This is a genomic window from Enemella evansiae (genome assembly GCF_002250705.1).
GTDB lineage: Bacteria > Actinomycetota > Actinomycetes > Propionibacteriales > Propionibacteriaceae > Enemella > Enemella evansiae.
Map to the genome: position 1 here is coordinate 1 of NZ_NMVP01000008.1, position 55,829 is coordinate 55,829.

The window sequence follows — 55,829 nt, forward strand, 5'->3', positions numbered from 1 at the left end:
CCGCGGCCCGGATCGGTGCCGAGGTGCCGCAGGTCTGGCAGCGGCAGGCGGCCGAGCCGGGATACGCCGACCTGGCCGCGCTGGCCCGCGCCTGGCAGGTCGCCGGCCGGACGGGCGCCCCGCTCGGCCCGAGCCTGCTGCGGGTCGCCGACGGGTTGCGGGTGGAGGAGGAGCTGCGCCGGACCGTCGCCGGGGAGCTGGCCGCACCGCGGATGACCGGGGTGGTGCTGGCGCTGCTGCCGGTCGCGGGGGTGGCGCTCGGTTATCTGATCGGCGGGGATCCGCTGTCCTTCCTGACCGGTACGCCGTGGGGGCAGGTGTGCCTGTTGGGTGGCACGCTGCTGGCCGCGGCCGGACTGTTGTGGACCGAGCGCCTGGGTGCCCTCGGCGCCGGCTGAGTTCGAAGGAGTGGGACCGGTCATGGTCACGGTTGCCCTGCTGCTCGCCGCGCTGGCCGCGGCGCTGTTCGTCGATGCACCGGCGCCCCGCCGGTTGCTGCCGAACCGGGCCGGGCCGCGCGGACCGCGCTGGCTCTCACCCCGGCCCGGCGCCCTGCCGGCCCGGACCAGGTGGCTGCTCGGCGCCGCCGCCGGGATCGCGGTCACCGGATTCCTCCCCGGACTGTGGCCGGTGCTGGTGCTGCCCCTGGTGGCCGCGATGGTGGCCGTCGGGCTGGGCCGGTTCGAATCACCCGCGGTGGTCCGGGCCCGGCAGCAGCGGGTCCGGGAACTGCCGCAACTGCTCGAACTGCTCGCCGGCTGCCTCGCCGCCGGGTTGCCCCTGCGGGCGGCGACCCGGATCGTCGCGCAGGAGCAACCCGGCCCGCTGGGTGCGGACCTGCACCGGGTGCTGGCCTGCCTCGATGTGGGCGGTTCCGAGCGAGAGGCCTGGGCGCTGCTCGCCGAGGATCCGTGCTGGCGGTCGGTGGCCCGCGATGTCGGCCGGGCGGCCGAGTCCGGCAGCGAGCTGGGCGCGCTGCTCGCGCGGCACAGCGAACGGGCCAGGCAGGAGCGTGCCGCCCAGGCCCAGCAACGCGCCCGGACCCTCGGTGTCCGCGGGGCCTTCCCGATGGCGGTCTGCTTCCTGCCGGCCTTCGTGCTGATCGGCATGGTGCCGATCGTCGGCTCGATCGTGGCCCGGGTGTTCGGGCCCTGAGCCGAGTTGTCCACAACCGGCAACGACCCGGAGCACTGTCCACAGGCGGCCACCTCGGCGCGACCGATTCGGCGTTCGGTGGCCATGGTGCCGATGTCCCACCGATACGGGGCATCGGCCACCCGGAGATCGGGAAGGCCGCCGGGAAATCCCAACGAGCGAAGGAAAAATCATGTCCCAGACCACTTGCACCAACGAGCTCGCGGTCGTCGAGCGGGCCTCGCGGCAGCTGCCGGCGGCCGGTCGTCGGCGCCGGCGCGATGAGCGCGGCGCGGCCGCCGTCGAGTACGCGGTCGTCACCGTGGCCGCCGCCAGCCTGGGCGGCGTGCTGATCAAGATCCTCACCGATCCGCAGGTCCAGCAGAAGTTGCTGCAGCTGATCCTCGCGCTGATCGACGCGTTCATGAAGGTCGGCGGCTGAGCCGATGTGTGCGACCGGGGGTGTGCGGCGGGTGAACCCCGTGCACCCCCGGGCCCATCGCACCTCCCAACAGGAAGGGCGAATGATGTCTACGAGCGTGGGCGGCCAGCAGGACGAGCGAGGCGCGGTCGCGGTGGAACATGCGGTTGTCACGGTGGCCGCGGCATCCCTCGGTGGGGCGCTGCTGGCCATGTTCGGCGGCGGTTACCCGCAGGCCCACCCGATCGTGCCGCCGGAATGGTTCCTGAAGTGGATGCTGCAGCTGATCGAATGGATCACCAGCCTGTTCCGGGGGGCCTGAGCCGTGCTGAGCCACCGACCCGATGAACGGGGCAGCACCACCGTCGAGGTGGCGCTGGGACTGGTGTCACTACTGCTGGCCACCGTCGCCGGGGTGTGGCTGGTGCTGGTCGTGGTCCTGCAGCCCCGCATCGTCGACACCGCCAGCGAGATCGCCCGGCAGGAGGCGCGCGGTGACCGGGTGGCGGTCGCCCGCGCCGAGGCCGAGGCGCCCGCGGGAGCGACGGTCGAGCGGAGCCGGGACCGCGGCCTGGCCGTGGTGACGGTGCGGCTGGACGCCCGCCCCCTCGGCGCGGGGCCGGCCGTGCCGCTGCAGGCCCGAGCCCGGGTGCTGCTGGAACCGGGGGAGCGATGAACCGGGAACGGGGCGCGGCCACCCTGGCGGTGGCCGGTGCGCTGTTGCTGTTGCTGGTGCTCACCGCTGCCGGTTCGGTGATCGCCGGTTATCTGGTGGCGGCGCAGCGCGCCCGGGGCGCGGCCGACCTGGCCGCCGTCAGTGCCGCCGCTCGGCATGCCGCGGGAGCACCGGGGTGTCCCACCGCCCAGCGGCTGGCGGCCGCGCAGGGGGCCAGTGTGCTGCGCTGCACCGAGACCGGTGACACCATCGATTTCGTGGTCAGCGTGGAGGTCGCGATCCCGGTGGACGCGCCGGTGCCGGGCCTGCCGACCCGGGCCACCGGCCGCGCCCATGCGGGGCGCCTCGGCTAGCCGGCGGTCACGAGGCGATGGCGCCCGGCTGCTCCTGGGCCGGGTCGAGCAGGCGCACCAGCTGGAGGGCACCGGCCCGATCCAGATCCCGGTTGGCGTCGGGGCAGCCGGGGGTGAACACGCACCGCGGGCAACCGACCAGGCAGTCGCAGCGGGTCAGCCGGTCGGCCACCGCCGCCAGCCAGGCATCGGCACGCTCGGCGACGGCCGCGGCGAAGCCGGCACCCCCCGGCACCAGTTCGTGCAGTCCGACCCGCCAGCCACCGTCGGGAATCGGTTCGCTCCACCCGACGAAGGTGCGCGGATCGAGCGGCAGCACCGCCTGCACCATCGCGCGCAGGGCGTGCTCCAGACCGTGGCAGGCCGCCCGCGCCCGGGCCGGTGACCAGACCGGCAGCACCCGGCCGGGCAGCTCGAACCAGAGCGCCTGGGTGTCCAGGGTGCGTTCGGGCAGATCCAGGGCGGTCTCGTCCCAGATGTCCCCGGTGACCTCATCGAGCCGCAGGAACCCCGTCACCTGGCTGACCACCCGCGCCGAACCGTGCGCCAGCAGGCCGCCGCCCCGGTCGCGGGGTTCGCCGGTGAGCTGCTCGACCCGGCTGGTGCTGCGGGCCACGGTCAGATAACCCGTGCGCCGCGGCCGGGCGTACACCAGGCCGGCGGCCGGACTCTCCTCATCACCCACCAGCCAGGTCTCACCCTGGTGGCGATAGACCGCGCCCGGGTGCAGTTCCCGGTCGGCCCGGTGTGCGTCCAGGCTGCCGATCACCCGCCCGGTGTCGGGTTCGCACACCTCCACCCGGGCGCCGCAGCCACGCAGGTCGATCGCGTCCACGGCGCGGTCGGCGCGGGTCCAGAACCAACCGGTCGGTCGTCGACGCAGCACACCACCACCGGCGAGAGCGTCGGCCAGCTCCGCGGTCCGCGGGCCGAACCAGTGCTCATCCTCGGCGGTCAGTGGACGCTCCTGGGCCGCCGCCGCCAGCTGCGGGGCCAGCACCCGGTCGGTCGGTGCCCCCGGCGGCGGGGTATCGGCGTCCCCGCCCAGCAGTGCGTCGGGGTGGTCGCACCACCAGGCATCCGCCGGGTCGTCGCGGGCCACCAGCACCGCCAGCGCCGGCCGATCCCGGCGACCGGCGCGGCCGATCCGCTGCCAGAGCGCCGCCTGACTGCCCGGATGGCCGGCCAGCACGACCGCATCCAACCCACCGATGTCCACCCCCAGCTCCAGCGCGCTGGTGCTCGCCACCCCGAGCAGCCGCCGGCTCGCCAGCGCGGCCTCGAGCTCGCGGCGCTCGTGCGGCAGCAGTCCGGCGCGATAGGCCCGGAACTCCGCCCCGGTGCGCCGCACATCGGCGGCCAGCTGCTCGGCCCGCGCCCGGGTGTCGACGAACGCGCAGGTCTGCCGGCCCTCGGCCAGCAGTCGGGTGACCACCTCGGTGACCGCCAGCTCCGGGTCGGCCGGTTGGCAGACCAGCAGGGTCGTCTCCGGCCGGGGCGCGGTCGATGCCGTCACCGCGGTGACCCGGTCGGCCGGGGTCCCGGTCAGTGCCGCCAGGGTGGCCGCCGGGTCGGCGACGGTCGCCGACGCCCCGATCACCACCGGTTCGGCACCCAGCTCCCGGCAGAGCCGCAGCAACCGCCGCAGCACCAGGCCGACCTGCATCCCGAACGCACCCTGGTAGTGGTGCGCCTCATCGACCACCAGGTAACGCAGCGACTTCAGGAATCCCTGCCAGCGTTGGTGCCCGGGCAGGATCGAGCGGTGCAGCAGATCGGGGTTGGTGAGCAGGAAGGTCGCGTGGTCGCGGGCCCAGGTGCGCTCCTCGGGCCCGGAGTCGCCGTCCAGCACCGCGAACCGCCAGCTGCCGATCCCGAGCGCACCGCAGGCCCGGCCCTGGTCGTGGGCGAGCGCCTTGGTGGGGGCCAGATAGAGGGCGGTGTGCGGGCGGCGCAGCAACGTCCGGGGCGTACGCCGACCCGCCGACTCGGGCGGTGGGGGAGCCGAGGTCGGCGAACCTCCCCAGGTCGCCGCCAGCACCGGCATCAGATAGGCCAGCGACTTGCCCGAGGCGGTCGGGGTGGCCAGCATCGTCGCCCGCCCGTCATGGGCCGACTCGGCGGCCTCCCGCTGGTGCGCCCAGGGTCGCTCGATGCCGCGCGCGCCGAGCGACTCGACCACCCCGGCCGGCAGCCAACCGGGCCAGTCCGCCGTGACCCCGACCGCTCCCGGGCGCGACAGGCTGGCCCGCAGATCGGGATGCTCGCTCAGCCAGTCGGGGATCACCCCACCAATCTAGGCTCCGGTGCCGACATCGCGGCAGACCCGCCGCGGCCCGTCGGTCGTGCCGCCGAGGTCGCATGGCATACTCCGGGCTACCTGACGTGACCCGTGAACCACGTCACACACTGGAGGATCGATGAAGCCCCTGCAGGTTGACCTTTCCGGCGGAAGCCTGACCATCGTCGTCGTCATCGCCGCGATCGCCGCGATAGCGGTGGCGATGTCCATCGTGTTCCGCACCGAGGTGCTCAAAGCGAACGACGGCACCGAGAACATGCGCCGGATCGGGGTCGCCGTGCAGGAAGGCGCGGCGGCCTATCTGGGCCGGCAGTTCCGCACCCTCGGCGTCTTCGCGGTGGTCGCCTTCATCCTGCTCTTCCTGCTGCCGGCACACTCCGACACCGGTGCGAACGAATGGCTGCTCAAGGGCGCCCGCTCGGTGGCGTTCATCGTCGGTGCCGGGTTCTCCGGGTTGATCGGTTATCTGGGCATGCGGCTGGCGGTCCGCGCGAACGTGCGGGTCGCCTCCGCCGCCCGCGACCAGGGCCACGACCCGGCGATGAAGATCGCCTTCCGGACCGGCGCCTCGGTCGGCATGGCGACCATCGGGCTGGGCCTGTTCGGGGCCGCGATCGTCGTGCTGGTCTTCCGCAGCGACGCCCCGACGGTGCTCGAGGGCTTCGGCTTCGGCGCGGCGATGCTGGCGATGTTCATGCGGGTCGGCGGCGGCATCTTCACCAAGGCCGCCGACGTCGGCGCCGACCTGGTCGGCAAGGTCGAGCAGAACATCCCCGAGGACGACCCGCGCAACGCCGCCACCATCGCCGACAACGTCGGTGACAACGTGGGCGACTGCGCCGGCATGGCCGCCGACCTGTTCGAGTCCTATGCGGTGACCCTGGTCGCCTCGCTGATCCTCGGCAAGGCCGCCTTCGGCAGCGCCGGGCTGACCTTCCCGCTGCTGGTGCCCGCGATCGGTGTGATCACCGCGCTGATCGGGGTCTACATCACCCGGCCCCGCGCCGGGGAGAACGGGCTGCGTACCATCAACCGCTCGTTCTATTCCTCGGCGATCATCTCCGCGGTGCTCTGCAGCATCGCCGCCTTCGTCTTCCTGCCCGGCAGCTTCGCCGAGCTCGGCACCGGGACCGCCTTCAACGGCCCGATCGACAACCCGCGGATCGTGGCCCTCGGTTCGGTGCTGATCGGCATCGTGCTGGCCGCGATCATCCTGTCGCTGACCGGCCACTACACCGGCACCGAGGACCGGCCGGTCCAGGACGTCGGCCGGACCTCGCTGACCGGGGCCGCGACCGTCGTGCTCTCCGGCATCTCCCTCGGCCTCTCGTCGGCGGTCTGGACCGCGTTGGTGATCGCGGCCGCGGTGTTCGGGGCCTTCCTGCTCGGCGGCGTCGGGGTGGTCGGGCTGTTCGCGATCGCGCTCGCCGGCTGCGGTCTGCTGACCACCGTCGGTGTGATCGTCGCGATGGACACCTTCGGCCCGGTCTCGGACAACGCGCAGGGCATCGCCGAGATGTCCGGTGACGTGGACGGTGAGGGCGCCCAGATCCTGACCGAGCTGGATGCGGTCGGCAACACCACCAAGGCGATCACCAAGGGCATCGCGATCGCCACCGCGGTGCTCGCCGCGACCGCACTGTTCGGCTCCTACACCGACTCGATCGCGGCGGTGCTGCAGCAGAACTACCAGCGCTTCGTCGAGCAGGCCGTGGTCTTCGACCCGGGTGTGCTGGTCGGGCTGATCATCGGCGCCTCGGTGGTCTTCCTGTTCTCGGGGCTGGCGATCTCCGCGGTCGGCCGGGCCGCCGGTGCGGTGGTCTATGAGGTACGCCGCCAGTTCCGGGAGATCCCCGGGATCATGGAGGGCACCGGTCGGCCGGAGTACGGCCGGGTGGTCGACATCTGCACCCGCGACTCGCTGCGCGAGCTCGCCACCCCCGGCATCCTGGCGATCTTCGCCCCGATCGCGGTCGGTTTCGGACTGGGGGCGCCGGCGCTGGCCGGGTACCTGGCCGGCGCGATCGCCTGCGGCACCCTGATGGCGGTCTTCCTGGCGAATGCCGGTGGGGCCTGGGACAACGCCAAGAAGCTCGTCGAGGACGGCCACCACGGTGGCAAGGGTTCGCCGGCGCACGAGGCCACCGTGATCGGTGACACCGTCGGCGACCCGTTCAAGGACACCGCCGGCCCGGCCATCAACCCGCTGATCAAGGTGATGAACCTGGTCGCGCTGCTGATCGCCCCGGCCGCGGTCGGGATGAGCTCGCTGAACAACTCCAACTCCCCGATCCGCTACGTGATCGCGCTGGTCGCGCTGGCCGTCGTCGCGGTCGCCGTGGTGATCTCCTCCCGCCGCCAGGTCGGCATCAGCGAGGACAACGATGCCGGCACCGCGGAGCTTGCCGGCGACCATGGCGGCGAGGAGACCGTGACCGTCGAAGAGGTCGTCGTCGAGGAGGAGTACGAGCCGCGCGGTCCGCAGTCGCGGCGGGACACCGATTCCTGACAGGCGACGTGCGAAGGACTGACCCCCGGGGGGTCAGTCCGGCTCGGCGAAGCGGTGCCGGTGCTGGGTCTCCGGGCCGAGGTCGCCCTCGGTGTGTTCGACGTGGGAGAGGGCCTCGGCCAGCACCGCACGCACGTGCGGGTCGGCCGCCCGGTAGTAGATGTAGGTGCCCTCGCGGCGGCCGCGTACCACCCCGGCGAGCCGGAGCTTCGCCAGGTGCTGGCTGACCGAGGTCGGGCTCACGCCGGCGAGTTCGGCCAGGCAGGACACCGAGGATTCTCCCTGGAGCAGCGCCCAGACGAGTTTGATCCGGGTCGGATCGGCCAGCAGCCTGAAGGTCTCGGCCGCCAGGGCAGCCTGATCGTCGTCGGGCATCGTCAGGTCGGGCAGCGAATCGTGCACGCGCCTCACCTTACTGACTAGATACCTGCATAGGAATGCAGATAGCGTGGGATCATGTCCGACCGCGCCCACAGCCATGGTCCCGCCACGCCCGCCGACCGGGCACATGGGCATGACCATGCGCACCCCCACGACCACCCGCAGACCGGGTTCGGCCGGTTCCGGCACCTGCTCAGTGAGCTCTTCGGCATGCACTCCCATGACGTCGCCGACCAGATCGATGACGAACTCCAGGCCTCGGCCGCCGGGCGCCGGGCGCTCTGGATCAGCCTGGCCGGGCTGGTGTGACGGCCGCTCTGCAGGCGGTGGTCTTCTGGTACTCGGGCTCGGTGGCCCTGCTCGGCGACACCCTGCACAACCTCACCGACGCCCTCACCGCGATCCCGCTGCTGGCCGCGTTCGCGCTGGGCCGGCGGGCCGCGACCAGCCGGTTCACCTACGGGTTCGGTCGGGCGGAGGATCTGGCGGGATTGTTCGTGGTGGCGATGATCGCGCTCTCGGCCGTACTGGCCGGCTGGGAGGCGGTACGCCGGCTGCTGCAGCCCCAGCCGGTGACCCATCTCGCCGCGGTGGCGATCGCCGGGCTGATCGGCTTCATCGGCAACGAGGTGGTGGCGCGCTACCGGATCGGGGTCGGTCGCCGGATCGGATCCGCCGCGCTGGTCGCCGATGGTCTGCATGCCCGGACCGACGGGTTCACCAGCCTCGCGGTGCTGTTCGGCGCCGGCGGGGTCGCGCTCGGTTGGGACTGGGCGGATCCGGTGGTGGGGCTGCTGATCACCGTGGCCATCGTCGGGGTGCTCCGCGGTGCGGTGCGGCAGGTCGGCGGGCGACTGCTCGATGCCGTCGACCCGGCCCTGATCGATCGGCTCACCGCGATGGCCGGTGCCGTTCCCGGCGTACGCACGGTCGAGGAGGTCCGGGCGCGTTGGCTGGGGCACCAGTTGTACGCCGAGTTGCTGATCCGAGCGGACCCGGGGCTCCGGCTGACCGAGGCGGACCGGTTGCGTGCCCGGGTCCAGGAGTCGCTGTCCCGCGGGGTCCCGCGATCGGGTGAGGTGATCGTCCGAGTGGAGCCGGATCGGCTGAACTAGCCCCCGGAACCCCTACCGTGGAAGGACACCGGGGCGCTTCAGGCCCCGGTCCGAACCACCAGGAGTTCCCTGTGCGTACCGCTATCGCTCTGTCAGCCGCAACCCTGTTCACCATCGGTCTGACCGCCTGCGGTGCAGGCGGAGGCGGAGGTGCCGCCTCGTCGACCGTGACCGACCAGACCACCCCCGAGGGTGCCGCCCAGATGTTCCTGCAGGGCATGGGCAACAAGGACGCCAAGGCCATCTGTGATGTGATGGCCATCTCCGGCAAACCGGTCAGCGCGATGGGTGCCGGAGACACCTGTGCCACCCAGATGAAGGGCAGCATCGACTCGATGGGCAGCCAGCTCGACAGCCTGAAGAATGCCAAGGTGAGCGGGGCGACCGTGAATGGTGACACCGCCGATCTCAGCACCGCCACCGTCTCCCCGGCCCAGGCCAAGGGGGCGCTGAGCGTCTACAAGACAGCCAAGAAGATCGACGGCAAGTGGTACCTCTCCTTCGGCTGACCCCATCGAACGACCGACCCGACCAATTCGACCAGGAGTTCTCGTGCGTACTTCCCTCTGCCTCTCCGTCGCCGCCCTGCTGACCATCGGCCTGAGCGCCTGTGGTGGCTCGGGTGACACGTCGTCCCCGGCTCCGGCACCCGCTCCCGCGAGCCAGGCACCGGCCTCGCAGGCCCCGGCCTCCTCGGCCCCCGCCTCCTCCGCGCCTTCATCCGGCGCCCCCTCATCGGCAGCCTCCAGCGGGGAGAGCAGCGGGGCCGGAGGCCAAGGAACTCCGGAGGCCGCTGCCGAGGCGTTCCTGAAGGCCCTCGGCAACAAGGACGCCCAGGGTGTGTGTGATGCGCTCGCGGTCCAGGGAAAGCCGATGAACTCGATCGGTGCCGGGGACATGTGCACCAGGTCGATGGAGAACACCACACGTGCGATGCCCGGTGGCATGCTGAACAATCTGAAGAACGCCAAGGTCAGCAATGTGCAGGTGAACGGTGATACCGCTGACCTGTCCACCGCCACCATCACGCCACCCGAGGCACAAGGTGTCCTGAACGTCTACCAGACCGCGCAGAAGATCGACGGCAAGTGGTACGTGAGTGCCCCGATGGCCTGACCCGCCCGTGCGCCAACCGGCCCGCTGGTTAGGCTGATTCGACAGCTAATCAGCGGGCAGGAGCGCAACGATGGGCAACTACGCAGATCAGTACCGACGGTCGATGACCGACCCGGCCGGCTACTGGGGTGAGCAGGCGAGGCGGGTCGATTGGATCCGCCCGCCGCGCGAGGTGCTCGACCGCGACGCGACCCCGATCCCGCGCTGGTATCCCGATGCCACCTTGAACACCTGCTTCAACGCCCTTGACCGGCACGTGATCGCCGGTCGGGCCGACGAGCCGGCGCTGATCTTCCATTCCGCGATCACCGGGGATCGGCGCAGCTACAGCTACGCCGAGCTGCTCGATCGGGTGGCCCGGCTCGGTGGTGCCCTGCAGGGCATGGGTGTCGAGCCCGGCGATCGGGTCGTCATCTACATGCCGATGATCGCCGAGGCCGCGATGGCGATGCTGGCCTGTGCCCGGATCGGTGCGGTGCACTCGGTGGTCTTCGGTGGTTTCGCCGCGGCGGAACTGGCCGCCCGCATCGACGACGCCCGGCCCAAGGTGGTGATCTCCGCCTCCTGCGGTCTGGAGGGGTCGCGGGTGCTCGCGTACAAACCCCTGCTGGACAAGGCGATCGAGAGCTCGGCGCACAAACCGGACTCCTGCATCATCGTGCAGCGCGAGCAGCTGACCGCCGAGCTGACACCCGGCCGCGACGTCGACTTCGCCTCGGTGATGAAACCCGGTTCCTTCGAACCGGCGATGGCGGTCGAGGTCGCCGCCACCGACCCGCTCTACATCCTCTACACCTCAGGCACCACAGGAAAACCGAAGGGCATCGTCCGCGACAACGGCGGTCACGCCGTCGCGCTCTGCTTCGCCATGCAGGAGATCTTCGACGTCGGCCCGGGTGAGGTGATGTTCACCGCCTCCGATGTCGGCTGGGTGGTCGGGCACTCGTTCATCGTCTACGGCCCGCTGCTCGCCGGGGCCACCTCGGTGCTGTTCGAGGGAAAGCCGGTCGGTACGCCCGATGCGGGCGCCTTCTGGCGGGTCGTCGCCGAACACCGGGTGAAGGCCATGTTCACCGCCCCCACGGCGATGCGGGCGATCCGCAAGGTCGACCCGGACGGTGAGTTCCTGTCCGAGGCCGACACCACCGGGCTGCAGACGCTCTTCCTCGCCGGTGAGCGATTGGATCCGGAGACCTATGCCTGGGCCAGTGAGAAACTCGTCGTCCCCGTCATCGACAACTGGTGGCAGACCGAGACCGGGTGGCCGATCGCGGCGAACCTGCGCGGCATGGAGCCGATGCCGGTGAAGCCCGGATCGCCGACCGTTCCGGTGCCGGGATACGACGTGCGGATCCTCGACGGCGAGGGCCGGCAGCTGCCGGCCGGGACCGAGGGGGCCATCGTGATCGGACTGCCGCTGCCACCCGGCACCCTCACCGGTGTGTGGGGTGATGAGCAGCGGTTCGTGAACTCCTATCTGTCCGCCTATCCGGGCAACTATCTGAGCGGCGACGGCGGCTATCTCGACGAGGACGGCTACGTCTTCGTGATGGGCCGCACCGACGACGTCATCAACGTCGCCGGGCACCGACTCTCCACCGGATCGATGGAGGCGGTGCTCGCCGCCCATCCGGCGGTCGCCGAGGTCGCGGTGATCGGGGTCGCCGACCAGCTCAAGGGCCAGCAGCCGCGCGGGCTGGTGGTGCTCAAGGAGGGTGCCGAGACCGATCCCGACCAGGTGATCGCCGAGCTGGTGCAGGCGGTCCGCGACGAGATCGGTGCGGTGGCCTCGCTGCGCCGGATCGACGTGGTCGCCGCGCTGCCGAAGACCAGGTCCGGCAAGATCCTGCGCAAGACGATGCGCGAGATCGCCGACGGCAAACCGGGTGCCGTGCCCTCCACCATCGAGGATCCGCAGGTGGTCGAGGATCTGCGGGCGATACTGATCCGCCCGGCCGACTGAGCAGGCCGGATTCTCCACAGCAGAAGAGAATCCGGCCCACCCACAGGATCAGATGCCGGCTGTTCCGATCAGTTCTCCCCGCGTCGCGGGACCACCGCGCACATCACCGCACCGAACAGTGCGACCGCGGCGAACACCCAGAAGGCGATCCGCCCGGCCTCGGTCGGATTGGTCGCCGAGGCGAAGGCGCCGACGATCGCGCCACCGATCACCGGGCCGAAGATGCCACCCAGTCGGCCGAATCCGGCACACCAGGCCACGCCGGCGGCGCGGACATGGGTGGCGTAGTAGTTCGACACCTTGCCGTAGATGAGCACCTGGGTGCCCAACGTCCCGGTACCGGCGATGAAGATGAAGGCGAACAGCACCGGATCGGGGAAGCGGAAGGTCATCCCGAACAGGGTCAGCGCGGCCAGCACGAAGGTGGCCACGATCGTCTTCTGCGGCCCGAGCCACCGATCCGCCAGCCAGGCGGCGATCAGCCCACCGACCACCGCACCGGTGTTCAGCAACAGCAGGAAGAGCAACGAATACTGGGCTCCCTTGCCATAACCCTGCATGATCTTCGGCAGCCAGGTGTTCAGGCCGTAGGTGAGCAGCAGCCCGGAGAACGACATCATGCCGAGCAGCACCGTCGGCAGGGCGTACCGGCTGCCGAACAGCCCGGCGAAGCCGACCTTCTCAGCCGGGCGACCGTCGACCACCGCAGCGGGTGCGCCCTCGAGCACCACCCCGGTGCGTTCGGCGACCAGTTCCGCCTCGGCCTGCCGACCGCGGGATTCCAACCATTTCGGGGATTCCGGGATCAACCAGAAGGCCAGCGGCAGCAGGGTGACCAGCGGGATCGCGCCGATCCAGAACAGGCCGCGCCAACCGATCGACCCCAGCAGGGCCAGTGCGATGAGGGAGGCGAGCACACCACCGGCGGGGATGCCGGAATAGACGATGGCGTTGAAGCGGTTCCTCCGATCGGTGGGAGCGAACTCGGCGACCAACGCGCCGAGCACCGCGAGCAGCGAACCGAGGCCGATCCCGGTGATCAACCGGAAGGCGGAGAAGAACGCGAGGCTCGGGCTGAGCGCGGTGATCGCCATGCCGATGGAGAACCAGGCGATGCTGCCCAGCACCAGCCGGCGCCGGCCGAGATGGTCACCGATCGCGCCGGCCGCCAGGGCACCGATCATCACGCCGACCAGGGCGTACGAACCGACCGCACCCGCCTGCGCCGCGGAGATGGACGCCTCACCGATCTGGCTCGGGTCGCGCAGCCAGCCGGCGACGATGGTGCCGAAGACGACGATGTCGTAGCCGTCGAAGATCAGGGCGCCGCAGGCGATCGCGAGGATCGCGTACACCGCACGCAGCTGTCGTGGTGTCCGGGAGGCGGCGGTGCCGGGCGCGGGGCCCGAGGGGGAGGTGCCCGGATTCCGGGGGCCCGCGGCCGCCCCGGCTCCGCGCTGAACCGAGTTGTCGATGGTCATGGTGTCCCTCGTCGTCGAGGTGCCTGCCGTGGCACGTTGCGCTCAACGGTGACAAGGGACTCGGATCAGCGACCCGGGGTAATGCCCAGGTCCCACCCAGGGCCCCTCCGGGACCCGGGTGAATGTGCCGCTGGGCGGCACGGAACGGGGCGTGGCGGTTGGTTCAGCTCGGGATCGCCTTGCCCGGGTTGAGGATTCCGTGTGGGTCGAGGGCCCGTTTCACGGCCCGGTAGAGATCCAGCACCTCCGGTGCCTGTTCGGTGGCCAACCCGTCCAGTTTCAGTACGCCGACACCGTGTTCCCCGGTGACCGTGCCGCCCAGCTCGATGGCGGCGGCGATGATCTCGTCGAAGGCGGCCAACGATCGGCGCTTCTGCTCGTCGTCACCGGGCGGGGTGAGCATCATCGGATGCAGGTTGCCGTCCCCGGCATGCGCCAGGGTGGCGATCAGCACGTCGTTGCGGCGGCCGATCTCCTCGATCCGGCCGAGCATCTCGGGAACCTGCGCCTTCGGTACGCAGACGTCCTCGGTGAGCAGCGGGCCGAGTCGTTCCAGGGCCGGATAGGCGAGCCGGCGGGCGGCGAAGAGCGCGTCTCCCTCGTCGGAGTCCTCCGAGCGGACGGCGAAGCCGGCGCCGGCCTCGGTGAAGCACTGGACCAATCGGTCGGCCTCGGCACGGCCGGCCTCCCCGGGGACATCGGTACGCCCCAGCAGCACCACCTCGGCGTCGGTGGACAGGCCCATGTTCCGCCAGTCGTCGACCGCCTTGAGGCAGTTGCGGTCGACCAGTTCCAGTGCCGACGGGGTGAGGCCGGCGGCGGCGACGGCCTCCACCGCGCGGCCGGCGGCCACCAGGGAATCGAAGAAGCCGGCCACGGTGATCTCCTCGGCGCGCAGTGGCCGCAGCCGGACGGTGATCTCGGTGGCGATACCCAGGGTCCCCTCGGAGCCGACCAGCAGACCGGTGAGGTCGTAACCGGCGACGCCCTTGGCCGTCCGCCGCCCGATCCGGACCAGCTCACCGGTGCCGGTGACCAGCTGCATGCCGAGCACGTATTCGCGGGTGACACCGTATTTCACGCAGCACATCCCGCCGGCGTTGGTGGCCAGATTGCCGCCGATCGTCGACCACGGGGAGGAGGCCGGGTCCGGCGGGTACCAGAGCCCGTGCTCGGCGACGTGGGCGCGCAGATGGTCGTTGACCACGCCCGGTTGCACCACCGCGAGCCGCTCCAGCGGGTCGACCTCCAGCACCTTGTCCATCCGCTCCAGGGAGAGGATCACGCACCCGTCGACGGCGTTCGCCGCACCCGAGAGCCCGGTCCCGGCACCGCGGGCGATGACCGGGGTCTGGTGCTCGATGCAGAGCCGGACCACCGTCTGCACGTCCTCGGCGGTCCGGGCGCGGACCACCGCCACCGGCTTGCCGTAGGGCGCCCATTCCGCCTCGTCGTGGGCGAAACTCTCCATCACGTCGAGGTCGGTGACGAGCTGGTCCTCACCGAGCTGGGTGCGCAGATCATCGAGCAGCATGAGATCCTCCCTGATCGTCTGGGGGCGAGCATAATCCCGCGGGGTGGGGCGGGATATCGTGCCGGGATGCGCGAGACGGCGAGACGCCTGAGGGATCGGTTCGGCGAGTTGGGTTACACCGTGGATGAGGTGCTGGCCCGGATCGGGGCAGCCGGGCAGGCCGGCCTGGGCCGGAACTCCACGGTGGCGGCCGACCGCACCCTGGCCGAGGCGGATGACGAGCTGGCGACCTTGATCAGGATCTGGTTGCTGCAGCAACCGGTCGCTGCCGATGCGGTCTGCCGAGCGCTGCCGCAGAGCTGGGAATCGCTGTGCGAGCAGGAGATCCTGGGGATGAGCGGTGACCGGGTGCGGGCCCTGGTGGACATCCGACCGTACGCCAGCGACGACGACGGGGCCACCGGTTACGTGGTCTCCGATCTGGTCAACGGGCTCGACTCGATCGCCGGGCCGCAGGCCGGGGAGTACGTGCTCGGGGTGTCCTCGGCGTCCACCTCGCTGGCGCAGCTGACGATGCGGGACCCGGTGCGCTCCGCGCTCGATCTGGGTGCCGGCGGGGGCGTACAGAGTCTGCATCTGGCCCGGCATGCCGAACGGGTGGTGGCCACCGATCTGAACCCACGCGCGAACCGACTGGCCGAGTGGACCTTCGCGCTGAGCGGGGTCGAGGTGGAGCAGCGGCTGGGGTCCCTGTTCGAGCCGGTCGCGGGGGAGCGGTTCGATCTGATCGTCAGCAATCCGCCCTATGTGATGAGCCCGCCCGATGGTGAGCGGCTGGTCTATCGGGAGGGGTCGATGGTCGCCGATGGTCTGGTGGAGGCGATCGTGCGCGGTTCGGTGGACCACCTCGAGGTCGGTGGATCCCTGCAGGTGTTGGGAAACTGGGCGATCATCGATCCCGATCGGTGGGCCGACCGGGTCGCCGGCTGGATCCCGGGCGGGTGCGATGCGCTGGTGATCGAACGGGAACGGTTGGATCCCTACGAATACGTGGAGATCTGGCTCGCCGATGCGGGGCTGCTGGGTCGCCCGGAATATCTGCCCCGGTACCGGGAGTGGCTGGACTACTTCGATCGGCTCGGCATCGAATCGGTCGGGATGGGGTGGCTGCAGCTGACCCGCAGCGAGACCACCGACCCGCAGCTGCGGATCGAGTCCTGGCCGCATGCGGTGCAGCAACCCGTCGGTGCCGCGCTGGGGCAGTTCCGGGAGGCCGCGGTGAACGCCCGGCTCACCGACGCCGAGGTGCTGGCCACCAACTGGCGGCTCGCCGACGGCGTCGACCAGGAGACGATCGGTACGCCCGGTGCCGCCGATCCGCGGCATGTGGTGCTGCGCTCGGCACTGGGACTGCGTCGCGCCGTCGAGGTGGACACCGCACTCGGTGGCGTACTCGGTGCCAGCGACGGCGAGCTGTCGCTCGGGGTGATCATCAATGCGGTCGCCGGGCTGCTCGAGGTGGATGCCGATGAGTTGCGGGATGAGGTGCTGCCGCGGATCCGGGAGCTGCTGATCACCGGGATGCTGGTGCGCTGACTCAACGCGCCCGGTCCCGCGGCACCGAGTGGTGCAGCAGTCCGAACCCCTCCCAGCCCTCCTCGGCGCGGGCCAGTGCCTGCAGGGTTCGCTCGGGGTCGAGGCTCGCCACCGTGGCGACCAGGGCCTGGGCGATCGCCATCGCCCCGGTCAGGGAGGGAAAGAACGAACTGCTCTCGCTGGAGACCAGCACCACCTCATCGGTCGACCCGGCCAGCGAGGGTGCCAGGTGATCGGCGATCACGATCACCTGCGCACCCGCACGGTGCGCCCGCTGGGCGGCGATCACCGAGTCGTTGTAGAGCCGCCAGTAGCTGCACACCACCAGCAGATCTCCGGCGCCCATCCGGGAGACCGCGTTGGCCAGCATCGATGACTCGCTGAGCAGCTCGCCGACCGGGTAGCCGGCCAGGCCGAGATTGTGTTTCAGGGCATGACCGACCGCCGCGAAGCTGCCCTGCGCGGTCACATGCACCCGATCCGCGGCGGCGATCAGCGCGGCGCTCCGCTGCACCGCCTCGGGATCCCAGCTGCGCAGCGTGTCATCGAGCAGGGCGAGATCGTGGCGCAGCGAATTCCACGGCGGTGACTCGTCGCTGTGGTGGGTGGCGGTGATCTCGGCCAGCGACAAGCCGGCCAGATATCGGGAGCGCAGTTCGCGCTGCAGCTCGGGCCAGCCGCGGAAGCCGAGCCGCTGCGCGACCCGGGTGACCGTGGACAGGCTGGTGCCCGTGGCCGCGGCGACCTCGCTCGCCGGGACGTGGGCGGCCTCACCAGGGTGCAGTGCCAGATGGTGGTAGACGCGCGCGGCCCGCTCCGAGAGCCCCTCGGCCGGCAGCAGGGAACGGAGCCAGTCCTGCACGCTGTCACCGGCGGGGAGGGTCATGGGCGCAGTCTAATCCCGTGGTGAAAGATTTCTTGCGTGATCCATTGACCTCGCAAATCTGCTTCCTTAGCGTGTGGGCACCTGACCGAACGGAGTTGGCATGTCTCTGTCCGCCCGCCTCGACCGGCTGCCCCTGAGCAGGCCGCACTACCTGCTGCTGCTGATCGGCGGCTTCGGTTACACCTTCGACGGCATGGACGCCGCGGTCGTGGCGTTCCTGCTGCCCGATGTGAAGCGGGTCTTCGAACTGGACAACGCGACCCTCGGGCTGGTCGCCTCGGCGGCCCCGTTCGGCTTCCTGTTCGGTGCCATCCTGGCCGGCTATCTCGGCGATCGGATCGGGCGCAAGAAGGTGATGATGTATTCCCTGGTGGTGTACGCGGTCGCCTCGCTGATCGCGGCCGCCGCCCCCAACTTCCCGATCTTTCTGGTCATGCGGGTCATCGCCGGTGCGGGCGCGGGTGCGGAGAGCGCGATCATCGCGCCCTTCCTGTCCGAGTTCGTTCCGAAGGCTCGCCGCGGTTGGTTCGTCGGTGCGCTGTCGGGCTTCTTCTCCTTCGGGTTCGTCCTCGCCGCCCTGATCGGCCGCTTCGTGGTACCGACCGTGCCACACGGCTGGCGCTGGGCCCAGGTGATCACCTTCCTGCCGATCGTGATGCTGCTGTGGTGGCGACGGAAGCTGCCCGAATCGCCGCGTTACCTGCAGAACAACGGGCGTACCGAGGAGGCCGAGGCGGTCGTCGCCGGACTGGAGGACGGCGTCCGACGGGCGACCGGGGCGGAACTGCCACCCATCGACCCCAACCATCCCGAGGAGCCCGCGCCGCGGAAGTTCACCCTGGGGTCGGCGCTGCGGCATCTGTGGGGGCCGCAGCTGTGGCGGGTCACCTCGGTGACCTGGCTCATCTGGTTCGTGATCACCTTCTCCTACTACGGCTTCTTCTCCTGGATCCCGACTCTGCTGGTGGAGAAGGGGATCGGCGTCACCCGGTCCTTCAACTTCTCGATCCTGATCTACCTGGCGCAGATCCCGGGTTACTTCAGCGCCGCCTGGGTCAACGAACGTCTCGATCGCAAGTACACGATCGCGATCTATCTGGCCGGTTCGGCCGTCAGCGCCTACTGGTTGAGCCAGATGACCGATCCGGTGTGGATCACCGCCGCCGGCATCGCGCTCTCGTTCTTCCTGAATGGCACCTACGCCGGCGTGTACGCCTACACCCCCGAGGTCTTCCCGACCTGGCTGCGGGCCACCGGAGTGGGCTTCAGCTCGTCGTTCGGCCGGATCGGTTCGATCACCGCGCCGCTGATCATCGGAGTTTTCGCCACCCAGTGGGGATTCGCTGGCGTCTTCGGGATGACCACCGCCGTGCTCGCGGTCGGTATCATCTGCACGCTGCTGTTCGCCGTCCCGACCAAGGGCCGTTCCCTGGAAGGGATTTCCGCCCAGGTGGAGCAGGGTGAGGCGGGGCGGCTGCGATGAACGGGGTGGAGTCGTTCGCCGACCTCGCCGCGGTGCAGGAGGAGGTCCGCCGGGAGCTCGGTTTCCGGTTGTTCACCGTGCTCGCCCTCGAGGATGAGGGCAGGATACTCACCCGGGTGTGGTCATCGGAACCGGAGGCGTACCCGGTCGGTGGCCGCAAACAGGTGGCCACCGAGATCTCGCCCGGCTGGGTCCAGCGCTGCCTGGTCGAGCAGCGCAGCTTCTTCGGTGCCACTCCCGAGCAGGTGCGCCAGGTGTTCGCCGATCACGAGCTGATCGCCGCACTCGGTTGCGGCAGCATCATCAACGTGCCCGTCGTCGTCGGCGGGGAAACCGTTGGAGCATTGAACATTCTCGATGCCGAGGGGCACTATGCCGCCGACTCGGTGCGACTGGCCGAACGCATTGCCGAGCGTTCGGCGTACGCGATCGAAAGGAGCGTTGGATGAGCGAGCTGGTGCTGAGCGGTGGGCGGGTGTTCGATCCCGGGACCGGTGACTGGCACACCCACGATCTGCGGATCCGCGACGGCCGGGTCGTCGAGGTCGGGGAGTCGCTCGGCGGGGACGAACGGCTGGATGTCAGCGATCGCTTCGTGCTGCCCGGTCTGATCGATTGCCATGTGCACATCATGGCCAGTTCGGCCGATCTGGCATCGCTGCCGGACACGCCGCCGAGTTACGTGGCGCTCGGTGCCGCGGAGATCATGGGCGGCATGCTGGATCGGGGCTTCACCACGGTGCGCGATGTGGGCGGTGCCGACTTCGGCTACCACCGTGCGCAGCGGGAGGGGCTGGTACGCGGGCCGCGGATCTTCTTCGGAGGCAGGGCTCTCTCGCAGACCGGTGGGCATGGCGACGTGCGGCCGGCGGGCCGCAACGGTTACGACCCGAGCCAGTGCTGCGCCGGGCTCGGGCGGGTCGCCGACGGCGTCGACGAGGTGCGCCGGGCGGCGCGGGACGAGCTGCGCAAGGGTGCCGACCATCTCAAGATCATGGCCTCCGGCGGGGTGGCCTCACCGACCGACCGGATCGATTCGGTGCAGTACTCGTTGGCGGAGATGCGTGCCGCGGTCGAGGAGGCCGAGGCTGCCAACCGCTATGTCGCCGCCCATGCGTACACCTCGCGGGCGATCCGACGGGCGCTGGAGGCCGGGGTCCGCAGCATCGAGCATGCGAACCTGATCGATGAGGAGACGGTGGCGATGCTGCGGGAGAAGGACGCGTTCGTCACGATGAACCTGGTCACCTACTGGGCGCTCGCCGACGAGGGCCAACGCTTCGGGCTGCCCGCCGATCAGCTCGCGAAGGTGGCCGCGGTGCTCGACGGGGGTGTCCGCGCGCTGAAGCTCGCCCATGCCGGGGGTGTGAACCCCGCCTTCGGCACCGATCTGCTCGGCGGGATGCATCGCCACCAGGCACGGGAGTTCGCGATCCGCGCCGAACACATCCCGGCGGTCGACGTGATCCGCGGCGCCACCTCGGTCGCCGCGCGGTTGCTGCGCCGCGAGGACGAGTTGGGCACCCTGGCCGAGGGGGCGTACGCCGATGTGGTGGTGGTGGACGGTGATCCGGTGGCCGACATCTCGGTGCTGGCCGAGAGCCGGCTGCGGCACGTGCTGCAGGGTGGCCGGGTGGTCGCCGGTGAACAAGCCGGACGGTCCTGACCCGGCACTCGAACTCCTGGGGCCGATCGCACCGTGTGGACTGGCACGCCACCCCTGGAGGATCGATGTCCAAGGAGACAAGGGGTTCGCGACAGCCCTGCGGGGCGGCAAGGTGTACGCCTACCGCGCGTGAGGGCCGGGGGATCCGGGCCGGTTGTTCACGTGGCCCTGCGAAATCTGCGGCTCGATCGCGGAATCGGCCGATCTGGGCACGGATCTGCAATCGAGCCGCAGATTTCGGCGGGCTGCTATCGAGGTGCGCTCATCTCGACACGCTCGGCATTGCTCCGCTTCGCTACGCATGCCGAGCTACTCGATGAGCGTACGTTCCGCTTCGCTGCGCATGCCGAGCTACTCGATGAGCGTACGTTCCGCTGCGCTGCGCATGCCGAGCTCCTCGATGAGCGTGGGGGTGGCTACTTGGTGAGCGAATCGGAGCGGAGGCCGGCCTCGACGCGGCGTACCGCCTCGGTGGTGGCCTCCTTGATCAGCCGACCGCAGGCCGGGTTGTAACGCGTGGTCGGCAGGGCGACGGTGACGGCGGCGACACCGACCCCGTCGGTGGTGCGGACCAGCCGGCCGAAGGCGGTCACCCCGCGCTCGGAGCGGCCGCGGTTCATCGCGATCCCGGCCCGGCGCACCTTCGCCAGCTCGGTCCGCAACCAGTCGGGATCCACCGGGTCGCCGGTCTCCAGACAGCGCTCCAACGCCTCCTCATCGGACAGCTCGGAGAGCAGCATCATCCCGCCGGCGGTCCGGTGCGCGGTGAAGAGCATCCCCTCGCGGGTGCCGACATGCAGCTGGTGCGGGGACTCCGCACTCGCCAGGAACCGCACATTGCCACCGACCAGGATCATCAGATGGCTGGTCTCCTGCACCACCTCGGTGAGCAGCGCCAACGGCCGCAACGAGGCCTCCCGCAACCGGGCGGTCAGGGACGGGGTGTCGCCGCCACCGGCCAGCACCCGGCCGGGACCGTAACGCCGATCCGCACCCTGCACCGCGAAGTCGCGATAGACCAGCATCCGCGCCAACCGGTGCGCCGTCGAGGGCGCCACCTCCAGTCGCTGGGCGATCTCGGCGACGCTCAACTCTCCCTCCAGTTGCAGCATCGCCGCCAGTCGCAACGCATTGTCCACCGAGGCCAACGCATAGGAGGGCCGGTCCTTGCGGGTCGTGGCGCGTACCGTCATGGCTCCATTCTGCTATAGAGAATTACCTGTTCCTATCCGTGGAACGGATTCACCATGGAAGGCATGCCTCTCAATGAAATGAGTGCCGGACGTCGTCGTCCGGACGATTCGAGTGCCGGCCATCGCCGTCCGGCCTGGCTGGTCGTCCTGCTCTGTTGGATCCTGGTGGTCTTCGACGGCTACGACCTGATCGTGTACGGCACCACGTTGCCGCATCTCCAGGCTGAATGGGGATTGTCGGCCGGTGCCGCTGGGTTCGTCGGCTCCCTCGCCTTCGCCGGAATGATGGTCGGGGCCCTGGTCGCCGGCTACCTGGCCGACCACCTCGGTCGGCGCAACACCATCCTGGTCTGCACGGCACTGTTCTCGGTCTTCACCGCGGCCTGCGCCTTCGCCACCGATCAGACGATGTTCGGCGCCTTCCGCTTCATCGCCGGGATCGGGCTCGGCGGTCTGGTGCCGTCGGCCAATGCGCTCACCGCGGAGTTCGTACGCCCGCGCTTCCGTTCGGCGGTGTCCACCATCATGATGTCCGGGGTGCCGATCGGCGGTTCGATCGCCGCCGTGATCGGCATCTTCCTGCTGCCCAAGCAGCCCACCGCAGGCACCTGGCACGAGATGTATCTGATCGGTTTCGCCGCGGTCGCGGTGATCATCATCTGCCTCTTCGCATTGCCGGAATCCCCGTCCTGGTTGCGTTCCAAGGGACGGGTGGCAGCAGCCGAACGGGTGGAGGCGATCTACGGGATCCGATTCACCGACGAAGCCAGCGTGGTCGCCGAGCAGTCCGAGGTGAACAAGCAGGGTGGCCCGTTCCACCAGCCGTGGCTGCTGCCGACCATCCTGTTCTCCGCCGCGACGCTGACCACCCTGTTCGCCTGGTACGGGCTGGGCACCTGGCTGCCCAAGCTGATGGCCTCCGATGCCCGCTTCGACATGGGCAACCCGCTGGGATTCCTGCTGGCATTGAACCTCGGCGCCGTCGTCGGGTCCGCGCTGACCGCCTGGGCCGGCGTCCGGTTCGGGCCCGTGCGCAGTGCCGTCGTCGCCGCGCTGGCGGCCGGGCTCGGCCTCGCCTTCCTGCTCACCTACCCGGGCTCGCTGGCGCCGATCTATGCCGCGCTGATCTTCGCCGGCATCGGCACCCACGGTACCCAGTGCCTGATCATCGCCGCGATCACCACCCACTATCCGGCCCGGTTGCGCGGCGCCGCGCTCGGCCTCGCGCTGGGGATCGGCCGGATCGGTGCGGTCGCCGCACCGCAGGTCGGTGGCTGGTTGCTCGACTGGACCACCTCACCCACCAGTCCCAGGGGCAACGTGGGCAGCAACTTCGCCGCATTCGCCATCGCAGCAGGGATCTCGGCGATTCTGCTGGCGATCATCGCGGTGACCGTCAAGCACCGCCAGGTGACCCAGTCGCCCGCTCCGGTAATCTCAGAAACCTCCTCCTGAAAGGGGATCCATCGTGTCTGTCGATCACGCTTCCGAACCGATGCAGCAGTCCTCCCCGGTGAAATTGCCGCCCATCGAGGGGCCCACGCAGCCGCCGATCACCGCTGAGCTCACCGAGCTCTACCGCTCCTTCGAGAAGGAGCTGCTGATCCCGCTGTGGTACGAGATCGGTGACCTGATGCCGGCCAACCCGCAGTCCAAGGCGGCCGCCCACCTGTGGCGATGGGCGGATCTGCTGCCGCTGGCCGAGCAGGCCGGTCGGATCGTCGCGGTCGGCCGGGGCGGGGAACGCCGGGCGATCGCGCTGGCCAACCCGAGCCTGGGCGGCCGGCCCTACATCGCACCGAACCTGTGGTGCGCCATCCAATACCTGGGCCCGGGGGAGACCGCGCCCTATCACCGGCACACCCAGAACGCATTCCGATTCGTCGTCGAGGGCCAGGGCGTGTGGACACTGGTGAACGGCGACTCGGTCGCCATGCAGCGCGGTGACTTCCTGCCGCAGGGGTCGTGGAACTGGCACGCCCACCACAACCCCAGTGGCAACCCGATGGCCTGGATCGACGGGCTCGACATCCCCTTCCAGTACGCCGCGGAGAGCACCTTCTTCGAGTTCGGCCCCGAGGAGCTGGACAACACCGGCACCCCGGAACTGTCCGACTCCGAGAAGTTGTGGCGCCACGGCGGGCTCACCCCGCTCACCGCGGCCGGGCGTACCAGCCCCTCCTCACCGCTGCTCGCCTATCGCTGGAGCGCCACCGATGCGGCGCTCACCGGGCAGCTCGAAGTGGCCCGCAACCGCCCCGAGGTGCTGCCCGAACCCGGGCACGCCGCGGTCCGCTACACCAACCCGCAGACCGCCCGGGACGTGCTGCCCACCATCCGCACCGAGATCCACCGGATCACCCCCGGCACCGAGACCACCCCGATCCGTCGGGTCGGCAGCAGCGTCTATCAGGTCTTCGACGGTTCCGGCCGGGTCCGGGTGGGGGAGCAGAGCTGGAGCGTCACCCGCGGCGACCTCTTCGTGGTGCCGTCCTGGCAGCAGTTCAGCGTCACCTCGACCGCGACCGGTTCGGATTCCGACTCGGGTGCGCTGGATCTGTTCAGCTTCTCCGACGCCCCCATCTTCGAAGCCCTCAATCTCTACCGCGAACAGGAGAACGCATGAAACTCGCCACCATCCACACCGCCGACGGCACCCAGGCAGCCCGCCTCGAGGGCGATGAGCTCGTCGCGCTGCCGGCCCCCGATGTCCGGGCTCTGCTGGCCCACCCGGACATGGCGGCGATCGCGGCCGTCGACGGTCCGCGGATCGCGGTGGCCGAGGCCAACTTCGCCCCGGTGGTGGTCAACCCGCAGCGGATCGTCTGCGTCGGGTTGAACTACGCGAATCACATCAAGGAAATGGGCCGCGACCTGCCCGAATATCCGACGATCTTCTCCAAGTACCCCGATGCGCTCACCGGTGCCTTCGACGACATCCCGCTGCCGCCGGAGACCGAGGCCTTCGACTGGGAGGTCGAGCTGGCGGTGATCGTCGGCGCCAGCGGCCGCCGGCTCACCGGTGCCGACGGCGAGGCCGCGATCGCCGGCTTCGCCACCCTCAACGACGTCACCGTCCGCGACTGGCAGTACCGCACCAAGGAGTGGACCCAGGGCAAGGCGTGGGAGAAGCAGACCCCGCTCGGCCCCTATCTGGTCACCCCCGACGAGGTCGGCGGCACCCGCCCCGCGCTGCGGGTGACCACCAGGGTGGACGGCGAGATCATGCAGGACAACAACACCGCCGAGCTGGTCTTCGACCCGGTGCGCCTGGTCGAATACATCTCCACCTTCACCCGGCTGCAGCCCGGAGACGTGATCGCGACGGGTACGCCCGGCGGCGTCGGCCATGCCCGCAAGCCACCGGTCTATCTGCACCCCGGTTCGGTCCTGGAGACCGAGGTCGAGGGGGTCGGCGCCCAGCGCAACCGGATCGTCGAGGAGCAGCTGTGAGGCTGGACTGGACCCGCGACGGCACCGCCGCGGTCACCGAGGCCCTGGAATCCCTGTCAGAACAGGATTTCCAGGCGCCCTCGGGGCTGCCGGGGTGGACCCGCAAGCACCTGGTGGCCCACCTGGCGGCGAACGCGGACGCGCTCACCAACCTGGTCGCCTGGGCGCGTACCGGGGTGGAGACGCCGATGTATTCCTCCACCGGCCAGCGCAATGCCGACATCGAGGCCGGGGGCCAGCGCCCCGGCAGCGAACTGCGGGACTGGTTCACCGACTCCGCCGCGCGGCTCGACACCGACTGGGCCGCCCTGACCGAGGACCAGTGGCAGCACGCGGTCCGCACCGCCCAGGGGCGTACCGTCCCGGCCGGTGAAACCGTCTGGATGCGCAACCGGGAACTGTGGGTGCACCTGGTCGATCTCGATCTCGATCTCGGCAACGGCTTCAACCAGGCGCCGATCGAGTTCTGCTCCCGGCTGGTCACCGAGATCGCCGCCAAGCGGGCCGACCAGGGTCCGGCGCTGGAGCTGCACAGCAGCGACACCGGGGAGACCTGGCAGGTCAGCGGGTCCGGGGAACCGGTTCGGCTCACCGGAACACTCGCCGAGATGACGGCATATCTCAGCGGTCGCGGAAACCCGGTGGGTGGTCCGGAGCTGCCTGCCTGGCTCTGAGACGGCGGTCACTCCGCGGCGGGGGCGTGATTTCGTGCCGACTGGTACGGATGGGATGAACATGTACGCTTCCGCCGTACCGACCCCGTTCAGGCAGAAAGGCAATCGTGACGACCCAGACAGTCCCGCGCCGCCTCGTCATCGTCGAGTCGCCCACCAAGGCGTCCAAGATCGCGAGCTACCTCGGCGACGGCTATGTCGTGGAGTCGAGCCGGGGCCACATCTGCGACCTGCCGCAGGGGTCGGCCGACATCCCCGCCAAGTACAAGGGCCAGCCGTGGGCGCGGCTCGGGGTGAACATCCCCGACGATTTCGACCCGCTCTACGTGGTGCCCGCCGAGAAGAAGGGCACCGTCCGCGAGTTGAAGGCGGCGCTCGCCGACGCCGACGAACTGCTGCTGGCCACCGACGGTGACCGCGAGGGCGAGGCGATCGCCTGGCACCTGATGCAGCAGCTCAAGCCGAAGGTGCCGGCGCTGCGGATGGTCTTCCACGAGATCACCGAGCAGGCGATCCAGGAAGCGGTGGCCAACCCGCGCGAACTGGACATCGATCTGGTGGATGCGCAGGAGGCCCGCCGGATCCTGGACCGGCTCTACGGCTACGAGGTCTCCCCGGTGCTCTGGCGCAAGGTCAAGCCGCGGCTGTCGGCGGGCCGGGTGCAGTCGGTGGCGACCCGGCTGGTCGTCGACCGGGAACGGGAGCGGATGGCGTTCCGCTCCGCCAGCTACTGGGATCTCGACGCGCTGCTGAACGCCGGCAGCGAGGCCGAGCCGCCCACCTTCACCTCCCGGCTCACCCAGGTGGGGGAGCGCCGGGTCGCCCAGGGCCGCGACTTCGACTCCCGCGGCAACCTCACCGGCAGCAATCTGGTGCACCTGGACGAGCAGGCCGCCCGCTCGCTCGCCGACGCGCTGCCGCAGGCCGACTGGCAGGTGGCCAGCGTCGATTCGCGGCCCTACACCCGCAAGCCGTACGCCCCCTTCCGGACCACCACGATGCAGCAGGAGGCCGGCCGCAAGCTCGGCTTCTCCGCGCAGCGGGCGATGTCGGTGGCCCAGGACCTCTACGAGCGCGGCTTCATCACCTACATGCGTACCGATTCGGTGGCGCTGTCGGCGCAGGCGATCAGTGCCGCCCGCAACCAGGTCCAGCAGCTCTTCGGCGGGAACTATCTGCCCGCCCAGCCCCGGGCGTACGCCTCCAAGGTGAAGAACGCCCAGGAGGCGCACGAGGCGATCCGGCCCGCCGGTGAGACCTTCCAGACCCCGGCCCAGACCGGGCTGTCGGGTGACCACTTCCGGCTCTACGAGCTGATCTGGATGCGGACCATCGCCTCCCAGATGAAGGACGCCGAGGGCCAGACCGTCACGGTGAGGATCACCGCCAGCGGCGCGACCCCCGAGGTCTGCACGTTCACCGCCTCGGGGCGGACCATCACCTTCCACGGCTTCCTGAAGGCGTACGTGGAGGCGGTCGACGAGTCCCGCGAGGGCAGCCAGTCCGACGACGCCCAGTCCCGGCTGCCGCAGCTGGTCCAGGGCCAGTCGCTGAGCGCGGAGAAGGTGACCGCCAGCGGCCACGAGACCAAGCCGCCGGCCCGCTACACCGAGCCCTCGCTGGTGGCGAAGCTGGAGGAGCTGGAGATCGGCCGGCCCTCGACCTATGCCTCGATCATCCGCACCATCACCAGCCGCGACTACGTCTTCAAGCGCGGCTCCGCGCTGGTACCGACCTGGCTCGCGTTCGGTGTCACCCGGTTGCTGGAGGAACATTTCCCGAAGCTGATCGACTACCAGTTCACCGCCACCATGGAGGCCGACCTCGATGAGGTCGCCCGCGGTGACATGGCCCGGCTCGAGGTGCTCAAGGACTTCTGGTTCGGCGCCGGGGACGCGGCCGGGCTGCACTCCCTGGTCAACGAGCTCGGCGAGATCGACGCCCGTCGGCTGTCGACCTTCCCGCTCGGTGACCTGGACTCCGGGATCGTGGTCCGGGTCGGTCGCTACGGCACCTATGTCGAGGGGCCGGAGGAGAAGCGGGCCAATGTGCCCGAGGATCTGCCGCCCGATGAGCTCACCGTCGAGTACGCCAAGGAGCTGCTGGCCAAGCCGATGGGTGAGGAGCGCGAGCTCGGCACCGATCCGCAGACCGGCAACCCGGTGGTCGCCCGCAACGGTCGCTTCGGGCCCTATGTCACCGAGGTGCTCGGTGAGGATGCGCCGAAGTCGGCCAAGCCGCGGACCGGGTCGCTGTTCCGCACCATGGACATCGACACCGTCACCCTCGAGCAGGCCCTGGAACTGATGAACCTGCCGCGGGTGGTCGGCAAGGACGCCGAGGGCGTCGAGATCACCGCGCAGAACGGCCGTTACGGGCCGTATCTGAAGAAGGGCACCGACTCCCGTTCGCTGGAGACCGAGGACCAGATCTTCAGCATCACCCTGGAGCAGGCCGAGGCGATCTATGCCCAGCCCAAGCGCCGCGGCCGGGCTGCCGCCAAGCCGCCGCTGAAGGAACTCGGCGACGATCCGGCCTCCGGCAAGCCGATGGTGGTCAAGGACGGCCGGTTCGGTCCCTATGTGACCGACGGGGAGACCAACGCGACCCTGCGCCGCGACGACTCGGTGGAGGCGATCACCGCCGAGCGTGGTGCCGAGTTGCTCGCCGAGAAGCGCGCCAAGGGCCCGGCCAAGAAGGCCACCCGCAAGAAGGCGACGGCGAAGAAGGCCACCAAGAAGGCCCCCGCCAAGAAGACCGCAGCGAAGAAGTCGACCGCCAAGAAGGCCCCGGCCAAGAAGACCGCGGCGAAGAAGGCCGCCAAGAAGAGCTGACCGACGTACGCTCAGTCGGCTTTCCGGGCCGGTACGCCCAACAGGGCGGCCAGGACGCCGGCAGCGACGGCCATCAGCAGCGGCTGGTCGAGCCGGCCGCCGACCGCCGCACCCAGGGAGACCCCGAGCACCGTGGCGGTGGCCATCGCCGTCATCGCGGTGGTCAGCGAGGCGCGGGGGGCGAACCGCTCGACCAGGGTGAAGGCGCTGACCAGGATCGGGCCGATCCCGAGCCCGGCGAGCAGGGCGCCGAGCACCAGCAGCGGCAACGAATCGAGGGTGCCGGCCATCAGCAGCGCACCGGCGACCAGCATCACCCCGCCGATCGGCAGCCGCGGCCAGACCGGCCCCGGCAGTCGGCCGGTGAGCAGCGAGGCGACACCGCTGCCGACGCCGACCACGGCGTACACCGGCCCGGTCAGGCCCGCCTGCCCGACGGCCTCGAAGTGCGCGGCCAGACCGGTCTGCAGGCTGCCGAAACCGACGCCGACGGCTCCCGCCGCGAGCAGCGGCGCCAGCATCACCCGCCACGGGATCGGCCCGCGGCCGCTCTGCCCGGCCAGGGCCGATGTCGGTTCGCGGAGCAGGAACAGCGCGAACGCGCCCTGACCGAACAGGGTCAGTGCGGCGATCACCAGCAACCCGGGGCGAGCGCCGAGGGCGCCGATCAGCACCCCGCCGACGGCCGGGCCGAGGACGAAGCTGACCTCATCGATCGCGGACTCGTAACCCAGCGCGCGGCGTACCAACTGGTCCCCGCCGGCGACATCCGGGCGGTCGTCGGCGTACCGCGCCAACCGCGTCCAGCGGCTGCGGGCGATCGCCGCCACCTGCGGATTGGCGGCGCCGAGCAGGGCGGCCAGCGCGAGCAGGGCGGGCAGCACCGACACCCCGACCCACATCAGGCCGAACAGCGAACCGAGCTGGATCGCGGTGGCGCCGAGCAGCACCGGCAGGGCGCCGTGCCGATCGACCAGCCGGCCGACGACGGGGGCACCCACCGCGGTACCGATGCCGAGGGCGGCGACCGCGAGACCGGCGGTCGCCAGGCCACCGCCGGCGCGGGTGACATAGAGCAGCACCCCGAGCTGGATCATCGCGGCGGGCAACCGGCCGAAGGCCGCGGTCAACAGGAAGGGCAGCCCGCCGGTACGCAGCAGACTGGGCTGCTGGCGGCGTACCGGTCGGGAACTGGAAGTCTGGTCGGACAACTCGATCACGCATCCTCCGGGGACGACTCATCGGCACGCTCCCGACCACGCCGCGTGCTCACCAGACCCACAGAGTGCCCCAAGTCTAACCCGGAACCGCGGTCCCCGCCGAACGGCTAGGATCACGCCGATGGGCAAGAATCGTCGGGTCGAGGTGCGCCGTTTCGAGCTGCCCTGGCACGCCCCCGTCGGCCGGCTCGTCAACCCCGAACTCGGGCTCGCCAGCGTCTCGCAGCGCGGCGGCGAGTACGCCCCCTACACGATCGACGTGACCGTGTTGGACGCCCCCGACCACCGGCTGGTGCGCGCCGGGATCTGGCTGGCGCACCGGGTGCTGGAGGGGCGCGGTGAGTGGTATCTGGCCGCCGACGGCTGGGAACCCTGGCTGCCCACCGAGCGGATCGAACAGCTCGGCGAGGGCGATCTGCCCGACGAGCTCGCCGACCTGGTCCGCCCGTTCCGACGCGGCGCGGCGCTCGGCCCGACCGCGGCACTGACCTGCCGCCGGGAGGAGTACGCGCTGCGCGACGCCGAGAAGCGGCTGGTCGCGGTGCTCCGCAACGAGGCCGTCCAGGTCCGCTCCGGTGGGGTCACCACCGCCCGGTACCGTCAGCTCACCCTGACCGGGGTCGGCAATCGGCTGACCAGCGGCCAGGCCGCCTGGCTCACCGGATCGCTGAACGCCGCCGGCGGCACCCAGGTCGCCGGGTTCCCGCCGCTGGCGCAGCGTCTCGGTGCCCCCGCGACCGGTCTCAGCGACCTGCCCGAGGGCCGCGACCCCGATCCCGAGGACACCCTGGAGCGGTTCGTCGGCGGATTGCTCGCGGCCCGGTTGCGGCGGATCACCCGCGCCGACCTCGCGGTCCGCGGCGGCCATCGCCGCGGGGCCCGCGAGCTCGCCGGTGAACTGCTGCGGATGCGGACCGAGCTGCAGGGGATGGTCCCGCTGCTGGATCCGCAGTGGAGCGGTGACCTCGCCGCCGAACTCGACTGGGCCGCGCAGGCGGTCCGCGGCACCACCGCCGACACCGTGCCGGCCGAGCTGTCCGGGGAGCGCTATCTGCGGCTGCTGGACCGGTTGGTGTCGGCGAGCCGGGCCCCGGCGCTCGGTGACGCGGGTGCGGAACCGGCCGGTACCGCGCTGAGCGGGCTGTTGCGGCAACGGGTCCGGGACCTGCGCCGGGCGATGGCCGGGCTGTCCGCCGAGGAGGGGGCCGACGGCGACTGGTTGGCCGCGCTGCGGGCCGCGGAGGGGGTACGCGACTGCTGCGGCGTACAGGCCGAGGAGACGAAACCGGTCCGCGCCCTGCGCCGCCGGGCGACCCGGTTGGTGGCCGCGCTGGATGAGTGTCTGGAAGCCCACGACGAGCGGCAGCAGCTGCGGTTGGACGATCTGACCTCGGAGCAGGCGTTCGCCGCCGGCCGGGCCTATGAGCGGGTCGCGGTGGCCGAACAGGACGCCCGCGCGGACCTGCTCGACGACTGGCCCCGGATCGAGCGTCGGCTGCGCCGCGCCGCGAAGGAGCTGTGAGGTGTTCGTCGTCTTCGAGGGTGGTGACGGCGCCGGCAAGTCCACCCAGGTGCGCCGGCTCGCCGACTGGCTGGCCGCCCGCGGGCAGCGGGTGCTGCTCACCCACGAACCGGGTGACACCGAGCTGGGCCAGCAGATCCGCCGGATCGTGCTGGACCCGGGCACCGGCGAGGTCGACCTGCGCGCCGAGGCGCTGCTGATCGCCGCGGACAAGGCGCAGCATCTGGCGCAGGTGGTACGCCCGGCGCTCGCCGACGGCTCGGTGGTGGTCTGCGACCGCTACATCGACTCGATGATCGCCTACCAGGGCGCGGGGCGGGGCCTGGGTGCCGACCAGGTGGCCGGGCTGGTCGACTGGGCCACCGACGGGCTGCGACCCGACCTGACCGTGTTGCTCGATGTCGATCCCGACGAGGCCGTGCACCGCAAGGAGAGCAAGGACCGGCTGGAGGGGCTCGGGGTGGAGTTCCATGCCCGGGTCCGAGCGGCGTTCCTCGAACTCGCCGCCGCCGACCCGGACCGCTATCTGGTGCTGCCGGCCCGCCGCAGCCGCGACGAGATCGCCGCCGCGGTGGCCGAGCGGGTGGCTGGGTCGTTGTCGGTGCCGCGCGGCACACTGGGGCCATGACCAGTTCCCCGCAGACCGCGCCCGCACCGGGGGTGTGGGCCGACCTGGTCGGCCAGCAGCCCGCGATCGACGTGCTGTCCCGCGCGGTCCGCGGCGAGCAGCATGCGATGAGCCACGCCTGGTTGATCACCGGGCCGCCCGGGTCGGGGCGCTCCAACGCCGCGCGCGCGTTCGCCGCGGCGTTGCAGTGCGAGCGCGGCGGTTGCGGTGAGTGCACCGCCTGCCGGACCGCGCTGTCCGGGGCCCATCCCGATGTCACCCTGGTCCGCACCGAGATGCTGTCGATCGGTGTCGAGGAGGTCCGCGACCTGGTCCGCCGGGCGTCGATGAGTCCGACCCTCGGCCGCAAGCAGGTGCTCGTCGTCGAGGACGCCGACCGGGTCACCGAGCGGGGTGCCGACGCGCTGCTCAAGGCGATCGAGGAGCCGGCCCAGCGGACGGTCTGGATCCTCTGCGCGCCCACCCCCGATGACGTGGTCGCCACCATCCGCTCCCGGTGCCGGCTGCTCACCCTGACCACCCCGAACCCGGCCGCGGTCGCCGAGCTGCTGATCCGCCGCGACGGCATCGACCCGGCGATGGCGGCGTACGCGGCCCGTGCCGCGAGTGGTCACGTCGGCCGCGCCCGGGCACTGGCCCGCGACGAGGGCGCCCGCAACCGGCGCCGCGAGGTGCTCGCCATTCCCGGCCGGTTGACCGGGCTGGGGCCCTGCCTGGACGCGGCCGCCGACCTGGTCGCGGCGACCAGCGAGGAGGCCTCGGTGGCCACCGCCGAGCTCGATGCCCGGGAGCGCAAGGAGCTGGAGGAGGCGCTCGGCTTCGGCACCAAGGGCGCCCGGCCGCGGCAGGCCGCCGCCGCACTGAAGGATCTCGAGGAGCAGCAGAAGGCCCGCGCCAAGCGGCTGCAGCGCGACGCCCTGGATCGGGCACTGACCGAGCTGACCGGTTACTACCGCGATGTCCTCGCCACCCAGACCGGGGCGGATGCCGAGCTGGTCAATCCCGAACTGGGCAAGCAGATCGGCGTCCTGGCCCGGCGGACCACCCCGGAGGCGACGCTGCGGCGGATCGACGCCCTGCTCGCCTGCCGGACCGCCCTGGAGGGCAATGTGGCGCCGCTGCTCGCGGTCGAATCGATGCTGATCTCACTGGTGGAAGCCGATCGCTGACCCGTGTCGCTCCCGGGCGTACGCCGGCCGCGGAGTTAGCCTGATAGCGGTCAGCCGACAGACCTCTTGACTTCCCCACCGTCGAAGGACTTCCCACATGAGCGTACGCGAGACTCTTCCCCGTTCCGGCTCCTCGGCAGTCGAGGAGACCCAGCCGCTCGACCTCGAGGGCGTCGATTCGCAGGATGAGCGGACCGCGCGTCTCGATACCGGTGACGAGCGCACCCAGGTGCAGCCGGTCCCCGCCCCGCCCGCCGACGCCGCCGAGCGCGAGCGTCGCCGCCGCGAGCGGGAGAAGGCCCTGGGCACCCGCCGCAAGAACACCGAGCCCGAGCCGGTCGCGGTCGCCCCGAAGCCGAAGCGCACCACCGACAAGTTCCTCGGTTCGCTCGGCCTGCTGCTGCTCCGCCTGGTCGCCGCCGGCATCATCGGCATCCACGGTTACGCCAAGGCGATGGACATCGGCTCGGTGCAGCAGATGCTGAACAACACGATCATCCCCGAGCCGGTGATCATGAGCTATGTGCTCGCCGCCAGCGAGGTCGCGATCGCGCTCGCCCTGGTGCTCGGCCTGCTGACCCGGCTCGCCGGTCTCGGCCTGGCCGCCATCGGCATCGGTGCGCTGGTGTTCGTGAAGTGGGTGCAGAACCCGTTCACCGGCAACACCCTGTCCGGTGAGCTGGAGCTGCTGCTCGGTGCCGTCGGTCTGCTGTTCCTCTGCGTCGGCGCCGGTGGTGCCAGCGTGGACGCCGCCTTCCGGCGCCGTCGCGCGGCCGCCAAGGCCTGATACCGACCCTGCTCGACCCACGGCGGATCGGGGTGACCATCGCGGTTACCCCGATCCGCCTACATTTGCACCCATGAGGGCGCGGCTGGGAATCGGTTGGCTGCTCGCCCTCGCGATGACCGTCACCGGGTGCAGCGCCGCCGCACCAGCACCGGCCCCCGCGCCCGACCCCGCCCTGTTCGGTACGCCGCAGCCGGCCGCCACCCGTCCGGCCGGCGAGGCCACCGCACCGGACCGGCCGCAGCTGCCGATCCCCGAGGTCACCCCGACCGGGCTCGTCGACCCGCCCCCGGGTGCAGGTCCCACCCGTTATCAGCAGCAGCGCCTCGACTGGAACCGCTGCACGATCGGCAACCGGGCGTACGAGTGCGCGAATGCCCTCGCCCCGCTGGATGCCGAGCGCCCCGACGAGCGTGCGGTCACCCTGGCGCTGCTCAAGGTCCCGGCCAGCAGGCAGCCGCGGCTGGGCACCCTGTTCGTCAACCCCGGTGGGCCGGGGGAGGGTGGTCGCTGGTTGGCGGCCGGTCTGCAGCGTACCGGTCTGGAGCAGTACGACATCGTCGGCTGGGATCCGCGTGGCACCGGTGCCTCCACCCCGGTGCGCTGCACCGACCCGGCCCAGACCGACACCCTGCTGGCCGCGGACAGTTCACCCGACGACGAGGCCGAGCGGGCGGCGTACCGGCAGCTGAACGCCGATTTCGGCCGCGCCTGCCTGGCCAACTCGGGCGAACTGCTGGAGCACATCTCGACCGTCGACACGGTGCGCGACCTGGATCTGTTGCGCGGGCTCGTCGGCGATCCGAAGCTGCAGTTCCTCGGCTACTCCTATGGCACCGCGATCGGCTCCCGCTATGCCCAGATGTATCCCGACCGGGTCGGGGCGATGGTGCTGGACAGTGCGGTGAACGTGATCCCCGACGACCAGTCGGTGGTGCAGGCGATGGGCTTCGACCGGGCGCTGACCGAATTCGCGGACTGGTGCGCCGGCCGGAACTGCAGTCTGGGCAGCGATCGCGCGGCTGTCCTCGCCCGGATCACCGGTCTCTTCGACGGTGCCGACGGGGCCCCGATCCCGGCCGGCGGGAACCGGCCGCTGACCCAGTCACTGGCGGTGACCGGGGTGATCTCTTCCTTGTACGGAACCGAATCCGGCTGGCCGAAGCTGCTCGAGGCGATCGAGCAGGCACGCGCCGGGGACGGCAGGGCGCTGCTCGAGATGGCCGACAGCTACGAGGGCCGCAGCGCCGATGGCCGGTACGCGAACCGGGCGTACGCCTTCGACGCGATCCGCTGCCTGGACCGCCCGGACAAGGGCCTGGCCGCCGCCGACGCGAAGGCCGAGCAGGAGACCCGGCAGGCACCGATCTTCGGGCGCTACTTCGGACCCGACTACGTCTGCCCGAGCTGGCCGGTGCCGCCGAAACCGATGCCCGGTCCGGTCACCGCCCCCGGGGTGCCCCAGATCCTGGTGATCGGCACGACCGGGGACTCGGCCACACCCTACGAATACGCCCCCCGGATGGCTCGCGAACTCGGCGCGGCCCGGTTGCTGACCTATCAGGGGGAGGGGCACGCGGCCTATGGCGGCAAATCGAAGTGTGTCGACGATGCGGTCGTGCAGACCTTCACCACCGGCGTACCGGCGACCGACCTCACCTGCTCCTGAGACCGCTCAGTCGCCGGCGCCGAAGCCGGCGTCGGCGAGCACCTGCTGGCCGCGGGGGCCACGGATGAAATCGGTGAAGCTCTTGGCCGGGCCGGGCCCGGTGGAGGAGGCCAGCACCACGATCGGGTAGCGGTTCAGCACCTGATCGGCCTGCGGGAAGTCGACGGCGGTGACCTTGTCACCGGCCGCCCGGGTGTCGGTCCGATAGACGATCCCGGCGTCGGCCTGGCCGCCGGTCACCTTGCCGAGCACATCGGTCACGCTGTTCTCCTCGCTGACCGGCTTCAGCGTCACCCCGGCCGCGCGGGCGACCTGCCCGGTGGCATTGCCGCAGGGCACCTGGGGTGCACAGGTGACCAGACTGACCTTGTCCAGATCGGCGAGGGAGGCGATCTGCCTGGGATTGCCGGGTGCGGTGGCGATGGTGAGCCGGTTGGTGGCGAAGATCTCCGGTTCGCCGCCGTTCAGTTTCGCGTTCACCGCCTTGGTCATGGTCGCCTCGTCGGCGGTGGCGAGCACATCGCCGGGGGCGCCGTTCTGCAACTGGGTCAGCAGATCCGCCGACCCGCCGAAGGTGAGCCGGACTGTGCTGCCGGGGTGCTGCTCCTGGTAGTCCTTGCCCAGCTGGGTGAAGGCCTTGGTCAGCGAAGCGGCGGCATAGACGGTGATCGTCTGCTTCGTGGTAGCGGCCGGTTCCCCGGCGGCGGGGGACTGCGAACAGGCGGTGAGGGCGAGTACGCCGATGGCCGCGATCGCTGCGGTGGTTGCGTTCCGGACGCTCACTCGGCCGCCCCCTCGGACTCGATGATCACCGTGGTCGCCTTGATCACCGCGACCGCCAGGGCACCCGGTTCCAGGCCGAGGTCGCGGACCGAGTCGGCGCTGATCAACGAGGTGATCCGGTGCGGGCCGCAGCGCAGCTGCACCTGGCCCATCACCCCATCGGTGCGGACCTCGGTGACGATGCCGGTCAGCCGGTTGCGGGCCGACAGTGCGCCGCCGAAGGGGTCCTCGGCGGCCTGCGGGCGGGATTCGGCGTACGCCGCCAGGTCCGGTCCGGGAATGGTCAGCCGGCCCGCCGAGTCGGTCTCGGCCGGCACCTGTCCGGAGTCGACCAACCGACGGAACGTGTCGTCGCTGACACCCAGGAGTGCCGCGGCTTCGCTCACCCGATAGTTGCGCATGGGACAGTTCTACACGCATTTGCGTCCCGTTCACCATCCTGATGCCGCAGTTGCGGTGAACTTGTCTTTGATTGAAAGTGGCAGTAGATTGATTGAACATTCAACTCTGAAGGAGAAACGTGAGCAACCTGAGCGAACTGACCGGGACCTACGCCATCGACGCCGCGCACAGCTCGTTGAGCTTCGTCGCGCGTCACGCCATGGTGGCCAAGGTCCGAGGTTCCTTCGAGAAGTTCGAGGGCACCGCCAACCTGGACGGCCAGAATCCCGACAACTCCTCGGTGCGCGTCACCATCGACCCCGCCTCGGTCGACACCCGCAGCTCCGATCGCGATGCGCACCTGGCTTCGCCCGACTTCTTCGACGTCGCCCAGCACCCGAGCTGGCACTTCGAGTCCACCGGTGTGAAGGTGACCGGCGACGACACCTTCGACGTGGCCGGCAACCTGACCATCAAGGGTGTCACCCAGCCGGTGACCATTCCCTTCGAGTACACCGGTTCGGCGACCGACCCCTTCGGCAACCAGCGCGCCGGCTTCGAGGGTGAGATCACCGTCAACCGCAAGGACTTCGGCCTGACCTGGAACGCCGCCCTGGAGACCGGTGGCGTGCTGGTCTCGGAGAAGGTCAAGCTCGAGCTCGAGATCTCGGCGATCAAGCAGGCCTGATCTCCCGCAACAACTTTCGGGGACGGGGTGGCGACCGGCAGGTCGTCACCCCGTTTTTCTTTGTCTATTGGGACTTCGAGGGGTCACACAGCGGGACCGGTGGCTCTGTGGCGTACGCCCGGTGCAGCAGTCCGATGAGGTCGGTGTGGTCGCCGAGGGGCTGATCGGCGATCCGGGACACCGGGATGCCCGGGCTCCAGGAGTTCATCAGCGCGGCGGCGAACCGGTCATCGAGGTCCATCACCCGGACCGGTCGAGTGGTCTGCGGGATTCCCTGCGCGGACAGCCGGCGACGCAGGATCTGCTGGGTGATGCCGTCGAGCAGCTCGGCCTGCGGCCAGATCACCGATGTCCCATCCCAGAAGGCGATGTTCCAGATCGTCGCCTCGCTGATCCGCCCGGAGTGGTCGACGAAGACCGCGTCATCGAAGCCGGCCTCGTTCGCCCGCCGCAGCAACTCGGTCTTGGCCACCTCGCCGACGTGCTTGAGCTGGGGGAGATGCCGTTGGTGGGGCAGCGCGGCCAGGGTGACGGGGTCGGGTGCCGGGGTGACCGGATCGGTGATCCGGACCAGCAGGTCGAGCTCGGTGTCGGTGCTGGCGCGATTGAACTCGCCCGGGCGGGCACTCACATGGCAGGTCAGCGACAGATCGGCCGGTGCGTCCGCGGTCGCGGAGCACAACAGGTCGCGGATCCGGTCATCGGGGACGGCTCGGCCGAACAGCTGCTCGCTGGCCGCGCGCAACCGGGCCAGATGCAGGTCGAGCCCGCGGACCGCGCGGTCGCGCACCTGCATGGCGGTGAAGTGGGCGTACCCGGCGAATGCCAGCGGAGCAAGGTCTTCCGCGCTGGCCCGGTTACCGTTGAACTGGGTTTCGGAGATCGGCATGGGGACAAGCTAGGAGTTGACACCAGTGTCAGAGGCAAGCCCGCAGCGGTTGCTGCGGATCGGTGAGCTGGCGGACCGTGCCCGAGTCAGCCCGCGGATGCTGCGCCACTATGAGAACGAGGGGGTCCTGCGGGCGTCGCGATCCTCAGCGGGGCAGCGACTGTTCGACCAGGACGCGGTCGAGCAGGTGCGCTTCATCCGCGAACTGCTCGATGCCGGGCTGCCGATCCGGGTGATCCGGGAACTGGTCGACTGCATCCACGAACCGGGGTGGCTGGAGCCGTGCGCGGTGCCGCTGCTGGTCGCGCACCTGCGCGAGCACGATGCGCGGATCGCGGAGCTGACCAGTACGCGGGATTCCCTGCAGGGATTGATCGACGCCTCGACCGGGTGAGCTGTTCCGGGTGGCCCCGGGGTGGTGACGGGTCCGGGGTGGTGACATCGTTGCTGCAGCGGCGGAATGTCGCTTTGTCGAGGTGGACGGAGGCGGGGGGATGACTGAGTCAGGTGCGCCGATCGCGGTGGTGGCCGGCGCGTCGCGGGGACTGGGATTGCTGGTGGCCCGCGAGCTGGGTCGCCGTGGGTATCGCGTGGCGCTCTGCGCCCGGAATGCCGAGGCCCTGCAGCAGGCGGTGCGTTCGCTGGCCGAGGAAGGGGTCGACGCGACGGCGTACCCCTGCGACGTCTCGGAGGTGGAAGCCGTCCGGGCGATGGTGCGACAGATCGAGACCGAGTTGGGTCCGATCGAGACCTCGATCCAGGTGGCCGGCAACATCCAGGTCGGCCCGCCGGAGGCGGTCACCCACGAGCATTTCGTCGAGGCGATCGACGTGATGCTGTGGGGGCCGATCAACGTCGCGATGACCGTGCTGCCGGGGATGCGGGAGCGGCGCAGTGGCCACATCGGGACCGTCTCGTCGGTGGGCGGGATGATCAGCGTTCCGCATCTTCTCCCTTACAGCACAGCGAAATTCGGTGCCTACGGATTCAGTCAGGGTCTGCGAGCGGCGACCTCGGGCACCGGTGTCACGGTCACCACGATCACCCCCTGGCTGATGCGTACCGGTTCGCACCTGCGGGCGCAGTTCTTCGGCGATGCGGCCAAGGAGTACGCCTGGTTCGCACCGGGGGCGTCGTTGCCGCTGGTGTCGGTCGATGGTGAGGTCGCCGCGCGTCGGATCGTCGACGGCACCCTGGCCGGCAAGGCGCTGGTGCCGATCTCGCCGCTCACCCGGGTGGCCGCCGCGGTGCAGGGGTTGCTGCCCGGTACCACCGCGACGCTGCTCGGGCTGGCGGGTCGACTGCTGCCGCACGGTACGAACAGCGAGACCGTGGATGGGGAGCAGGCCCGCACCGGGTTGCGGCGCGGTGGCCTGGTGGACCGGCTGACCACGCTGGGCGACCGGATGGCCCGGCGTACCAACGAGGTGTGAGTCTCACCGACCCGCGGTCGCGAGCCAGGCATCGGCGCGGCGCCGGGAGGCGCGGGACAGCCAGGCCTCCTGGACCAGTTCGGTGATCAGTTGTCGGCCGGTCTCACCGAGCCGGCTGGCGCGAACCAGGATCGAGGGGTGCCCGTCGAAGTGCGGGGTGGTGAAGAACGGGGAGTTCTGGTCCTGGATCAGTGCCTGCTTGTCGGCCTCGTCGGCGACCCAGATCACGATCACGTCGTCGTAGCGTTCACCGGTCTCGGGATCGAAGGCGTCGGGTCGCGGGTTGCGGAAGAAGACGAAAGATCTCCCGCCCACCTGGTAGACGTGGTTGCCGCTGTTGCCGACCTCGACGGTCACGTGCGGCATCGCGCGCGCCGCGTCGTGCACATCCTTGACCCGTGCCGGCCGGTCCTTGGCCATCGATGCCTCCCTGAGAGCCGCCTGGGGGAGTCGAACCCCCGACCTACGCATTACGAGTGCGTTGCTCTACCTACTGAGCTAAGGCGGCATCGGCCGGCGTGCCGACCGAGGAGTGAGTGTACCGGAGCGCCGGAGCAGTCGACAATCGAGATGAACCCGTACGCCCCGTTCATCGAGTAGGTCGCGCAGCGACCGTGTCGAGATGAACCCAGAAATATTCCCCAAACCCTCTTGAATGATTCGAACACAGTAGCTAATGTTGGACGTAGCAGACGAGAGGAGGTGATCACCAATGACCACCAAGGAACGAGCCGAAGTGTTCGCCGCGATCCGCGCCGAAAGCGACACCATCGCCCAGGCTTCGGCCCGCCAGCTCGTCGCGATCGCCGCCGCCTGCGACACCTACTCCGGCCTCAACACCCACACCGACGAACTCACCGCGAGAGTTCTGCACGGTGAACAGCTCGTCTTCCCCGGCGCGGACGGGACGCCCGGCATCACCGAGTTCTTCCACCTCGAGTTGGCGATGTCATTGGGCTGCTCGCCCGAGACCGCGCAGGTCTGGACCGCCGACGTGCTCAACCTCCGCCACCGGCATCCGATCCTGTGGCAGGCCACCCTCGACTGCGACATTCCCGTGTGGGTCGCCCGCGACATCTCCCGCGCCGCCCTGCAGCTGAACTTCACCCAGGCCCGCGAGTTCGACTCCCTGTGGGCGTTGCGTCTGGTGCCCCTGACCTCGAAGCGAGCGGTCGCGACGACCGAGGCACAGGTCGCGTTGATTCTCAACGATGACAAGGAAGCCGAACGCCAGGCCGCCAAGAAGCACCGCCGCGTGGAGTTCACCCCGAACAGGACCATCGCTGGCATCACCGACCTCTACGCGAACCTCGACGCCGGTGACGCCGCCCAGTTGAACGGGACGCTCGATCGCCTCGCCGACGTGTTGAAGGCCGGTGGCTCCACCGCGTCACGGGACGAACTCCGCGCCGAAGCCCTCGGCCACCTCGCGCATCCCGACCGGGCCCGACAGTTGCTCCAGCCGTCGTTGCTCGACGGTGCGATCGTCACCCCGCAAGGGGATGTGGTGAACCGTGACGGGGAACTCGTCTCCCCCACCAGTGAGCGCTGCCGGCACGGCGCCGAGCTGATCCTGCACATGAACTCCCGCGACCTGGCCAACGGCCGTGGTGGTGAAGGCGAAGCACTCGGACCGGTCACCCTCCAGCATCTGAAAGAACTGCTGGAGCACTGCTCCGGGACCGTGAAAGTGCGGCCGGTCATCGACCTGGCCGCCCCGGTGATGGTGAACACCTACCGACCCAGCGACGAGTTGGCGCAGCGGGTGAAGCTGCGCGACCGGTATGTGATGTTCCCCCGATCGAATCGCAGTGCGTTCGGACGCGGGATCGACCTCGATCACACGGTTCCCGCACCGGAGGGGCCGACCAGCTCCAGCAACCTGGGGCCGTTGAACCGGGCCTCGCATCGGGCACGAACCCACGCCGGATTCCGGGTCGAGCAACCCTCCCCCGGGGTGTTCCACTGGAAAACACCCGCCGGGCAGGAGGCCTGGGTCAGCGCACATGGCACCTGGGACCATCCACCACCCGATCACCTGATCAACGACCCGGCGGCTTCGCTCTCCCGGACCGAAAAGCTTCTCTGGGAGACCCTGTGCAACGGCCAGGCCCAGTTGGAGAAGGAACAGGCCGAAGCCGAACAAGCAGCCGACGAAGCCCGCGAACGCGAGCGGCTCCGCCGCGCCCGCAAGAACCAACGGCTTCGCGACCTACGCCAGGCTGCCCGCGACCAGGCCAACGCGGCCAAGCAGAAGACGGCGAAGCAGAAGGCGAAGAAGTCGGCTCCGCCGGATACTCAGCCTGCCCTGCTATCCAACCAGGGAAGCGAATCCGTCGAACCCGCACCCTTCTGATTCGGTCGGGGCATCGTCCTTCGGTCCGAGCATGGTGTGCCATGCCCCAACCGAACTCCCATGCCCCGACCACAGGAGCGCGCAGTCAACAGCCAACGTGGGAAGGCATCCGTCGCTCGCTCAGCTCAGCCAACGTGGGTTCATCTCGACACGGTCGCTGCGCGACCTACTCGATGAACGTCACTCCGCTGGGCGCAGTTCGCGTTTCAGGATCTTCCCGGATGCGTTGCGGGGCAAGGAATCGGAGAACTCGATGGACTTGGGCACCTTGAACGGCGCAAGGCGCTCGCGGGCGTACGCGGTCAGCTCCTCGACGGTGACCGCGTCCTTCGCCACCACCACCGCATGCACGGCCTCGATCCACTTCGCATCGGGTACGCCGATCACGGCGACCTCCGCAACGGCGGGGTGCGAGTACAACGCATCCTCGACCTCGCGGGAGGCGACCACCACACCACCGGTGTTGATCACATCCTTGATCCGGTCCACAACGAAGATGAACCCCTCCTCGTCGATCCGGACCAGGTCCCCGGAATGGAACCAGTCACCGTCGAACGCCGCCTCGGTCTCCTCCGGCTTGTTCCAATAACCGGTACACAGCTGCGGTGAGCGGTAGACCACCTCACCGGTCCCACCGGGCGCCACCTCCGTACCCTCCGGATCGACCACCCGCAACTCCACGAACAGCACCGGACGCCCCGCCGAATCCGGCCGCTCCACATGCTCCTCCGGCCGCAACACGGTCGCCAACGGCGCGATCTCGGACTGCCCGAAACAGTTGTAGAACCCCGAGTTCGGCATCTTCTCCTGCAGTCGCTGCAGAACCGGCCCCGGCATGATCGACGCCCCGTAATAGCACTTCTCGACCCCGGCCAGGTCCAACCCGGCCAGCGACTCGTGATTCGCCATCGCCACCCACAGCGTCGGCGCGGCGAAGAACGACCGATGCCCGTCCTCGGCCAGCCGACGCAGCACCTCGCCCGGATCCGGTACCTCCAGGATCGTGTTGCACCCACCGATCGCCAGTGCCGGCATGATGAACACGTGCAGCTGCGCCGAATGGTAGAGCGGCATCACATGCAGCGGATCGTCATCGGGCGCGAAGTCCAGCGCGGTCAGGCAGGACAGATACTCATGCACCAACGCCCGATGGGTCATCATCGCCCCCTTCGGCCGCGACGTGGTCCCCGAGGTGTAGAGCAACTGCACCAGATCGCCATCGGCCACCGCCGGCAACTCCGCCGGCAGCTCACCGGTGCGTACCACCGCCCCGAAACTCTCCGGATCATCACGCAGCAGCACCAAACCACCCGACCACACCGACTCCAGATTCCCCGCCAACGCCGGATCCGCCAGCACCAACGAGGCACCGGAATCCTCAATCAGATAAGCCAATTCGCCACCGGTCAACGCATAGTTCAACGGCACATGCACCAACCCGGCCCGCGCACACGCCAGGAAGGCGATCAGATAGGCATCGGAGTTCTTCCCGTACGCCGCCACCCGATCACCGGGGGACAGCCCACGACCGAGCAGGTACGCCGCCCCGCGGCTGGTCGCCTCGTCCAGCTCGCGATAGGTCCACTCCCGGTCGGCGAAGCGGACCGCCACCGCCTCGGGTGTACGCCGCGCGCTGCGGCGGATCAGGCCATCGACGGTGCTGACGCGCGGATCGGTCACGATGTCTCCCCTTCGAGCAGGTACCTGGCCGCAAATATAGGGCGATAGCCTCACCGGGTGGAGGAAATGCGATGACCGGAATCATTCTCGCTGCCGTCATCGGTCTGCTGGTCGGGGTCGCCGGGTGCTTCCTGGCGCTGCGCCCGCGGCTGCTGCGCGACCAGGCCGAACTGGCCAACCGGGAGCAGCGGCAGCTCGAACTGACCGCCGACCTGTCCGACCGTGGCGAACGCCTCGCCGACACCGACCGTCGCCACGACGCATTCATCGGCCAGGCCGCCGACCAGCTCACCGCGCCCCTGCAGGTGCTGGACACCGAGCTCGCCGCCCTGCCCGAGCCGGAGACCGCGCAGCGTGAGGTGCGCCGGATCCGCCGGCTGGCGACCGATCTGTCCACCCTGGCCAGGGTGCAGCGCGGTGAGGTCGACCTCGAGGTCACCGAGGTCGAACTGCGGGCCCTCGCCACCGAAATCGCCGACCGGCTGCGGCCCCAGTTCGAGGCCGCCGGCGGGGAACTCACCCTGCTCCCCGGCGGTACCGCCACCGTGCGGGCCGACCGCCGCCAGCTCGCCCAGGTGCTGATCAACCTGCTCGGCAACGCGCTGCAGGCCAGCGCCGACCAGGCCCGACCGCAGGTGCTGATCGGCGTCTCCCGGACCAGCGTCGACGGTGCCCCGGTCGGTCGGATCACCATCACCGACAACGGTTCAGGGCTGCCGGCCGAGGAGACCGAGGCGGTCTTCGAGCGCTTCCACCGCGCCCCCGGATCGCGACCCGGCCCCGGTACCGGGCTCGGGCTGACGATCTCTCGCGCCGTCATCGACGCCCAGCAGGGCCGGCTCGGGCTCACCTCGCCCGGTCCCGGACGCGGCGCGACCGCGACGATCACCCTGCCGCGCCCGGAGCAGCCCGTCAGCGAATGAGCCAGGGCCGGCGGCGTACGCCGTCGCCGTCGACGAGGACCTCGAGCGGGCCGATCCGACCCAGCAGCACGGTGGTCTCACCCCGGCCGAGATCCGCGACATCCTCGATCAGCTGATCCAGCTGGTCGGGGTCGCTCAACCGCTCATCCACTCGCACCCCGAGCCCCAGCGCCTCCGCCAACTCGGCCGCCTCCGCCTCGGTCGCCGCCCACAGACCGGCCACCCGCTCCGCCCCCAGCGCGGCGAGCAGTGCCCGCCGGTCGAACCCATCCACTGCGACGAACAACAACCGGGCCGGGCACTGCAGGTCGCTCATCAGCCGTGCCAGACCTCGACCAGGCGTACGCCCGCCGGTTCGGCCCAGTCGCCGGTCACCTCGAGCACCGCCAGCGTCGCCGGCGGGTAGCCGCGGGCGATGGACTCCAGCGCCTTCGGCTCCGAGGTCTGCTCATCGGCGAGCGCGTGCGCCAGGGTGGGGATGCCGGGCGCGTGCCCGACCACCAGCACCACCCGCTGGCCCGGGTCGCTCTCCGCGACATGCCGCTCGATCGTCTCCGAACCGGCGTTGTAGAGGTCCTCCAGCAGTTCGAGATCGACCCCCGGATTGAGCCGCTCGGCGGTCTCCCGGGTGCGCAGCGCCGCCGAGCAGAGCACCCGGTCGACGCGCATTCCCTGCTCGGCAAGGATTTCGGCGAGGTGGTCCGCCTGCGAACGGCCGGCATCGGTGAGCGGACGGTCGATGTCACCGCGGCCGGGGGAGAAGTCCACCGCCTGCGCGTGCCGCAGCAACAACAGCGTTCGGTGCTCGTCCATCACATCGACCTCTCAGTCAGGTTTGTGGGCCACCAGCAGATCACGGTTGATCGAGGAATCCACCCGGTGCGCGAACTCCAACCACGGCCCGCCGTCGCGCACCTCCAGCCCGGCGCGCTGCAACACCGCGGCGAGATCCTCGCGGGACAGGCCCAGGGTGTTCCAGCTCAGCCCGAGCGCGCCGCCGGGCACCAGCTGCTCCGCCCAGCCACCCACGGCCTCACCGAGCAACCCGGCTGGGGAGCGATCGCGCGTACCCTTTGGCTCTGCAAGCAACCGCGATTTCCCGGCCACCCCGACCACATCGGTGCGGGATCCGTGCACCACGCCGTAGGGGGCGTCGGCGACGATCGCCTCGAACCGCCGCTTTCCGAACAGGGCCTTGGAATTGCGGGTATCGCCGGTGAACACCGTCAGGCTCGCCCGGCGGCCGCTCGGCAGGGTCGCGGTGACATCGAACCGCTTGCCGATCGACTTGCCCTCCCGGCGTACCGGTGACATCTCGGCGTTGTGCTTGAGCCGCTTGCGCCGCAACCAGGTCTTCCAGAACCCGGCCATCGCCTCGACCGACTTCTGATCGGCCTCCACCCCGGCCGCATCCAACCCGGACAGCCAGGCCACCGCCGCCGTGGTACCGCGGCCGGCCAGCGGATCCAGCACCGTCCACTGCCGATCCCGCGGCGCGGTCACCTGGGACAGCGTCACGTTCAGCAGCAGGCGGGTGAACTGCTCGTTGGTCTTGCCCTGGTACTTCGGGATGGTGACGAAGTCGTCGTCCAACTCATCGACCACGGGTAGCTCCCGGGGCCGGAGAAGGTGGGCGTCGACCTCCTCGAACAGCGCCAACCGGGCCGACTGGCCGGCGACCGTGCGCAGCAGATCCTCACCGGGCGAGGCGTCGAAGGCCAGATAGTCGATGCCCGCGATCCGTTGCGGGGCAACCGAATCCAGCCCGGCGCAGATCTGCAGCTCGGCCGCCGCCAAGCGGTCGGCCGAGCCGGCGTACACCCGATTCGCGGCCGGAGACAACAACAGCAGCAGCCGGGAACTCACGCGGGGGTCGACCTCAGATCAGCTTGTGGTGCGCCTCGAACGAGGTGCCCTTGGCGCGCTCGAAGGAGGCATGGATCTCGGCTTCGGCATCCACCCGGCCGGCCCAGGTGGCACCCTCGACGGACTTGCCGGGCTCGAGGTCCTTGTAGACGGTGAAGAAGTGCTCGATCTCCAGGACCGAATAGGTCGGCAGATCCTCGAGATCCTGCAGATGGTCGCGGCGATGGTCGTCGGTCGGGACGCAGATCACCTTGTCGTCACCACCGGCCTCATCGGTCATCCGGAACATGCCGATCGCCCGGCACTCGATCAGGCAACCGGGGAAGGTCGGCTCCGGGACGAGCACCAGCGCGTCCAGCGGATCGCCGTCCTCGCCGAGGGTGCCCTCGATGAAGCCGTAGTCGGAGGGGTACTGGGTGGAGGTGAAGAGGGTGCGGTCGAGGCGGATCCGACCGGTCTCGTGGTCGACCTCGTACTTGTTCTTCTGTCCCTTGGGGATTTCGACGGTCACATCGAAACGGATGCCCTTCGGCGGTTCGGGGGCGTCCTGGCCGGCCGGGGCGGAGTACTCTTCAGTCACCAATGACCCTCTCTGTGATGTGTACGCCACAGACCATACCGTTACCCCCGGGAGCCAGATGCCAAACAGCCGCCGCGGGAGTGTGATGCTGCGCGCAGGGCTGCTGATGGCAGTCGTCGTGCTGGTCGTGGTGGGCCTGGTCACCGGTGTGGCCCAGTCGCTCGGCCGCAAGGGCCTCTACGCCACCGGGCTCTGGGTCGACGGGGGCGCCTCCACCATCGATCCGAGCATCTTCGACCACGACGAGCAGCCCGCCGGCCTGCCGCCGCAACCCGCGGCGCCGGTGCTGGAACCGGCCACCCCGCAGCCCGGTACCAGGGCGGCCCGGGTCGCCGAGCGGATCGCCGCGGTCGGACCGATCGGCGGCCGGATGATGGGCCAGGTGGTCGACGAGGCCACCGGCGAGCAGGTCTATGCCAACAACACCGGCCAGGTCGGCACCCCGGCCTCCACGCTGAAGACCCTCACCACCGTGGCCGCACTGGACGCCTACGGCCCCGATCAGCGGTTCAGCACCACCGTGCGCCGCGATCCGGCCGATCCGGGCAAGGTCTATCTGGTCGGCGGTGGTGACCCCTATCTGCTCGGCGGCGAACCCGCCGACGGCCGGGCCTCGATCCTCACCCTGGCCCGCAGCACCGCCGAGGCGCTGCAGGCCCAGGGGCAGAGCGGGCCGGTCGAAGTGGTCACCGACAACACCCTGTTCAGCGGGCCCACCTGGAACCCCGACTGGCTGCCCGGTTACCGGGACTACGCCGCCGACACCTCGGCGCTGTGGATCGACGGGGCCCGGATCAACAATCAGGCGATCGGTCCCCGGGACCGCGATCCGGCCCGCGGTGCCGGCAACGCCTTCGCCGCCGAACTCGGTCGTCGGGGTGTGCAGGTGACCGCGGTGAACGCCGGTAGTGCGCCGCAGCAGGCCGCCCAGCTCGCCCAGGTCAAGGGCCTGCCGTTGGAACGGATCGTCGAGCAGATCCTGATCTACTCCGACAACGACGCCGCCGAGGTGCTGTTCCGCCACGTCGGGCGTACCGGTGGCCGCAGCGGTTCGATCGCCGACGCCCAGGCCGCGATGCAGCAGACCCTGACCAGGCTCGGCGCCTGGACCGACGGGATGCGGATCGTTGACGGCTCCGGGTTGGCCCGCAGCAATCTCGCCTCGGTGACCTCGCTGACCCGGGTCGTGCAGCTCGCCGTCTCCGCCGACCACCCTCAGCTGCGGGCGCTGGCCACCGGGATGTCGGTCGCCGGGGTGGAGGGCACCCTGGCCGGCCGCTATCTGGAGGACGGTACCCAGGCCGGCCGCGGGCTGGTCCGGGCCAAGACCGGCACCCTGACCCGGGTGCATTCGATGGCCGGCTACGTCCGCGCCGGCGACGGCGCGCTGCTGGTCTATTCGTTCATCATCAACGACGACCAGAACGAGTACGCCGACCGGGTCTGGCTGGACCGGGTGACCGCGGCGCTGGCGAGCTGCGGCTGCAGTTGACTCCCGGTGGAAGACCTCTGACCACCGTCGCTGTGTGGAACTTTCCACCCCCTTCGCTCTGGTGGAAGTGACTTCCCGACTGATTCGGTAAGGGGCATCCACCACCCCCCACTGGGGCCACCAGGGAGTCAGACATGAAGCTGCGCAAGAAGATCCTCGTCACCGCCGCCGCGACGCTCGCGGTCACCGCACCAACCCTCGCCGTCGTCAACACCGTCGCACCGGCAGCCACCGCCGACGCCGCCGGTATCCCGACCTCCGGGTTGCCGGTGCTCAAGCAGGGCGCCACCGGCAACGCCGTGAAGGCCATCCAGGCCGCCGTCGGCACCGGCGTCGACGGCAGCTACGGCCCGAAGACGGTCGCCGCGGTGAAGGCATTCCAGAAGTCCAAGGGCCTGAGCGCCGACGGCGTGACCGGGCCGAAGACCTGGGACAAGGCACTCGGCGTGGTCCGCTACGGATCCAAGGGCACCGCGGTGAAGGCGCTGCAGGGCCGCCTCGGACTGCAGGTCGACGGCAACTTCGGCCCGAAGACCAAGGCCTCGGTCATCAACTTCCAGCGCACCAACGGCCTGAGCGCGGACGGGGTCGTCGGCCCCGCCACCTGGTCGAAGCTGCTCCGCGGTTCCTCCGGCGGCAGCGGTGGCAGCGGTGGCGGCAGCGGCAGCTGCCCCAACCCGCGCAACTTCGCCAACGGCAAGCTGCCGAGCTCGGCGCTGGTCGCCGTACCCGGCAACAGCAAGGAGCAGATGAGCTGCACCCTGCTGAAGGACTACACCGCGATGAACAACGCCTTCAAGGCCGCCCACGGCGGCCGGGACATCACCGTCAACGACGGCTACCGCAGCCTCGCCCGCCAGCAGTACTTCTGGGACTGCTACAAGACCAAGAAGTGCAACAACGGCAACCTGGCTGCCCGGCCCGGCACCTCCAACCACGGCTGGGGCCGCGCCTTCGACGTCGGCCGGGACGGCCGGGACTGGCTGCACCGCAACGCCGGCAAGTACGGCTTCGTGTTCGACGTCTCCTCCGAGAGCTGGCACATGACCTACAAGCGCTGAGCCAGCAGCGTTCGAGTACGCCCCGGCGGGCCGCGGATTCTGATCCCGGCCCGCCGCGCGTACGCTCGCAGCCATGACAGCCCCGCGAGGAGTGACAGGGATGCTGCCCCCGATCGACTGGGAGCTGGCCATCGGTACCGGTTCCCGACTGATCCCGGCGGGCCCGCAGGTCACCCCTGCCGAAGCGGCCGAGGCGGTGGCCGAGCTCCGCGCCGGCGCCACCCGCGCCCAGCCACTGGTCGCCGAGACCGCCCAGTTGACCGCTCCGCCGGACTCCGCACCGGTGCTCATCGTCGACCGGCGCAGCTGGCTGCGCGCCAACGTCGAATCGATGCGCGGGGTCCTCGGCGGTGACCTGCCCGGCGAGCCGAACCGGCGACCCGGCCGCGGTGGCCGCGCCGCGGCGGTCGAACTGGGCAGCGTGCTGGCCTGGCTCGGTACCAAGGTGCTCGGCCAGTTCGACCCCTTCCACGCACCGGCCGGCCGGCTGCTGCTGGTCGCGCCGAACGTGCTGCACGCCGAACGCCAGCTGGGCGCCGACCCGCACGACTTCCGGCTCTGGGTCTGCCTGCACGAGGAGACCCACCGGGTGCAGTTCACCGCCCGGGCCTGGCTGCGGGACCACCTCCGGGCCGAGATGGACGGCCTGCTGGCCGGGCTGGATCTGAACACCCCGGCCTTCGGTGAGCTGCTGAACCGGCTGCGCAACGACGCCGCCGGCGCCACCCTGCTCGACCTGATCGGCGCCGACGCCACCGACACCCGGAACCGGGTGGAGCGGGTGACCGCGCTGATGTCGCTGCTCGAGGGCCATGCCGATGTGGTGATGGACCGCGTCGGGCCGGAGGTGATCGGCTCGGTCACCCAGATCCGGCAGCGCTTCGAGCGGCGGCGCAGCGGTCGCGGGCTGGACAAGGTGGTACGCCGGTTGCTCGGCATGGACCTCAAGCTCGCCCAGTACCGCGACGGCGCCCGCTTCTGCCGCGCCGTGGTCGACCGGGTCGGTTTCACCGGCTTCAACCAGGCTCTGGCCTCGCCCGCCGAACTGCCGAGCCTGGCCGAGATCCACGACCCGGACGCCTGGCTGCGTCGGATGGGGGTATGAGGGTGGCCAAGAAGGAACTCGGACCCGCCCTGCTGGAACTCGTCGGCGCCGTCGAACACGCCATCGGGGACCGGGAGGCGCCCCTGCTGGTCGGCTGCTCCGGCGGCGCGGACTCGCTCTCCCTGGTCGCCGCCACCGCCATCGTCGCCCGCCGCCGGGGTCTGCCCGCCCGGGCCGTGGTGATCGACCACGGGCTGCAACCCGACTCGGCCGAGGTGGCCGCCAAGGCCGCCTCCCGGGCCGGCAAGCTCGGGCTGGAGGCCGACGTGGTCGCGGTGCACGTCGGCACCGACGGGGGACCGGAGGCCGCCGCCCGGACCGCCCGGCACGAGGCGCTGGCCGCCGTCGCCGAGGAGACCGGTGCCCTGGTGCTGCTCGGCCACACCCTCGACGACCAGGCCGAGACGGTGCTGCTCGGTCTGGCCCGCGGCTCCGGCGCCCGCTCGCTGCGCGGGATGGCGCCCGAACGGGACTGCTTCGTCCGGCCCTTCCTCGGCGTCCGCCGCAAGCTCACCGAGGCCGCCTGCGCCGAGGCCGGCACCAAGTACTGGGACGACCCGCACAACTCCGACGACGCGTACGCCCGGGTCCGGATCCGGCGCAAGGTGCTGCCGCTGATGGAGGACAAGCTGGGCCCCGGCATCGCCGAATCGCTCGCCCGCACCGCCACCATGCTGCGCGACGACTCCGAGCTGCTGGAGCGGCTGTCGCAGCAGGCGGTGCCCGATGACCAGCTGACCGCCGAGCTGCCGCTGGCCGCGCTGCCCGACGAACCCGCACTGCGCCGCCGGGTGCTGCGCCGCTGGCTGGTGGAGCGCGGAGCCGAGCAGCCGGCGTACCGCCAGGTGCTCGCGGTGGACTCGCTGATCTCCGACTGGCACGGCCAGAAGTGGGTCGAGGTGCCCGGGTTGCGGGTGGCCCGACGTGAAAACCGGCTGCTGGTTCTGCCAGACTGACCCTCGTGGATGAGGGACACATCGCAGCCGACCTGACGAACGTTCTCTACACCCGGGAGCAGGTCGCCGAACGGCTGGCCGAACTCGCCAAGGAGATCGACGAGACCTACCGCGACAAGGACCTGTTGCTGGTCGGGGTGCTCAACGGGGCGGTGATGGTGATGGCCGACCTGTCGCGGGCGATGAGCATCCACATGTCGATGGACTGGATGGCGATCTCGTCCTACGGCTCGGGGACCCAGTCCTCGGGGGTGGTCCGGATCCTGAAGGATCTGAACACCGACATCTCCGGCCGGCACGTGCTGGTCGTCGAGGACATCATCGACACCGGTCTGACGCTGAGCTACCTGATCTCCAACCTGCGCTCCCGGGAGCCGGCGAGCCTGGAGATCATGACCATGTTCCGCAAGCCGGAGGCGGCGCAGAACGCGGTCGACGTGAAGTGGGTCGGTTTCGACATCCCCAACGAGTTCGTCGTCGGCTACGGTCTCGACTACGCGGGCAAGTACCGCAACCTGACGTCGGTGGGCACCCTCGCCCCGCACGTCTACAGCTGAACGGCGTCGACCTGGAGGTGCGCGATGGCCTGGGTGGTACTGGTCCTCTCCGGGGTGCTCGAGGCCGTCTGGGCCACCGCGCTGGGCCGCTCGGAGGGCCTGTCCCGATTGGCCCCCTCGCTGGTCTTCCTGGTCGCGGTGGCGCTGTCGATGCTCGGGCTGGGCTATGCGATGCGCACCCTGCCGGTCGGCACGGCGTACGCCATCTGGACCGGGATCGGTGCCTCGCTGACGGTGGCGTACGCGATGGCCACCGGAACCGAGACGGTCTCGCTGATCAAGATTCTGCTGATCATGGGCATCGTCGGCTGCGTGATCGGGCTGAAGCTGCTGCACTGAGGCCGTGGTTGGGTCATATTGGGCACCCCCGGGTAGGGTCTGAGTGCTCATACCCGGGCAATTTTGGTGTACCCAACCGCACTAGGTAGGTCATGAACTTCTCACGCATCTTCCGCGGGCCGGTGGTCTGGATCATCCTGGCCCTGCTCGCGCTGCTGCTCATCCTGGACTTCGCCAAGTCCGTGGACGGGTACACCGAGAAGCCCACCTCCGAGGTGGTTGCCGTGATCAACGGCAACGACCCGCTCAAGGAGGTCACGCTGATCGAGGGCGAGCAGCAGATCCAGGTCAACGTCGATGACAAGACCAAGCTGAAGGCCTACTGGGTCGGCCCGCAGGTCGGCCCGATCGCGGACCGGTTGCAGCAGCGGTCCGCCGCCGGAACCCTGGAGAACTACTCGGTGAAGGTGCCCCAGCCGGGCTTCTTGAACTACGTGCTGCCCAGCCTGCTGCCGTTCCTGCTGATCGGTGTGGTCTTCTTCTTCCTGCTCAACTCGATGCAGGGCGGCGGCTCCCGGGTGATGCAGTTCGGCAAGTCCAAGGCCAAGGTCGCCAACAAGGACACCCCGAAGACCACGTTCTCCGATGTGGCCGGTGCCGAGGAGGCGATCGAGGAGCTGGAGGAGATCAAGGAATTCCTCTCCGACCCGCCCAAGTTCCAGGCCGTCGGCGCCAAGATCCCCAAGGGCGTGCTGCTCTACGGCCCGCCCGGTACCGGTAAGACCCTGCTCGCCCGTGCGGTCGCCGGCGAGGCCGGTGTACCGTTCTATTCGATCTCCGGTTCCGACTTCGTCGAGATGTTCGTCGGCGTCGGCGCCTCCCGGGTCCGCGACCTGTTCGAGCAGGCCAAGGACAACGCCCCGGCGATCGTCTTCATCGACGAGATCGACGCCGTCGGCCGGCACCGCGGCGCCGGTATGGGCGGCGGCCACGACGAGCGCGAGCAGACGCTGAACCAGCTGCTGGTCGAGATGGACGGCTTCGACGTCCGCGGCGGGGTCATCCTGATCGCCGCCACCAACCGGCCCGACGTGCTGGACCCCGCGCTGCTCCGCCCGGGCCGCTTCGACCGGCAGATCCAGGTCGACGCCCCCGACATGAACGGCCGCGCGCAGATCCTCAAGGTGCACGCCCAGGGCAAGCCGATCGCCGCCGACGTCGACCTCCGGTCGGTGGCGCAGCGGACCCCCGGCTTCACCGGTGCCGACCTGGCCAATGTGCTCAACGAGGCCGCCCTGCTGACCGCCCGCAGCGGCCGCAAGCTGATCTCCAAGGGCGACGTCGACGAGGCCATCGACCGGGTGATCGCCGGCCCGCAGAAGCGGACCCGGCTGATGAACGAGCGTGAGCGGCTGATCACCGCCTACCACGAGGGCGGGCACGCCCTGGTCGCGGCGGCGATGCCGGGCACCGACCCGGTGCAGAAGGTGACGATCCTGCCGCGCGGCCGGGCGCTGGGTTACACCATGGTGATGCCCGACGACGACAAGTACTCCAGCACCCGCGGCGAGCTGCTGGACCAGCTGGCGTACATGCTGGGCGGCCGGGCAGCGGAGGAACTCGTCTTCCACGACCCGACCACCGGCGCCTCCAACGACATCGACAAGGCCACCAACGTCGCCCGCGCGATGGTCACCCAGTACGGCATGAGTGACCGGGTCGGCGCGATCCGCCTCGGCAAGGGCGACTCCGAGCCCTTCCTCGGCATGGAGATGGGCGGCGGCGGCAACCGCGACTACTCCGAGGAGGTCGCGGGGGTCGTCGACGAGGAGGTCAAGACGCTGATCGCGAATGCCCACCAGGAGGCGTTCGACGTGCTGCAGACCAACCGTGAGGTCCTCGACGAGCTGGTCCGCCAGCTGTTCGAGCACGAGACCCTGGACAAGCACGCGGTGGCCAAGATCTTCGAGCCGCTGCAGCGCTGGCCGAAGCGACCGGCCTGGACCGGCTCGCCGACCCGGCAGCCCTCGCAGATCCCGCCGGTCACCCCGCCGGAGATGAAGGGCGACCCGCTCGCCGAACCGCCCCAGCCCGCCGGCGGCGTCCAGCTGCCGCCCGGGCAGACCGGTGGCAGCGAACTCCCCGGCCACACGCCGGGGCAGGGCATCCCGGGTGACGAGGGGCCGCGGGGGCCGCAGATCAGCTGACCCACGGGTTTTAACTCGGTCGTGCTAATTTACTGGCATGGCCGGACCCGCTGGACGCCGCCCGCACACCCTCGACCTCATCGGGGCGGTGTGCGTGGCCCTGCTGGGCGCGGGCGTGCTCTGGGTCAGCCTCCGCCATCCGGCCGGGCTGCCCGGTTCCTCCGATCCGGGTGCCGGGCGCACCCCGGCCTGGCTGACCGCGCTGGTGGTGCTGGTCGTCGTCGCGCTGACCCGGTTGGCGCCGCCCCGGCTGCCTCCGGTCCGGGTGCGCTTCACCGGCCCGCCGGTCCGCATCGTCGCGGTGGTGTGGGGACTGCTGGGGTTCGAGGCGATGTTCGTGGCCAGTTCGTGGTTCCCGCCGCTGTTCGGCGACGCCGACTACGTGTTCTGGAAGGTGGTCTGGTACGCCGGGGCCGGCGGTCTGCTGGTGCTCTGGGCCCGGCACCGGGGCCAGCGCCGACACCTCGAACGACCGGCCGCCGGCTGGTGGCCGCTGCTGCCGGTGCTGGTCTTCTGCGCGAGCCTGGTCGGCGGCCCGGCCGCCCAACGGTTCACCAATCCCACCGGCATCGACCCGGTGACGGTGGCGATCATCGCCGCGATCACCGCACTCACCGCCGGGGTGCTCGAGGAGTTCTTCTTCCGGGGCTGGCTGCAGACCAGGCTGCAGGCCCTCGGCAGCGGCTGGGCCGCGGTGGCGATCAGCTCGGTCGCCTTCGCCGGGATGCACCTCGGCTCACACGGCGGCGGGCTCCCGGCGCTCGACAGCGTCGCCTCGGTGCTCGCCAACCAGGGCCTGTCCGGCGTACTGCTCGGCCACCTCGCGCTGCGCTACGGCCGGCTCTGGCCGAGCATCGTGGCGCACATCGGTCTCAACGGCCTGCCGGT

55 protein-coding genes and 1 tRNA gene (1 of these 56 running past the window's edge) are annotated in these 55,829 nt (G+C 70.2%); 39 read left to right on the forward strand and 17 right to left on the reverse strand.

What is annotated here, in order from left to right:
- From BI335_RS07195 to BI335_RS07220, 6 genes are all read left to right on the forward strand, one after another.
- A partial coding sequence (locus BI335_RS07195) for a type II secretion system F family protein (protein WP_172421779.1) occupies positions 1–398 on the forward strand: 398 nt, incomplete at its 5' end.
- A gap of 22 nt (positions 399–420) precedes the next feature.
- Positions 421–1,155: a type II secretion system F family protein gene (locus BI335_RS07200; RefSeq protein ID WP_094430063.1), complete on the forward strand. Its 735-nt coding sequence runs from the start codon at positions 421–423 to the stop codon at positions 1,153–1,155.
- A gap of 172 nt (positions 1,156–1,327) precedes the next feature.
- Positions 1,328–1,576, forward strand: a complete 249-nt coding sequence (locus tag BI335_RS07205; RefSeq protein ID WP_094357922.1) for a DUF4244 domain-containing protein — start codon at positions 1,328–1,330, stop codon at positions 1,574–1,576.
- Between the two features lie 82 nt (positions 1,577–1,658).
- A complete protein-coding gene (locus tag BI335_RS07210; protein WP_133625333.1) occupies positions 1,659–1,877 on the forward strand; it encodes a DUF4244 domain-containing protein in 219 nt (72 codons plus the stop codon).
- A gap of 3 nt (positions 1,878–1,880) precedes the next feature.
- Positions 1,881–2,231 carry a TadE family type IV pilus minor pilin gene (locus BI335_RS07215; RefSeq protein ID WP_094430064.1) on the forward strand — a complete coding sequence of 117 codons (351 nt, stop codon included), beginning with the start codon at positions 1,881–1,883 and terminating at the stop codon, positions 2,229–2,231.
- A complete protein-coding gene (locus tag BI335_RS07220; RefSeq protein WP_094430065.1) occupies positions 2,228–2,584 on the forward strand; it encodes an Rv3654c family TadE-like protein in 357 nt (118 codons plus the stop codon). Before BI335_RS07215 ends, BI335_RS07220 begins: the two co-directional genes overlap by 4 nt.
- A gap of 7 nt (positions 2,585–2,591) precedes the next feature.
- Here BI335_RS07220 and BI335_RS07225 read toward each other — a convergent pair whose 3' ends face one another.
- Entirely contained in the window at positions 2,592–4,871 is a 2,280-nt protein-coding gene (locus BI335_RS07225; RefSeq protein ID WP_094430066.1) for a DEAD/DEAH box helicase, read from the reverse strand.
- Positions 4,872–5,004: 133 nt separating this feature from the next.
- Here BI335_RS07225 and BI335_RS07230 point away from each other — a divergent pair, with 133 nt between their 5' ends.
- Positions 5,005–7,395 carry a sodium-translocating pyrophosphatase gene (locus tag BI335_RS07230; RefSeq protein WP_094430067.1) on the forward strand — a complete coding sequence of 797 codons (2,391 nt, stop codon included), beginning with the start codon at positions 5,005–5,007 and terminating at the stop codon, positions 7,393–7,395.
- 33 nt (positions 7,396–7,428) lie between these two features.
- Here the strand turns inward: BI335_RS07230 and BI335_RS07235 are convergent, their stop codons facing one another.
- Complete coding sequence (locus BI335_RS07235; RefSeq protein ID WP_094357910.1) at positions 7,429–7,797, reverse strand: ArsR/SmtB family transcription factor; 369 nt, start codon at positions 7,795–7,797, stop codon at positions 7,429–7,431.
- Between the two features lie 54 nt (positions 7,798–7,851).
- Here BI335_RS07235 and BI335_RS21825 point away from each other — a divergent pair, with 54 nt between their 5' ends.
- From BI335_RS21825 to BI335_RS07255, 5 genes are all read left to right on the forward strand, one after another.
- A complete protein-coding gene (locus tag BI335_RS21825) occupies positions 7,852–8,085 on the forward strand; it encodes a hypothetical protein (RefSeq protein WP_229119489.1) in 234 nt (77 codons plus the stop codon).
- Entirely contained in the window at positions 8,082–8,891 is an 810-nt protein-coding gene (locus BI335_RS07240; protein ID WP_229119490.1) for a cation diffusion facilitator family transporter, read from the forward strand. The genes BI335_RS21825 and BI335_RS07240 overlap by 4 nt, the downstream gene beginning before the upstream one ends.
- A gap of 167 nt (positions 8,892–9,058) precedes the next feature.
- A complete protein-coding gene (locus BI335_RS07245) occupies positions 9,059–9,400 on the forward strand; it encodes a hypothetical protein (protein ID WP_133625330.1) in 342 nt (113 codons plus the stop codon).
- A gap of 43 nt (positions 9,401–9,443) precedes the next feature.
- The gene (locus BI335_RS21020) at positions 9,444–10,007 is read left to right on the forward strand and encodes a hypothetical protein (RefSeq protein ID WP_133625329.1); all 564 of its coding nucleotides are present in this window, start codon (positions 9,444–9,446) and stop codon (positions 10,005–10,007) included.
- Between the two features lie 70 nt (positions 10,008–10,077).
- Positions 10,078–11,970 carry an AMP-binding protein gene (locus BI335_RS07255; protein WP_094430069.1) on the forward strand — a complete coding sequence of 631 codons (1,893 nt, stop codon included), beginning with the start codon at positions 10,078–10,080 and terminating at the stop codon, positions 11,968–11,970.
- 68 nt (positions 11,971–12,038) lie between these two features.
- Here BI335_RS07255 and BI335_RS07260 read toward each other — a convergent pair whose 3' ends face one another.
- Together BI335_RS07260 and BI335_RS07265 are read right to left on the reverse strand one after the other, a co-directional pair.
- Positions 12,039–13,451: an MFS transporter gene (locus BI335_RS07260; RefSeq protein ID WP_094430070.1), complete on the reverse strand. Its 1,413-nt coding sequence runs from the start codon at positions 13,449–13,451 to the stop codon at positions 12,039–12,041.
- A gap of 163 nt (positions 13,452–13,614) precedes the next feature.
- Entirely contained in the window at positions 13,615–14,985 is a 1,371-nt protein-coding gene (locus BI335_RS07265; protein WP_094357900.1) for an FAD-binding oxidoreductase, read from the reverse strand.
- A gap of 66 nt (positions 14,986–15,051) precedes the next feature.
- On the opposite strand from BI335_RS07265, the gene BI335_RS07270 reads away from it, so the two are divergent.
- The gene (locus BI335_RS07270; RefSeq protein WP_094430071.1) at positions 15,052–16,521 is read left to right on the forward strand and encodes a DUF7059 domain-containing protein; all 1,470 of its coding nucleotides are present in this window, start codon (positions 15,052–15,054) and stop codon (positions 16,519–16,521) included.
- A 1-nt stretch (position 16,522) separates the two neighbouring features.
- Here BI335_RS07270 and BI335_RS07275 read toward each other — a convergent pair whose 3' ends face one another.
- A complete protein-coding gene (locus BI335_RS07275; RefSeq protein ID WP_094425696.1) occupies positions 16,523–17,407 on the reverse strand; it encodes a MurR/RpiR family transcriptional regulator in 885 nt (294 codons plus the stop codon).
- Positions 17,408–17,507: 100 nt separating this feature from the next.
- On the opposite strand from BI335_RS07275, the gene BI335_RS07280 reads away from it, so the two are divergent.
- The 3 genes from BI335_RS07280 to BI335_RS07290 are packed head-to-tail and all read left to right on the forward strand — an operon-like array spanning position 17,508 to position 20,556.
- Positions 17,508–18,890: an MFS transporter gene (locus BI335_RS07280; RefSeq protein WP_094430072.1), complete on the forward strand. Its 1,383-nt coding sequence runs from the start codon at positions 17,508–17,510 to the stop codon at positions 18,888–18,890.
- On the forward strand, positions 18,887–19,339 hold the full coding sequence (locus BI335_RS07285) for a GAF domain-containing protein (protein WP_094430073.1): 453 nt from the start codon (positions 18,887–18,889) through the stop codon (positions 19,337–19,339). The genes BI335_RS07280 and BI335_RS07285 overlap by 4 nt, the downstream gene beginning before the upstream one ends.
- Positions 19,336–20,556 (forward strand): metal-dependent hydrolase family protein, encoded by a 1,221-nt coding sequence (locus BI335_RS07290; protein WP_094430074.1) that lies wholly within the window; start codon positions 19,336–19,338, stop codon positions 20,554–20,556. Before BI335_RS07285 ends, BI335_RS07290 begins: the two co-directional genes overlap by 4 nt.
- A gap of 416 nt (positions 20,557–20,972) precedes the next feature.
- On the opposite strand, the gene BI335_RS07295 is transcribed toward BI335_RS07290, so the two are convergent.
- Entirely contained in the window at positions 20,973–21,749 is a 777-nt protein-coding gene (locus BI335_RS07295) for an IclR family transcriptional regulator (protein WP_094357886.1), read from the reverse strand.
- 63 nt (positions 21,750–21,812) lie between these two features.
- On the opposite strand from BI335_RS07295, the gene BI335_RS07300 reads away from it, so the two are divergent.
- The 5 genes from BI335_RS07300 to topA all read left to right on the forward strand — a co-directional run bounded on the left by BI335_RS07300 (position 21,813) and on the right by topA (position 28,710).
- Positions 21,813–23,204, forward strand: coding sequence for an MFS transporter (locus BI335_RS07300; RefSeq protein WP_229117717.1), 1,392 nt, complete (start codon positions 21,813–21,815; stop codon positions 23,202–23,204).
- A gap of 13 nt (positions 23,205–23,217) precedes the next feature.
- Positions 23,218–24,375, forward strand: a complete 1,158-nt coding sequence (locus BI335_RS07305) for a cupin domain-containing protein (protein ID WP_229117718.1) — start codon at positions 23,218–23,220, stop codon at positions 24,373–24,375.
- Positions 24,372–25,202, forward strand: coding sequence for a fumarylacetoacetate hydrolase family protein (locus tag BI335_RS07310; protein WP_094430075.1), 831 nt, complete (start codon positions 24,372–24,374; stop codon positions 25,200–25,202). The genes BI335_RS07305 and BI335_RS07310 overlap by 4 nt, the downstream gene beginning before the upstream one ends.
- Positions 25,199–25,876, forward strand: a complete 678-nt coding sequence (locus BI335_RS07315; protein ID WP_094430076.1) for a maleylpyruvate isomerase family mycothiol-dependent enzyme — start codon at positions 25,199–25,201, stop codon at positions 25,874–25,876. The genes BI335_RS07310 and BI335_RS07315 overlap by 4 nt, the downstream gene beginning before the upstream one ends.
- Positions 25,877–25,983: 107 nt before the next feature.
- The gene (gene topA / locus BI335_RS07320; protein WP_094399439.1) at positions 25,984–28,710 is read left to right on the forward strand and encodes a type I DNA topoisomerase; all 2,727 of its coding nucleotides are present in this window, start codon (positions 25,984–25,986) and stop codon (positions 28,708–28,710) included.
- Positions 28,711–28,721: 11 nt separating this feature from the next.
- Here the strand turns inward: topA and BI335_RS07325 are convergent, their stop codons facing one another.
- Positions 28,722–29,930, reverse strand: coding sequence for an MFS transporter (locus BI335_RS07325; RefSeq protein WP_094399437.1), 1,209 nt, complete (start codon positions 29,928–29,930; stop codon positions 28,722–28,724).
- 121 nt (positions 29,931–30,051) lie between these two features.
- Between BI335_RS07325 and BI335_RS07330 the strand changes: the two genes are divergently transcribed.
- From BI335_RS07330 to BI335_RS07350, 5 genes are all read left to right on the forward strand, one after another.
- The gene (locus tag BI335_RS07330) at positions 30,052–31,452 is read left to right on the forward strand and encodes a hypothetical protein (protein ID WP_094430077.1); all 1,401 of its coding nucleotides are present in this window, start codon (positions 30,052–30,054) and stop codon (positions 31,450–31,452) included.
- Between the two features lies 1 nt (position 31,453).
- A complete protein-coding gene (tmk, locus tag BI335_RS07335) occupies positions 31,454–32,080 on the forward strand; it encodes a dTMP kinase (protein ID WP_098476963.1) in 627 nt (208 codons plus the stop codon).
- Positions 32,077–33,249 (forward strand): DNA polymerase III subunit delta', encoded by a 1,173-nt coding sequence (locus BI335_RS07340; RefSeq protein ID WP_094357869.1) that lies wholly within the window; start codon positions 32,077–32,079, stop codon positions 33,247–33,249. Before tmk ends, BI335_RS07340 begins: the two co-directional genes overlap by 4 nt.
- A 97-nt stretch (positions 33,250–33,346) precedes the next feature.
- Positions 33,347–34,036, forward strand: coding sequence for a DoxX family protein (locus tag BI335_RS07345; protein WP_094357868.1), 690 nt, complete (start codon positions 33,347–33,349; stop codon positions 34,034–34,036).
- A gap of 73 nt (positions 34,037–34,109) precedes the next feature.
- Positions 34,110–35,705, forward strand: coding sequence for an alpha/beta hydrolase (locus BI335_RS07350; RefSeq protein WP_094430079.1), 1,596 nt, complete (start codon positions 34,110–34,112; stop codon positions 35,703–35,705).
- Positions 35,706–35,711: 6 nt separating this feature from the next.
- Here the strand turns inward: BI335_RS07350 and modA are convergent, their stop codons facing one another.
- Entirely contained in the window at positions 35,712–36,488 is a 777-nt protein-coding gene (modA, locus tag BI335_RS21830; RefSeq protein ID WP_094430080.1) for a molybdate ABC transporter substrate-binding protein, read from the reverse strand.
- Complete coding sequence (locus BI335_RS21835) at positions 36,485–36,889, reverse strand: TOBE domain-containing protein (protein ID WP_094430081.1); 405 nt, start codon at positions 36,887–36,889, stop codon at positions 36,485–36,487. Before BI335_RS21835 ends, modA begins: the two co-directional genes overlap by 4 nt.
- A gap of 119 nt (positions 36,890–37,008) precedes the next feature.
- Here BI335_RS21835 and BI335_RS07365 point away from each other — a divergent pair, with 119 nt between their 5' ends.
- Positions 37,009–37,557: a YceI family protein gene (locus BI335_RS07365; protein WP_094357860.1), complete on the forward strand. Its 549-nt coding sequence runs from the start codon at positions 37,009–37,011 to the stop codon at positions 37,555–37,557.
- Between the two features lie 64 nt (positions 37,558–37,621).
- On the opposite strand, the gene BI335_RS07370 is transcribed toward BI335_RS07365, so the two are convergent.
- Positions 37,622–38,446: an aminotransferase class IV family protein gene (locus BI335_RS07370; RefSeq protein ID WP_094430082.1), complete on the reverse strand. Its 825-nt coding sequence runs from the start codon at positions 38,444–38,446 to the stop codon at positions 37,622–37,624.
- Positions 38,447–38,471: 25 nt separating this feature from the next.
- Between BI335_RS07370 and BI335_RS07375 the strand changes: the two genes are divergently transcribed.
- Positions 38,472–38,840 carry a MerR family transcriptional regulator gene (locus tag BI335_RS07375; RefSeq protein ID WP_208109040.1) on the forward strand — a complete coding sequence of 123 codons (369 nt, stop codon included), beginning with the start codon at positions 38,472–38,474 and terminating at the stop codon, positions 38,838–38,840.
- A gap of 100 nt (positions 38,841–38,940) precedes the next feature.
- Positions 38,941–39,879 (forward strand): SDR family NAD(P)-dependent oxidoreductase, encoded by a 939-nt coding sequence (locus tag BI335_RS07380; protein WP_094430084.1) that lies wholly within the window; start codon positions 38,941–38,943, stop codon positions 39,877–39,879.
- 3 nt (positions 39,880–39,882) lie between these two features.
- Here the strand turns inward: BI335_RS07380 and BI335_RS07385 are convergent, their stop codons facing one another.
- Together BI335_RS07385 and BI335_RS07390 are read right to left on the reverse strand one after the other, a co-directional pair.
- Positions 39,883–40,299, reverse strand: coding sequence for an MmcQ/YjbR family DNA-binding protein (locus BI335_RS07385; protein ID WP_094430085.1), 417 nt, complete (start codon positions 40,297–40,299; stop codon positions 39,883–39,885).
- 15 nt (positions 40,300–40,314) lie between these two features.
- Positions 40,315–40,387, reverse strand: a tRNA-Thr gene (locus tag BI335_RS07390).
- 204 nt (positions 40,388–40,591) lie between these two features.
- Between BI335_RS07390 and BI335_RS07395 the strand changes: the two genes are divergently transcribed.
- Positions 40,592–42,235: a hypothetical protein gene (locus BI335_RS07395; protein ID WP_094430086.1), complete on the forward strand. Its 1,644-nt coding sequence runs from the start codon at positions 40,592–40,594 to the stop codon at positions 42,233–42,235.
- A 180-nt stretch (positions 42,236–42,415) separates the two neighbouring features.
- On the opposite strand, the gene BI335_RS07400 is transcribed toward BI335_RS07395, so the two are convergent.
- Positions 42,416–43,915 carry a fatty acyl-CoA synthetase gene (locus BI335_RS07400; RefSeq protein WP_094430087.1) on the reverse strand — a complete coding sequence of 500 codons (1,500 nt, stop codon included), beginning with the start codon at positions 43,913–43,915 and terminating at the stop codon, positions 42,416–42,418.
- 71 nt (positions 43,916–43,986) lie between these two features.
- Here BI335_RS07400 and BI335_RS07405 point away from each other — a divergent pair, with 71 nt between their 5' ends.
- Positions 43,987–44,838 (forward strand): sensor histidine kinase, encoded by an 852-nt coding sequence (locus tag BI335_RS07405; RefSeq protein ID WP_094405013.1) that lies wholly within the window; start codon positions 43,987–43,989, stop codon positions 44,836–44,838.
- On the opposite strand, the gene BI335_RS21350 is transcribed toward BI335_RS07405, so the two are convergent.
- The 4 genes from BI335_RS21350 to BI335_RS07425 are packed head-to-tail and all read right to left on the reverse strand — an operon-like array spanning position 44,828 to position 47,227.
- On the reverse strand, positions 44,828–45,154 hold the full coding sequence (locus tag BI335_RS21350) for a hypothetical protein (protein WP_094405014.1): 327 nt from the start codon (positions 45,152–45,154) through the stop codon (positions 44,828–44,830). The genes BI335_RS07405 and BI335_RS21350 overlap by 11 nt on opposite strands.
- Positions 45,154–45,651, reverse strand: coding sequence for a SixA phosphatase family protein (locus BI335_RS07415; protein WP_094405015.1), 498 nt, complete (start codon positions 45,649–45,651; stop codon positions 45,154–45,156). Before BI335_RS07415 ends, BI335_RS21350 begins: the two co-directional genes overlap by 1 nt.
- 12 nt (positions 45,652–45,663) lie before the next feature.
- On the reverse strand, positions 45,664–46,704 hold the full coding sequence (locus BI335_RS07420) for a TRM11 family SAM-dependent methyltransferase (protein ID WP_229117719.1): 1,041 nt from the start codon (positions 46,702–46,704) through the stop codon (positions 45,664–45,666).
- 13 nt (positions 46,705–46,717) lie between these two features.
- Complete coding sequence (locus tag BI335_RS07425; protein ID WP_407644086.1) at positions 46,718–47,227, reverse strand: inorganic diphosphatase; 510 nt, start codon at positions 47,225–47,227, stop codon at positions 46,718–46,720.
- A 142-nt stretch (positions 47,228–47,369) separates the two neighbouring features.
- Here BI335_RS07425 and dacB point away from each other — a divergent pair, with 142 nt between their 5' ends.
- The 8 genes from dacB to BI335_RS07465 form a co-directional block, all read left to right on the forward strand.
- On the forward strand, positions 47,370–48,776 hold the full coding sequence (gene dacB, locus BI335_RS07430; protein ID WP_172421781.1) for a D-alanyl-D-alanine carboxypeptidase/D-alanyl-D-alanine endopeptidase: 1,407 nt from the start codon (positions 47,370–47,372) through the stop codon (positions 48,774–48,776).
- Between the two features lie 134 nt (positions 48,777–48,910).
- On the forward strand, positions 48,911–49,837 hold the full coding sequence (locus BI335_RS22365) for a peptidoglycan-binding protein (protein ID WP_094405017.1): 927 nt from the start codon (positions 48,911–48,913) through the stop codon (positions 49,835–49,837).
- A gap of 73 nt (positions 49,838–49,910) precedes the next feature.
- A complete protein-coding gene (locus BI335_RS07440; RefSeq protein ID WP_229117720.1) occupies positions 49,911–50,942 on the forward strand; it encodes a zinc-dependent metalloprotease in 1,032 nt (343 codons plus the stop codon).
- On the forward strand, positions 50,939–51,898 hold the full coding sequence (tilS, locus tag BI335_RS07445) for a tRNA lysidine(34) synthetase TilS (protein ID WP_229117721.1): 960 nt from the start codon (positions 50,939–50,941) through the stop codon (positions 51,896–51,898). Before BI335_RS07440 ends, tilS begins: the two co-directional genes overlap by 4 nt.
- A 5-nt stretch (positions 51,899–51,903) precedes the next feature.
- Positions 51,904–52,455: a hypoxanthine phosphoribosyltransferase gene (gene hpt, locus BI335_RS07450; protein WP_094405020.1), complete on the forward strand. Its 552-nt coding sequence runs from the start codon at positions 51,904–51,906 to the stop codon at positions 52,453–52,455.
- Positions 52,456–52,479: 24 nt separating this feature from the next.
- Entirely contained in the window at positions 52,480–52,794 is a 315-nt protein-coding gene (locus BI335_RS07455; protein WP_094357830.1) for a DMT family transporter, read from the forward strand.
- A gap of 92 nt (positions 52,795–52,886) precedes the next feature.
- Positions 52,887–54,941, forward strand: coding sequence for an ATP-dependent zinc metalloprotease FtsH (ftsH, locus tag BI335_RS07460; protein ID WP_094425730.1), 2,055 nt, complete (start codon positions 52,887–52,889; stop codon positions 54,939–54,941).
- A 37-nt stretch (positions 54,942–54,978) separates the two neighbouring features.
- A protein-coding gene (locus BI335_RS07465) for a CPBP family intramembrane glutamic endopeptidase (RefSeq protein WP_094425732.1) crosses the window boundary here: on the forward strand, positions 54,979–55,829 show its 5' portion. 28 nt of this gene lie beyond the right edge of the window; only the first 851 of its 879 coding nucleotides appear in the window; its start codon is at positions 54,979–54,981; the stop codon falls past the right edge of the window.

Coding starts and splice junctions, on each gene's coding strand:
- BI335_RS07200 (WP_094430063.1), top strand. CDS start 421: ATGGTCACGGTTGCCCTGCTGCTCGCCGCGCTGGCCGCGGCGCTGTTC.
- BI335_RS07205 (WP_094357922.1), top strand. CDS start 1,328: ATGTCCCAGACCACTTGCACCAACGAGCTCGCGGTCGTCGAGCGGGCC.
- BI335_RS07210 (WP_133625333.1), top strand. CDS start 1,659: ATGATGTCTACGAGCGTGGGCGGCCAGCAGGACGAGCGAGGCGCGGTC.
- BI335_RS07220 (WP_094430065.1), top strand. CDS start 2,228: ATGAACCGGGAACGGGGCGCGGCCACCCTGGCGGTGGCCGGTGCGCTG.
- BI335_RS07230 (WP_094430067.1), top strand. CDS start 5,005: ATGAAGCCCCTGCAGGTTGACCTTTCCGGCGGAAGCCTGACCATCGTC.
- BI335_RS21825 (WP_229119489.1), top strand. CDS start 7,852: ATGTCCGACCGCGCCCACAGCCATGGTCCCGCCACGCCCGCCGACCGG.
- BI335_RS07255 (WP_094430069.1), top strand. CDS start 10,078: ATGGGCAACTACGCAGATCAGTACCGACGGTCGATGACCGACCCGGCC.
- BI335_RS07260 (WP_094430070.1), bottom strand. CDS start 13,451: ATGACCATCGACAACTCGGTTCAGCGCGGAGCCGGGGCGGCCGCGGGC.
- BI335_RS07265 (WP_094357900.1), bottom strand. CDS start 14,985: ATGCTGCTCGATGATCTGCGCACCCAGCTCGGTGAGGACCAGCTCGTC.
- BI335_RS07270 (WP_094430071.1), top strand. CDS start 15,052: ATGCGCGAGACGGCGAGACGCCTGAGGGATCGGTTCGGCGAGTTGGGT.
- BI335_RS07275 (WP_094425696.1), bottom strand. CDS start 17,407: ATGACCCTCCCCGCCGGTGACAGCGTGCAGGACTGGCTCCGTTCCCTG.
- BI335_RS07280 (WP_094430072.1), top strand. CDS start 17,508: ATGTCTCTGTCCGCCCGCCTCGACCGGCTGCCCCTGAGCAGGCCGCAC.
- BI335_RS07285 (WP_094430073.1), top strand. CDS start 18,887: ATGAACGGGGTGGAGTCGTTCGCCGACCTCGCCGCGGTGCAGGAGGAG.
- BI335_RS07290 (WP_094430074.1), top strand. CDS start 19,336: ATGAGCGAGCTGGTGCTGAGCGGTGGGCGGGTGTTCGATCCCGGGACC.
- BI335_RS07295 (WP_094357886.1), bottom strand. CDS start 21,749: ATGACGGTACGCGCCACGACCCGCAAGGACCGGCCCTCCTATGCGTTG.
- BI335_RS07300 (WP_229117717.1), top strand. CDS start 21,813: ATGCCTCTCAATGAAATGAGTGCCGGACGTCGTCGTCCGGACGATTCG.
- BI335_RS07310 (WP_094430075.1), top strand. CDS start 24,372: ATGAAACTCGCCACCATCCACACCGCCGACGGCACCCAGGCAGCCCGC.
- BI335_RS07330 (WP_094430077.1), top strand. CDS start 30,052: ATGGGCAAGAATCGTCGGGTCGAGGTGCGCCGTTTCGAGCTGCCCTGG.
- BI335_RS07340 (WP_094357869.1), top strand. CDS start 32,077: ATGACCAGTTCCCCGCAGACCGCGCCCGCACCGGGGGTGTGGGCCGAC.
- BI335_RS07345 (WP_094357868.1), top strand. CDS start 33,347: ATGAGCGTACGCGAGACTCTTCCCCGTTCCGGCTCCTCGGCAGTCGAG.
- BI335_RS07350 (WP_094430079.1), top strand. CDS start 34,110: ATGAGGGCGCGGCTGGGAATCGGTTGGCTGCTCGCCCTCGCGATGACC.
- BI335_RS21835 (WP_094430081.1), bottom strand. CDS start 36,889: ATGCGCAACTATCGGGTGAGCGAAGCCGCGGCACTCCTGGGTGTCAGC.
- BI335_RS07370 (WP_094430082.1), bottom strand. CDS start 38,446: ATGCCGATCTCCGAAACCCAGTTCAACGGTAACCGGGCCAGCGCGGAA.
- BI335_RS07380 (WP_094430084.1), top strand. CDS start 38,941: ATGACTGAGTCAGGTGCGCCGATCGCGGTGGTGGCCGGCGCGTCGCGG.
- BI335_RS07385 (WP_094430085.1), bottom strand. CDS start 40,299: ATGGCCAAGGACCGGCCGGCACGGGTCAAGGATGTGCACGACGCGGCG.
- BI335_RS07395 (WP_094430086.1), top strand. CDS start 40,592: ATGACCACCAAGGAACGAGCCGAAGTGTTCGCCGCGATCCGCGCCGAA.
- BI335_RS07405 (WP_094405013.1), top strand. CDS start 43,987: ATGACCGGAATCATTCTCGCTGCCGTCATCGGTCTGCTGGTCGGGGTC.
- BI335_RS21350 (WP_094405014.1), bottom strand. CDS start 45,154: ATGAGCGACCTGCAGTGCCCGGCCCGGTTGTTGTTCGTCGCAGTGGAT.
- BI335_RS07415 (WP_094405015.1), bottom strand. CDS start 45,651: ATGGACGAGCACCGAACGCTGTTGTTGCTGCGGCACGCGCAGGCGGTG.
- dacB (WP_172421781.1), top strand. CDS start 47,370: ATGCTGCGCGCAGGGCTGCTGATGGCAGTCGTCGTGCTGGTCGTGGTG.
- BI335_RS22365 (WP_094405017.1), top strand. CDS start 48,911: ATGAAGCTGCGCAAGAAGATCCTCGTCACCGCCGCCGCGACGCTCGCG.
- BI335_RS07440 (WP_229117720.1), top strand. CDS start 49,911: ATGACAGCCCCGCGAGGAGTGACAGGGATGCTGCCCCCGATCGACTGG.
- tilS (WP_229117721.1), top strand. CDS start 50,939: ATGAGGGTGGCCAAGAAGGAACTCGGACCCGCCCTGCTGGAACTCGTC.
- BI335_RS07455 (WP_094357830.1), top strand. CDS start 52,480: ATGGCCTGGGTGGTACTGGTCCTCTCCGGGGTGCTCGAGGCCGTCTGG.
- ftsH (WP_094425730.1), top strand. CDS start 52,887: ATGAACTTCTCACGCATCTTCCGCGGGCCGGTGGTCTGGATCATCCTG.